The sequence below is a fragment of the Ramlibacter aurantiacus genome, from assembly GCF_016722895.1.
Classification (GTDB): domain Bacteria; phylum Pseudomonadota; class Gammaproteobacteria; order Burkholderiales; family Burkholderiaceae_C; genus Ramlibacter; species Ramlibacter aurantiacus.
Genome location: NZ_JAEQNA010000003.1, coordinates 55,582 through 111,058, shown reverse-complemented (window position 1 = coordinate 111,058; position 55,477 = coordinate 55,582). Strand labels below are relative to the sequence as shown.

The 55,477-nt window shown below is 71.2% G+C and carries 52 protein-coding genes and 1 tRNA gene (2 of these 53 running past the window's edge); 22 read left to right on the top strand and 31 right to left on the bottom strand.

The annotated features are described in order from the left end of the window. Positions 1 to 447: the final stretch of a RelA/SpoT family protein gene (locus JI739_RS10515; protein WP_201683853.1), read on the top strand. Its footprint begins 1,842 nt before the window's first position; only the last 447 of its 2,289 coding nucleotides appear in the window; its start codon lies beyond the left edge, outside the window; its stop codon occupies positions 445 to 447. A 16-nt stretch (positions 448 to 463) separates the two neighbouring features. On the opposite strand, the gene JI739_RS10510 is transcribed toward JI739_RS10515, so the two are convergent. After that, positions 464 to 1,390: a c-type cytochrome gene (locus JI739_RS10510; protein WP_201683852.1), complete on the bottom strand. Its 927-nt coding sequence runs from the start codon at positions 1,388 to 1,390 to the stop codon at positions 464 to 466. Continuing rightward, a complete protein-coding gene (locus JI739_RS10505) occupies positions 1,377 to 1,748 on the bottom strand; it encodes a c-type cytochrome (RefSeq protein ID WP_201683851.1) in 372 nt (123 codons plus the stop codon). The genes JI739_RS10510 and JI739_RS10505 overlap by 14 nt, the downstream gene beginning before the upstream one ends. A gap of 136 nt (positions 1,749 to 1,884) precedes the next feature. On the opposite strand from JI739_RS10505, the gene coxB reads away from it, so the two are divergent. From coxB to JI739_RS10490, 3 genes are read left to right on the top strand one after another with little or no spacing between them, the layout of a single operon-like run. Further along, on the top strand, positions 1,885 to 2,871 hold the full coding sequence (gene coxB, locus JI739_RS10500) for a cytochrome c oxidase subunit II (protein WP_201683850.1): 987 nt from the start codon (positions 1,885 to 1,887) through the stop codon (positions 2,869 to 2,871). Further along, positions 2,868 to 5,414, top strand: a complete 2,547-nt coding sequence (ctaD, locus tag JI739_RS10495) for a cytochrome c oxidase subunit I (RefSeq protein WP_201683849.1) — start codon at positions 2,868 to 2,870, stop codon at positions 5,412 to 5,414. Before coxB ends, ctaD begins: the two co-directional genes overlap by 4 nt. A 5-nt stretch (positions 5,415 to 5,419) precedes the next feature. Beyond that, positions 5,420 to 5,764: a hypothetical protein gene (locus tag JI739_RS10490; RefSeq protein ID WP_201683848.1), complete on the top strand. Its 345-nt coding sequence runs from the start codon at positions 5,420 to 5,422 to the stop codon at positions 5,762 to 5,764. Positions 5,765 to 5,783: 19 nt separating this feature from the next. On the opposite strand, the gene lolD is transcribed toward JI739_RS10490, so the two are convergent. After that, positions 5,784 to 6,479: a lipoprotein-releasing ABC transporter ATP-binding protein LolD gene (lolD, locus tag JI739_RS10485; RefSeq protein WP_201683847.1), complete on the bottom strand. Its 696-nt coding sequence runs from the start codon at positions 6,477 to 6,479 to the stop codon at positions 5,784 to 5,786. Then, entirely contained in the window at positions 6,472 to 7,728 is a 1,257-nt protein-coding gene (locus JI739_RS10480; RefSeq protein ID WP_201683846.1) for a lipoprotein-releasing ABC transporter permease subunit, read from the bottom strand. Before JI739_RS10480 ends, lolD begins: the two co-directional genes overlap by 8 nt. A gap of 71 nt (positions 7,729 to 7,799) precedes the next feature. Here JI739_RS10480 and JI739_RS10475 point away from each other — a divergent pair, with 71 nt between their 5' ends. Continuing rightward, positions 7,800 to 8,741: a phosphoglycerate mutase gene (locus JI739_RS10475; protein ID WP_201683845.1), complete on the top strand. Its 942-nt coding sequence runs from the start codon at positions 7,800 to 7,802 to the stop codon at positions 8,739 to 8,741. Continuing rightward, positions 8,738 to 10,447, top strand: a complete 1,710-nt coding sequence (gene recJ / locus JI739_RS10470) for a single-stranded-DNA-specific exonuclease RecJ (protein WP_201683844.1) — start codon at positions 8,738 to 8,740, stop codon at positions 10,445 to 10,447. The genes JI739_RS10475 and recJ overlap by 4 nt, the downstream gene beginning before the upstream one ends. Before the next feature lie 15 nt (positions 10,448 to 10,462). Here the strand turns inward: recJ and JI739_RS10465 are convergent, their stop codons facing one another. Further along, on the bottom strand, positions 10,463 to 10,849 hold the full coding sequence (locus tag JI739_RS10465) for a hypothetical protein (RefSeq protein ID WP_201683843.1): 387 nt from the start codon (positions 10,847 to 10,849) through the stop codon (positions 10,463 to 10,465). A 26-nt stretch (positions 10,850 to 10,875) separates the two neighbouring features. Further along, a complete protein-coding gene (locus tag JI739_RS10460; protein ID WP_201683842.1) occupies positions 10,876 to 11,160 on the bottom strand; it encodes a hypothetical protein in 285 nt (94 codons plus the stop codon). A gap of 98 nt (positions 11,161 to 11,258) precedes the next feature. Between JI739_RS10460 and JI739_RS10455 the strand changes: the two genes are divergently transcribed. Next, a complete protein-coding gene (locus tag JI739_RS10455) occupies positions 11,259 to 12,176 on the top strand; it encodes a delta(1)-pyrroline-2-carboxylate reductase family protein (RefSeq protein WP_201683841.1) in 918 nt (305 codons plus the stop codon). Positions 12,177 to 12,185: 9 nt separating this feature from the next. Here JI739_RS10455 and dcd read toward each other — a convergent pair whose 3' ends face one another. The 10 genes from dcd to JI739_RS10405 all read right to left on the bottom strand — a co-directional run bounded on the left by dcd (position 12,186) and on the right by JI739_RS10405 (position 24,799). Continuing rightward, positions 12,186 to 12,749 carry a dCTP deaminase gene (gene dcd, locus JI739_RS10450; RefSeq protein WP_201683840.1) on the bottom strand — a complete coding sequence of 188 codons (564 nt, stop codon included), beginning with the start codon at positions 12,747 to 12,749 and terminating at the stop codon, positions 12,186 to 12,188. Beyond that, entirely contained in the window at positions 12,746 to 14,065 is a 1,320-nt protein-coding gene (gene guaD / locus JI739_RS10445; RefSeq protein WP_201683839.1) for a guanine deaminase, read from the bottom strand. Before guaD ends, dcd begins: the two co-directional genes overlap by 4 nt. A gap of 4 nt (positions 14,066 to 14,069) precedes the next feature. Then, positions 14,070 to 15,161 (bottom strand): BMP family ABC transporter substrate-binding protein, encoded by a 1,092-nt coding sequence (locus tag JI739_RS10440; protein WP_201683838.1) that lies wholly within the window; start codon positions 15,159 to 15,161, stop codon positions 14,070 to 14,072. Positions 15,162 to 15,233: 72 nt separating this feature from the next. After that, entirely contained in the window at positions 15,234 to 17,717 is a 2,484-nt protein-coding gene (locus JI739_RS10435; RefSeq protein ID WP_435531603.1) for a penicillin acylase family protein, read from the bottom strand. Further along, positions 17,714 to 18,769: an adenosine deaminase gene (locus tag JI739_RS10430; RefSeq protein ID WP_201683837.1), complete on the bottom strand. Its 1,056-nt coding sequence runs from the start codon at positions 18,767 to 18,769 to the stop codon at positions 17,714 to 17,716. The genes JI739_RS10435 and JI739_RS10430 overlap by 4 nt, the downstream gene beginning before the upstream one ends. A gap of 55 nt (positions 18,770 to 18,824) precedes the next feature. After that, positions 18,825 to 19,868 (bottom strand): hypothetical protein, encoded by a 1,044-nt coding sequence (locus JI739_RS10425; RefSeq protein ID WP_201683836.1) that lies wholly within the window; start codon positions 19,866 to 19,868, stop codon positions 18,825 to 18,827. A 192-nt stretch (positions 19,869 to 20,060) separates the two neighbouring features. Next, entirely contained in the window at positions 20,061 to 21,224 is a 1,164-nt protein-coding gene (locus JI739_RS10420) for a BMP family ABC transporter substrate-binding protein (RefSeq protein ID WP_201683835.1), read from the bottom strand. Between the two features lie 47 nt (positions 21,225 to 21,271). Continuing rightward, positions 21,272 to 22,192, bottom strand: coding sequence for an ABC transporter permease (locus JI739_RS10415; protein ID WP_201683834.1), 921 nt, complete (start codon positions 22,190 to 22,192; stop codon positions 21,272 to 21,274). Next, positions 22,192 to 23,265, bottom strand: a complete 1,074-nt coding sequence (locus JI739_RS10410) for an ABC transporter permease (RefSeq protein ID WP_201683833.1) — start codon at positions 23,263 to 23,265, stop codon at positions 22,192 to 22,194. The genes JI739_RS10415 and JI739_RS10410 overlap by 1 nt, the downstream gene beginning before the upstream one ends. Then, the gene (locus JI739_RS10405) at positions 23,258 to 24,799 is read right to left on the bottom strand and encodes an ABC transporter ATP-binding protein (protein WP_201683832.1); all 1,542 of its coding nucleotides are present in this window, start codon (positions 24,797 to 24,799) and stop codon (positions 23,258 to 23,260) included. Before JI739_RS10405 ends, JI739_RS10410 begins: the two co-directional genes overlap by 8 nt. A 96-nt stretch (positions 24,800 to 24,895) precedes the next feature. On the opposite strand from JI739_RS10405, the gene xdhA reads away from it, so the two are divergent. Beyond that, a complete protein-coding gene (gene xdhA / locus JI739_RS10400) occupies positions 24,896 to 26,368 on the top strand; it encodes a xanthine dehydrogenase small subunit (protein WP_201683831.1) in 1,473 nt (490 codons plus the stop codon). Next, positions 26,365 to 28,758: a xanthine dehydrogenase molybdopterin binding subunit gene (gene xdhB / locus JI739_RS10395; RefSeq protein ID WP_201683830.1), complete on the top strand. Its 2,394-nt coding sequence runs from the start codon at positions 26,365 to 26,367 to the stop codon at positions 28,756 to 28,758. The genes xdhA and xdhB overlap by 4 nt, the downstream gene beginning before the upstream one ends. Positions 28,759 to 28,874: 116 nt before the next feature. Here xdhB and JI739_RS10390 read toward each other — a convergent pair whose 3' ends face one another. The 4 genes from JI739_RS10390 to JI739_RS10375 form a co-directional block, all read right to left on the bottom strand. Beyond that, positions 28,875 to 29,084, bottom strand: coding sequence for a DUF3606 domain-containing protein (locus JI739_RS10390; RefSeq protein WP_201683829.1), 210 nt, complete (start codon positions 29,082 to 29,084; stop codon positions 28,875 to 28,877). 82 nt (positions 29,085 to 29,166) lie between these two features. Continuing rightward, entirely contained in the window at positions 29,167 to 30,177 is a 1,011-nt protein-coding gene (locus JI739_RS10385) for a fumarylacetoacetate hydrolase family protein (protein ID WP_201683828.1), read from the bottom strand. Continuing rightward, complete coding sequence (locus tag JI739_RS10380; protein WP_201683827.1) at positions 30,174 to 30,695, bottom strand: VOC family protein; 522 nt, start codon at positions 30,693 to 30,695, stop codon at positions 30,174 to 30,176. The genes JI739_RS10385 and JI739_RS10380 overlap by 4 nt, the downstream gene beginning before the upstream one ends. Before the next feature lie 13 nt (positions 30,696 to 30,708). After that, positions 30,709 to 30,864: a hypothetical protein gene (locus JI739_RS10375; RefSeq protein WP_201683826.1), complete on the bottom strand. Its 156-nt coding sequence runs from the start codon at positions 30,862 to 30,864 to the stop codon at positions 30,709 to 30,711. Positions 30,865 to 30,980: 116 nt separating this feature from the next. On the opposite strand from JI739_RS10375, the gene JI739_RS10370 reads away from it, so the two are divergent. After that, positions 30,981 to 31,763 carry a helix-turn-helix domain-containing protein gene (locus tag JI739_RS10370; protein ID WP_201683825.1) on the top strand — a complete coding sequence of 261 codons (783 nt, stop codon included), beginning with the start codon at positions 30,981 to 30,983 and terminating at the stop codon, positions 31,761 to 31,763. 3 nt (positions 31,764 to 31,766) lie between these two features. Here the strand turns inward: JI739_RS10370 and JI739_RS10365 are convergent, their stop codons facing one another. Continuing rightward, entirely contained in the window at positions 31,767 to 32,225 is a 459-nt protein-coding gene (locus tag JI739_RS10365; protein WP_201683824.1) for a hypothetical protein, read from the bottom strand. A 73-nt stretch (positions 32,226 to 32,298) separates the two neighbouring features. On the opposite strand from JI739_RS10365, the gene JI739_RS10360 reads away from it, so the two are divergent. From JI739_RS10360 to bioB, 3 genes are read left to right on the top strand one after another with little or no spacing between them, the layout of a single operon-like run. Then, positions 32,299 to 32,520: a DUF3820 family protein gene (locus tag JI739_RS10360; protein ID WP_201683823.1), complete on the top strand. Its 222-nt coding sequence runs from the start codon at positions 32,299 to 32,301 to the stop codon at positions 32,518 to 32,520. Further along, positions 32,517 to 33,881 (top strand): hypothetical protein, encoded by a 1,365-nt coding sequence (locus JI739_RS10355; RefSeq protein ID WP_201683822.1) that lies wholly within the window; start codon positions 32,517 to 32,519, stop codon positions 33,879 to 33,881. Before JI739_RS10360 ends, JI739_RS10355 begins: the two co-directional genes overlap by 4 nt. A gap of 33 nt (positions 33,882 to 33,914) precedes the next feature. Next, positions 33,915 to 34,898 (top strand): biotin synthase BioB, encoded by a 984-nt coding sequence (bioB, locus tag JI739_RS10350; protein WP_201683821.1) that lies wholly within the window; start codon positions 33,915 to 33,917, stop codon positions 34,896 to 34,898. Here the strand turns inward: bioB and bioD are convergent. The 3 genes from bioD to bioA are packed head-to-tail and all read right to left on the bottom strand — an operon-like array spanning position 34,895 to position 38,105. Beyond that, entirely contained in the window at positions 34,895 to 35,572 is a 678-nt protein-coding gene (gene bioD, locus JI739_RS10345; protein ID WP_201683820.1) for a dethiobiotin synthase, read from the bottom strand. The two genes, bioB and bioD, sit on opposite strands and share 4 nt — an antisense overlap. Then, positions 35,569 to 36,768, bottom strand: a complete 1,200-nt coding sequence (bioF, locus tag JI739_RS10340; protein ID WP_201683819.1) for an 8-amino-7-oxononanoate synthase — start codon at positions 36,766 to 36,768, stop codon at positions 35,569 to 35,571. Before bioF ends, bioD begins: the two co-directional genes overlap by 4 nt. Beyond that, a complete protein-coding gene (bioA, locus tag JI739_RS10335; protein ID WP_236589477.1) occupies positions 36,765 to 38,105 on the bottom strand; it encodes an adenosylmethionine--8-amino-7-oxononanoate transaminase in 1,341 nt (446 codons plus the stop codon). Before bioA ends, bioF begins: the two co-directional genes overlap by 4 nt. A gap of 146 nt (positions 38,106 to 38,251) precedes the next feature. Between bioA and JI739_RS10330 the strand changes: the two genes are divergently transcribed. Further along, positions 38,252 to 38,758, top strand: coding sequence for an anthrone oxygenase family protein (locus JI739_RS10330; protein ID WP_201683818.1), 507 nt, complete (start codon positions 38,252 to 38,254; stop codon positions 38,756 to 38,758). 53 nt (positions 38,759 to 38,811) lie between these two features. Here JI739_RS10330 and JI739_RS10325 read toward each other — a convergent pair. Beyond that, positions 38,812 to 38,888: transfer RNA gene (locus tag JI739_RS10325), tRNA-Arg, on the bottom strand. A 149-nt stretch (positions 38,889 to 39,037) separates the two neighbouring features. On the opposite strand from JI739_RS10325, the gene JI739_RS10320 reads away from it, so the two are divergent. Then, entirely contained in the window at positions 39,038 to 40,813 is a 1,776-nt protein-coding gene (locus tag JI739_RS10320; protein WP_201683817.1) for a sensor domain-containing diguanylate cyclase, read from the top strand. A gap of 16 nt (positions 40,814 to 40,829) precedes the next feature. Here JI739_RS10320 and JI739_RS10315 read toward each other — a convergent pair whose 3' ends face one another. Continuing rightward, positions 40,830 to 41,294 carry a hypothetical protein gene (locus tag JI739_RS10315; protein WP_201683816.1) on the bottom strand — a complete coding sequence of 155 codons (465 nt, stop codon included), beginning with the start codon at positions 41,292 to 41,294 and terminating at the stop codon, positions 40,830 to 40,832. Between the two features lie 296 nt (positions 41,295 to 41,590). On the opposite strand from JI739_RS10315, the gene JI739_RS10310 reads away from it, so the two are divergent. Continuing rightward, complete coding sequence (locus tag JI739_RS10310; RefSeq protein WP_201683815.1) at positions 41,591 to 42,208, top strand: SGNH/GDSL hydrolase family protein; 618 nt, start codon at positions 41,591 to 41,593, stop codon at positions 42,206 to 42,208. Positions 42,209 to 42,242: 34 nt separating this feature from the next. On the opposite strand, the gene JI739_RS10305 is transcribed toward JI739_RS10310, so the two are convergent. Beyond that, the gene (locus tag JI739_RS10305) at positions 42,243 to 42,656 is read right to left on the bottom strand and encodes a hypothetical protein (RefSeq protein ID WP_201683814.1); all 414 of its coding nucleotides are present in this window, start codon (positions 42,654 to 42,656) and stop codon (positions 42,243 to 42,245) included. Between the two features lie 122 nt (positions 42,657 to 42,778). Continuing rightward, positions 42,779 to 43,999: a chromate efflux transporter gene (chrA, locus tag JI739_RS10300; protein ID WP_201683813.1), complete on the bottom strand. Its 1,221-nt coding sequence runs from the start codon at positions 43,997 to 43,999 to the stop codon at positions 42,779 to 42,781. A gap of 134 nt (positions 44,000 to 44,133) precedes the next feature. Between chrA and JI739_RS10295 the strand changes: the two genes are divergently transcribed. Further along, positions 44,134 to 45,159, top strand: a complete 1,026-nt coding sequence (locus JI739_RS10295) for a phosphotransferase (protein WP_201683812.1) — start codon at positions 44,134 to 44,136, stop codon at positions 45,157 to 45,159. 4 nt (positions 45,160 to 45,163) lie between these two features. On the opposite strand, the gene JI739_RS10290 is transcribed toward JI739_RS10295, so the two are convergent. From JI739_RS10290 to JI739_RS10280, 3 genes are read right to left on the bottom strand one after another with little or no spacing between them, the layout of a single operon-like run. Continuing rightward, positions 45,164 to 45,688, bottom strand: coding sequence for a cupin domain-containing protein (locus tag JI739_RS10290; protein ID WP_201683811.1), 525 nt, complete (start codon positions 45,686 to 45,688; stop codon positions 45,164 to 45,166). A gap of 1 nt (position 45,689) precedes the next feature. Beyond that, the gene (locus tag JI739_RS10285) at positions 45,690 to 47,525 is read right to left on the bottom strand and encodes a thiamine pyrophosphate-binding protein (RefSeq protein WP_354003706.1); all 1,836 of its coding nucleotides are present in this window, start codon (positions 47,523 to 47,525) and stop codon (positions 45,690 to 45,692) included. A gap of 17 nt (positions 47,526 to 47,542) precedes the next feature. Continuing rightward, positions 47,543 to 48,541, bottom strand: a complete 999-nt coding sequence (locus tag JI739_RS10280; RefSeq protein ID WP_236589476.1) for a Bug family tripartite tricarboxylate transporter substrate binding protein — start codon at positions 48,539 to 48,541, stop codon at positions 47,543 to 47,545. Between the two features lie 97 nt (positions 48,542 to 48,638). Between JI739_RS10280 and JI739_RS10275 the strand changes: the two genes are divergently transcribed. The 5 genes from JI739_RS10275 to JI739_RS10255 form a co-directional block, all read left to right on the top strand. Further along, on the top strand, positions 48,639 to 49,904 hold the full coding sequence (locus tag JI739_RS10275; protein WP_201683810.1) for a citrate synthase: 1,266 nt from the start codon (positions 48,639 to 48,641) through the stop codon (positions 49,902 to 49,904). 115 nt (positions 49,905 to 50,019) lie between these two features. Then, positions 50,020 to 50,859, top strand: coding sequence for a class I SAM-dependent methyltransferase (locus JI739_RS10270; RefSeq protein WP_201683809.1), 840 nt, complete (start codon positions 50,020 to 50,022; stop codon positions 50,857 to 50,859). A gap of 116 nt (positions 50,860 to 50,975) precedes the next feature. Next, positions 50,976 to 52,340, top strand: a complete 1,365-nt coding sequence (locus JI739_RS10265; protein WP_201683808.1) for a flavin-containing monooxygenase — start codon at positions 50,976 to 50,978, stop codon at positions 52,338 to 52,340. 55 nt (positions 52,341 to 52,395) lie between these two features. After that, positions 52,396 to 54,435: an acetoacetate--CoA ligase gene (locus JI739_RS10260; RefSeq protein WP_201683807.1), complete on the top strand. Its 2,040-nt coding sequence runs from the start codon at positions 52,396 to 52,398 to the stop codon at positions 54,433 to 54,435. Next, a protein-coding gene (locus JI739_RS10255) for a cation-translocating P-type ATPase (RefSeq protein WP_354003705.1) crosses the window boundary here: on the top strand, positions 54,432 to 55,477 show its beginning. It continues 1,519 nt past the right edge of the window; only the first 1,046 of its 2,565 coding nucleotides appear in the window; it begins with the start codon at positions 54,432 to 54,434; its stop codon lies off the right edge, out of view. The genes JI739_RS10260 and JI739_RS10255 overlap by 4 nt, the downstream gene beginning before the upstream one ends.

Sequence of the window (55,477 nt, the reverse complement as noted above, 5' to 3'; positions counted from 1 at the left end):
ACGCTCGACGGCAGCGAGAACGCCTCGGTGCAATACGCCACCTGTTGCCGCCCGGTGCCGGGTGACCGCATCCTGGGTTACCTGGGCCGCGGCGAGGGCCTGGTGGTCCACACCGACGATTGCGGCGTGGCCCGGCGCCTGCAGCACAAGGACGCCGAGCGCTTCATCGGCGTCGAGTGGGCCGAGGAAACCGTGCGCCCCTTCGAGACGCTGCTGCTGGTCACCGTGGTCAACGGCAAGAGCGTGCTGGCCCGCGTGGCGTCGGCCCTCGCCAGCGCTGAAGCGGACATCACCCACGTGGACATGGGTGACGAGCGGGGCCAGGAAGCCTGCGACCTGCGCTTCGTGGTCGCCGTGCGCGACCGCGCGCACCTCGATGCCGCCATGCGCACCCTGCGGCGCACGCCGGCCGTCATTCAAGTCAGGCGGCCGCGGCCCGGCAAGTAGGCGCACCGGCGCCGCATCAAGGGGTCCGCAACGTGTACAGGAAGGCCGCGATGTCGCGCGCGTCTTCCTCGCTCAGGCCCAGTGGCGGCATGGCCGTACCCGGCGCGACGGCCGGCGGATTCAGCAGGAAGCGCACCAGGTTCTCCGGCTGGTTCGGCACCACCCCGGCAATGAAGGCCCTTTGCCCCACGCCCGCCAGCGGCGGCCCGACGTGGAAGCCTGCCCCCACGACACCGGGAATCACATGGCACGTCGCGCACAGGAAGGCGTCGATCTTGAGACGGCCCTCCGCCACGCTGCCCAGGCTGGTGGGCAGCTGGGCCGCGGCGGGTTCGGCGCGCGCTTGCCGCGCCGCGCTGGCTGTCTCGCCGGACGCCATCATCGGGTGCCGGTGCTCCGGCAGCCGCCGCATCATCGCGGCATATTCGTTCGGCGATAGCACGGCCATTGCACGCACGAAGCCCACCACGCTCCAGATGTCGGCGTCGGCCATCCGGTACTTCCAACCGGGCATGCCGGTCATCTTGATCCCGTGCTTGATGGTCCAGAAGATCTCGCCGGCCGTCCACTCGCGCGCAGCCGGCACCAGGTTGACCGGCTTGGGCCGTAGTCCCAAGGCGAACGGCTCCGGCGGCACGCCGGGAGCTCCATGGCACTGCAGGCAGTGCCCCTGGTACAGCACCGCACCTTGCTCGACGCGCGACGGCTCGTCCAGGTCCGCTGGCGGAGCCTGATCCGCGCGGGCCTGCACGGAGCGGGCCATCGCGTGATGCAACAGCTTGTAGACCGGCGCCAGGTGCTGGTGGGTGGCCGCCACGTCGTACACGCCGAGCTGCACGACCAGGACCAGGCCTGCGACGACGCACACCACCAGGGCCAGCAAGGCGATGGCCAGCGTGCGCACACGCACCGTGAGCGGTGGGCGGGCCTCAGGTGCGTTCATAGAGATAGGCGGCGATGTCGCGCGCCTCGCGTTCGGAAATCCCCAGGTCCGGCATCGCGGTGCGGGGGTCGACGCCGGTGGGGTTGCGGATCCAGCGCACCAGGTTCTCGGGCGTGTTGGCGATCACGCCGGCCAGGTAGCCGCGCTGCCCCATGGCCCCGAGCGGCGGCCCCACGTTCGCGGACACTCCGGCAATGCCCGGGACCGAATGGCAGGCTACACAGCCATGCCGCTGGATCGCCAGCTTGCCGGCATCGGCCGTCCCACCTTCCACCCGGGGCCGCTGCCCGTCGCCACACCCGCCCATCGCGGCGCCGCACAGCGCCAGCGCCAGCGTGAAGGTGCGGGGGCGGAACATGAGGCCGATTTTTCCGGGCCGGTGGCTGGGCCGGGGCTGAACGTAACAAAAGAGCGCAATTGAAAGTCGCATCGCGTCGTGACCCCTCAGGCCCGGCCGTTTCCTGAATGATCAGGAGCCACCCCGCTGCCGCTCCATGACCGCCGCGCCGCCTTCCCCCCTGCCCAACGCCGCACCGCCGGTGCGCGCCGGCGTGCAGTCGGCGCTGCAGGCGCACGGCGAGTCGGCCGCGCCGCTGCTGGAGATCACCTGGGTGCTCATCGTGGGCGGCGCCGTGATCTTCGCGGGCGTGGTGGCCGTGGCGGCGATCGCCGTCTTCGGCCCGACCCGGATGCGCGGCGCGCTCGCGCAGCGGCGCTGGATCGTGGGCGGCGGCATCGTGTTCCCGATCGTCGTGCTGACGGCCCTGCTGGTCTACACGCTGCAAGCAAGCGCGCCACTGGCTCGGCCCACGGCGTCCGGCGCGCTGCGGGTCGAGGTGACCGGCGAGCTGTGGTGGTGGCGAGTGCGCTATATCGACGACAGCGGCGCGGTGCTTCTGGAGACCGCCAACGAGATCCACATTCCCGCCGGGCGGCCGGTCGAGCTCACGCTGAAGTCCGACAACGTGATCCACAGCTTCTGGGTGCCCAACCTGGCGGGCAAGCTGGACATGGTTCCTGGCCACCTCAACCGGCTGAGGCTCACCGCCGATGCACCCGGGGTGTTCCGCGGCCAGTGCGCCGAGTACTGCGGTGCCCAGCACGCGCGCATGGCGTTCTACGTGGTCGCGCAGCCTGCGGCCGAATTCGCGCGCTGGCTGGCCGACCAGCGCCGGCCAGCGCCGAACCCCACCAGCCCCGAGCTGGCGCTGGGCCAGCGACTCTTCCTGGCCAACCGCTGCGGCTTGTGCCACACCGTGCGTGGCACCGCCGCCGAAGGCCGCCTCGGACCCGACCTCACCCACGTCGGCGCCCGGGCCTGGTTGGCCGCCGCCACCGTGCCCAACAACGAAGGCACGCTGGCCGGCTGGATCAGCGACCCGCAGCAGATCAAGCCGGGGGCGCGGATGCCAGCCTATCGGGTGTTCTCGCCGGACGAGTTGCGCGCGCTGGCGGCCTGGCTGGCGAGCCTGCGACCATGAGCGAGCACGAGATCGACTACAGCCGGCTGCCCAATCCGGGGCCGCGCGACGATGCCAAGGAACTGGACCAGCTCAAGCGGATCTGGGCGCCGCCATCGGGCCTGAAGTTCGTCACCGTTGTGAACAACAACTATGTCGGCTCCTTCTACATCGGGGCCGCGCTGATGTTCTTCGTGCTGGCGGGCCTGCTGGCGCTGCTGATGCGCACGCAGCTGGCCGTGCCCGACAACGACCTGGTCGGCCACAACCTCTACAACCAGCTGTTCACCATGCACGGGACCATGATGATGTTCCTGTTCGCGGTGCCCATGGTGGAGGCGGTCGGCGTGCTGTTGCTGCCCAACATGCTGGCCGCGCGCGACCTGCCCTTTCCGCGCCTGAGCGCTTTCGCGTTCTGGGCCTACTTCGTGGGCGGCACGGTGTTCTTCTGCAGCATCTTCTTCGACCTGGCACCGCGCGGCGGCTGGTTCATGTACCCGCCGCTCACCAGCTACGAGTACGAGCCGGGGCACAACGCCGACTTCTGGCTGCTGGGCATCGGTTTCATCGAGATCTCGGCCATTGCCGGGGCCATCGAGATCGTGGTGGGCATCCTGCGCACGCGCGCCCCCGGAATGACGCTGGACAAGCTGCCGATCTACGCCTGGTCGATGCTGGTGCTCGCCGGCATGATCATCTTCGCGTTCCCGGCGGTGATCCTGGGCACCATCCTGCTGGAGCTGGAGCGGGCCTTCCGGTGGCCCTTCTTCCTGGCCGACTACGGCGGCGACCCGCTGCTGTGGCAGCACCTGTTCTGGATCTTCGGCCACCCCGAGGTCTACATCATCTTCCTGCCCGCCGCGGGCATGGTGTCCATGATCGTGCCCACCATGGCCCAGCGCCCGCTGGTGGGCTATCGGCTGGTCGTGATCGCGCTGGTGGCCACCGGCTTCCTGAGCTTCGGGCTGTGGGTGCACCACATGTTCGCCACCGGCATCCCGCAGCTGTCGCTGAGCTTCTTCTCGGCCGCCAGCATGGCGGTGGCGGTGCCCAGCGGCATCCAGGTGTTCGCCTGGATCGCCACGCTGGCGGCGGCGAAAAAGCTCAACCCGATGGACACGCCCACGCTGTTCGTGCTGGGCTTCCTGTTCATCTTCGTGCTGGGCGGCCTGACCGGCGTGATGGTGGCGGTGGTGCCCTTCGACTGGCAGGCCCACGACACCTATTTCATCGTGGCCCACCTGCACTACGTGCTGATCGGCGGCATGGTGTTCCCGCTGTTCGGCGCCTTCTACTACTGGATGCCCTACGCGAGTTCGCGGCGCATGTCCGAGCGCATGGGCCGCTGGTGCTTCGCGCTCATGTTCATCGGCTTCAACCTGGCCTTCTTCCCCATGCACATCGCCGGGCTCGAAGGCATGCCGCGGCGCGTGTACACCTACCCGGCGGAGATGGGATGGGGCACGCTGAACATGCTGTCCACCGTGGGCGCCTACCTGATCGCCGCGGGCGTCGCGGTGTTCCTGGTCGACCTGGCCATGCACTTCCGCATGGGCGGCAGCAACGCCGGCAACGTGTGGAACGCCGGCACCATGGAGTGGCTGCCCAACGACAACTACTCCAACCGCAGCATCCCTTTCGTCACCAGCCGCGAACCGCTGTGGGACCAGCCGAATCTCTCGCGCGATGTCGAGCAGGGCCACTACTACCTGCCCAATGCGCCCACGGGTGGGCGCGAGACCATCGTCACCAGCGCACTGGGGGCCAAGCCGCAGTACCTGCTGCAGATGCCGGGCTACGGCTGGTCGCCCTTCCTGGCCGCCGTGTTCACCGCGGGCTTCTTCCTGCTGCTGACCGTCAAGCTGGTGTGGCTGGCCGCGGCCTGCGGCCTGGTCGCCATCGCCTCGGTGTTGCGCTGGGTCTGGTCGACCGATCCGGGCTACTCGCATCCGCCGGTCGACATCGGCGGCGGCATCCGGCTGGAGGTCTACCAGCAGGGCCCGACCTCGCATTCGTGGTGGGCGATGATGGTCCTGGTGATCGTGTCCGGGTCGATCTTCGCGTCGCTGGTGTTCTCGTACATGTTCCTGTGGACGGTCTCCCCGGAGATCTGGCCTTCTCCCGGGCAGTTGCCGCAGCTGGGCTGGGCGCTGGGATCGGCGGCGCTGCAAGGGGCCAGCGGCGCCCTCATCGTCTGGGCCGGCCGCCGGCTGCGCCGCCAGGACGGCACGCGCCGGTGGCCGCTGCAGCTGGCCATCGGCAGCGCCATCGTGCTGCTGTGGATCGCGCTGGCCGGCGACCTGGCCAACCAGTCGTCCGCCGGCATCGCACCCACCGACTCGGCCTACGGCGCGGTGGTCTACACCATCCTTTCGCTGCAAGGCTTCTACGTGGTGATCATGAGCTTCATGGGCGGCTACTGCATGGCGCGCCTGGCCGCGGGCCTGATGCACGCGCGGCGTCGCGTGAGCTACGAGAACACCCAGCTGTACTGGGTGTACGTGGTGGCGCAGGGGCTGGTCGGGCTGGTGGTGATCCACGGCTTCCCACGGCTGGCCGGATGACGAGCATGGAGCGCCCCTCGTTCTCCCGCGTGCTGCTGCAGTCCTGCGCACCGGCGATCGTATGGGCGCTGCACTTCGTGCTGATCTACGGCTTCGCCGGCGTGGTGTGCGCCCGGCCGCAGGCCGACTGGCGCTGGTGGGGCGTGCCGGCCACCACCTGGGGCGTCGCGGCCGCCGGCGTGCTGGCCCTGGCACTGATCGCCTGGTCCACCGCCAGGGCCTGGCCGCGCCGCAACGAAGCCGGCGACAGCGGCTTCGTCGCCGCCTTCACACTCGGCGTGGCGCTGCTGTCGGCGGTGGGCGTGGTGTGGGAAACGGCGGTGGTCTGGCTGGTCCCGAGCTGCGTGTGATCGCGCCGGCGCCAGGCACTCACCCGAGCCGACCGCCCGCCAATCGCCGCTGCCGGCCGCATCGCGCGGCCAGCGATTCGTCGTGCGTGACCAGGATGAACGCGGTGCCGATGTCTCGGGACAGCTGCAGCATCAGGTCGAACACGGTTTCGGCGGTCTGCCGGTCGAGGTTGCCGGTGGGCTCGTCGGCCAGCACGCAGGCCGGCCGCGTGACCAGGGCTCGCGCGATCGCCACCCGCTGGCGCTCACCGCCCGACAACTCGGACGGCCGGTGCTTCAGGCGCCCGCCCAGGCCCACCGCCTCCAGCGTGCGCTGGGCCTCGGCGTGGCACTGCTCGACCGGCTCGCGCCGGATACGCAGCGGCATGGCCACGTTGTCCAGCGCCGAGAACTCGGGCAGCAGGTGATGGAACTGGTAGACGAAGCCCAGGTGCTGGTTGCGCAGCCGCCCCTGCGCCGCCGGGCCCAGGGCGCCCAGGTCCTGGCCGTGCAGCAGCACCCGCCCGGCCGAGGGTGAATCGAGCCCGCCCAGCACGTGCAGCAACGTGCTCTTGCCCGAACCCGAGGCCCCCACGATGGCCAGCGTGTCGCCGGCATGCACCGACAGGTCCACCCCGCGCAGCACCTCGACGTCGAGGCCGCCCTCGGTGAAGCGCTTGCTGATGCCTTCGGCCTGCAGCACCGGCCCGTTGGGGTCGCGCAAGTCTTCACTCATAGCGCAGCGCCTCCGCCGGATTGACCCGGCTGGCGCGCCAGCTCGGATAGAGCGTCGCCAGGAAGGCCAGCACCAATGAGATCACCGCGATCGGCACGATGTCGCTGGCTTGCGGATCGCTGGGCATGCGGTTGATCAGGTAGATGTCCTTGGGCAGGAAGCTCGCCCCCAGCGCCTGTTCGAGCGCCGGCACGAGCACGTCGATGTTCAGGGCCACTCCCAGCCCGAGCAGCAGGCCGGCCAGCGTGCCCACCACGCCCACGGTGGCGCCCTGCACCACGAAGATGCCCATGATGCTGGACGGGCTGGCCCCCAGCGTGCGCAGGATGGCGATGTCGGCGCGCTTGTCGGTGACGGTCATCACCAGCGTGCTCACCAGGTTGAACGCGGCCACCGCCACGATGAGGGTCAGGATGATGAACATCATGCGTTTTTCCAGCTGCACCGCCGCGAACCAGGTGCGGTTCTGGCGCGTCCAGTCACGCACCAGCACCGGTCCGGTCATGCGCTCGGCCAGTTCGGCGCCCACTGAAGGCGCCTGGTGCAGGTCGGCGAGCTTCAGGCGCAAACCGGTGGGCCCCTCCAGCCGGAACAGGCGCTGCGCGTCCTCGATGTGCATCATCACCAGGCCGCTGTCGTACTCGAAGTGGCCGGAGTCGAAGGTGCCCGCCACGGTCACCTGGCGCAGGCGCGGCACGACACCGGCCGGTGTCACCTGGCCACCGGGCGCCACCAGCGTCACCGCATCGCCCTCGCGCACGCCCAGGCTGCGCGCCAGCTCGCCACCCAGCAGCACGCCGAACTCGCCCGGCACCAGCCGCTTGAGCGCGGTGTCCTTCAACTGCGCGGCAACCTCGGTGATCTGCGGTTCCAGCACCGGATCGATGCCGCGCACCAGCGTGCCGCGCATGTCCTCGCCGCGCGCGAGCAGGGCCTGCGCCGCCACGAAAGGCGCGGCGCCTTGCACCTGCGGGTGCTGGCGCACCTCGCGCAGGCTGCGCTCCAGGTCGGGCAGCACGCCGCCACCGGGGCCATAGACCTCCACGTGCGAGACCACGCCCAGCATGCGGTCGCGCACCTCCTTCTGGAAGCCGTTCATCACCGACAACACGATGATCAGCGCCGCCACGCCCAGGGCGATGCCCAGCATGGAGACGCCGGAGATGAAGGAAATGAAGCCGTTGCGGCGGGTGGCCCGGCCCGCCCGCGTGTAGCGCCAGCCCAGGAGCAGTTCGTACGGAATTCGCATGCCGCGCAGATATCGTCGTTCGGGGGATCGGTCGGAGGGGCCGCCATTGTGGCATCCGGGACAATGCGCCCATGCCTCATCTGCTCGTGCCCTTCGCCGCCTGCTCCGCTGCGGCCTGCCAGGCGGCGCTGCAGGGGCTGGCGCTGCCCGGGCTGCGGGCCCTGGTGACCCGCCTGGCGCCGGGCGCCACCGACGCCGGCACGCCTGAAGACCTCACACCGCCGCACGAGCGGGTGCTGGCCCGTGCCAGGGGGCTGTGGCAAGGCGATGGCCGCATCGCCGACGCCGCCTGGCGGCTGCGCCACGAAGGCCACGACCCCGGCACTGCCGCCTGGGCCTGGCTCACCCCCTGCCACTGGGCCGTGGGCCGCGACCGCATCCGCATGGCGCCGCCGCACACGCTGCAGCTGCAGGAAGCCGCCTCGCGCGAGCTGCTGGAGGCCATCCGCCCCTACGCCGCCGAGGACGGCATCGATCTGCACTACCGCGGCCCCACCCGCTGGCTGGCCTCCGGCGAGATGTTCCGGGGCCTCGCCTGCGCCTCGCTCGACCGGGCCGCCGGCGGCACCGTGGACGACTGGCTGCCGCGCAGCCCCGAGGCGCGGACACTGCGCCGCCTGCAGCAGGAAGTGCAGATGCTGCTCTACACCCACCCCGTCAACGACGCCCGCGAAGCGCAGGGCCTGGTGCCGGTCAACTCGTTCTGGGTGAGCGGCGCGGGCGCGCTGCCCGCCGGCGCGCTGATGGCCGAAGGCCCGCAAGTGCACGACGCCCTGCGCGAGCCGGCCCTGGCCGGCGACTGGGCCGCCTGGCGCGAGCGCTGGCAGGCACTGGACGCCGACGTGCTGGCGCCCGTGGCCCGCGCCCTCGACCGGAACGATCCCATCTCCCTCACCCTGTGCGGCGTCGCGCTGGCCCGCACCTGGGGCCCTGCCCGGGCCGGCTGGGCCGGGCGCCTGTCCCGCCTGTTCGGCCGCGCCCCCTCCGCGGCGCAGTTGCTCGATTCCCCATGAAGATCATCCCGAGAGACGTCAACCCCCGTACCGCCTGGGCCCTGGAGCAATCCGGCCTGCATCCGCTGCTGGCCCGGCTGTTCGCCGCGCGCGGCATCGCCAGCCGCGACGAACTGGAAGATGCCCTGTCGCTGCTGCTGCCGCCGGTGTCGCTCAAGGGTGCCCAGGAGGCCGCGGTGTTCCTGGCCGACGCCATGGCCGCCGACCGGCGCCTGTGCATCGTGGCCGACTACGACTGCGACGGCGCCACCGCCTGCGCGGTGGGGGTTCGCGGCCTGCGCCTGCTGGGTGCGCGCCACGTCGACTACCTGGTGCCCGATCGGGTGGTCGACGGCTACGGCCTCACGCCGTCCATCGCCCAGCGCGTGCACGAGCGCGGCGCCGACGTCCTGGTCACCGTGGACAACGGCATCGCCAGCTTCGACGGCGTGGCCGCCGCCAACGCCCTGGGCCTGCAGGTCGTGGTGACCGACCACCACCTGCCCGGCAGCAGCCTTCCCGAGGCGGCCGTGATCGTCAATCCCAACCAGCCGGGCTGCGAGTTCCCCAGCAAGTGCATCGCTGGCGTGGGCGTGATGTTCTACGTGCTGCTGGCGCTGAGGGCCGAGCTGCGCGCCCGCGGCGCCTTCGGCGATCGGCCGCAACCCAAGCTCGATGCCCTGCTGCCCCTGGTGGCCCTGGGCACCGTGGCCGACGTGGTGCGGCTGGACGCCAACAACCGCCGCCTGGTGGCGCAGGGATTGCGCCGGGTCCGCGCCGGCGCCCTGCCCTGCGGCTTGGCCGCACTGTTCCAGACGGCCGGGCGCCGGCACGAGGTGGCCAGCGCCTTCGATTTCGGATTCGCCCTCGGGCCGCGCATCAACGCCGCGGGCCGGCTCTCGGACATGACGCTGGGCATCGAATGCCTGCTCACCGACGACCCCGCCCGCGCCGACGAACTGGCCCGCACGCTGGACGGCATCAACCGCGAGCGGCGCGACATCGAGGGGGGCATGCGCGAGCAGGCGCTCGAGCTGGCGCAGGCCTTGTTCGAGGAAGGCGAGGAGCCGCCACCGGCGGTGTGCGTGTTCGACCCCGAGTTCCACGAAGGCGTGGTGGGCATCGTCGCCTCGCGCATCAAGGACCAGCTGCACCGGCCCACCTTCGTCTTCGCGCTCAGCCAGGCGCCCGGCAAGGAACACGAACTCAAGGGTTCGGGCCGCAGCATCCCGGGCTTCCATCTGCGCGACGCACTCGACCTGGTCGCCAAGCGCCATCCCGGCGTGCTGCTGCGCTTCGGCGGCCATGCCATGGCGGCGGGGTGCACCGTGGCCGAGGAACACCTGGACACCTTCGAGCAGGCGCTGTCGCAGGTCGCCGCCGAATGGCTGGACACCGCCACGCTGCAGCGCCGGCTGGCCACCGACGGCCCGCTGGCGCCCGAGTGGCGGCGCGTGGACCTGGTGGACACGCTCGACCAGCAGGTCTGGGGCCAGGGCTTCGCCCCACCCGTGTTCAGCGAGGAGCTGGAAATCCTGTCGCAGCGGCTGGTCGGCGAGAAGCACCTGGCGCTGCGCCTGAAGCATCACGGCCAGCCGGTCGATGGCATCTGGTTCGGCCGCACCGAGCCACTGCCGGGCCGGGCCAAGCTGGCGTTCCGGCTCGACGCGCAGGAGTGGCAGGGTGCGCGGCGGGTGCGCTTCCTGATCGAGGGGGCCGAGCTGTAACCGCGCCCGCCGTGCTCAATGCACGAGGCAGTTGAACAGCTGCGCCGCCAGGTCTCGCAGCTGCGCGTCCTCGGTGGACCGGGCGCGGGCCAGCTGCCAGATGGCATAAGCCCGGTCCTGCCGCATCAGGTCCACCCGGACCGCTCGCCCGTGACTGGCCATACCTTGCCGGAACCGCACCAGCAACGCCACGGGGCAATCGCTCCAGCAGGGCGCCTCCAGCGCGGCTTCGTCACAGGGCTCGATCGAACCCGCATCGCCGAAGCGTTGTTCGACATCCAGGGCTCCGTCGCGCGCCATGCTCGTGAAAATCCGGGCTGTTCCCATGTCGCCAAGGTAAGCGTCGGCAACAACTGCGCACGTCAGCAGCAGCGCGGCCGGCGTGTCGGACAGAGGCGCCATGTTGCAGCGCCGCAATCGGACAGGTGTCAGCGGCCGGAAACGACCAGGAGATCGGGTGGCGCCGCGGGGGACTCGGCCTGCTGGGTGCCCAGCCGGCTGCCGCAGCTGGCGATGGTCGAGCCCACGACGTACTGCAGGCAGTCGGCGAAGGCAGTCTGGCGGACCTGCACGTCCATCTGCCTCGACTGCGCCTTGAGCACCTGGACGCTGACCACGGCGTAGAAAGCCAGGCCGAGCAAGGCCGCCAGCGCCAGGCCGACGACCGTCCAGCCAGCGGGGGTGCGCGACGTGGAGCGGGTAGCGGTCGACATGGCAGGGTCCTCGGTAGGTGTCCGCCAGATGCTAGGCAGCGGCGGCGGTGCCCGGCCCACGCCGGCCGCGCATGCGGCTGTAGGACAGAATCCGGCGCATGTCCGCCCTGCTCGACGCGCCTGCCACCGCCCGGCTGCTGCCCTACCCGGCCCTGGTCGACGAGCTGGCCCGCCTGCTGACCGATCCGGCGGTTCAGGTGCCGGCGCGGCTGGTGCAGCCTCTGCCCGGCGGCGGCAGCCTGTTCGTGATGCCGGCGCTGGATGGGCGCACCGCCATCACCAAACTCATCACCTTCACGCCCGCCAACGCAGGCACCGGCCGGCCGGCCATCCAGGGCGACGTGGTCGTCTTCGACACCGCCACCGGCGAGCGGCGGCTCGTGCTGGACGGTCCCACGGTGACCGCGCGGCGCACGGCCGCGGTTTCGGCGCTGGCCGCCCGCTGGCTGGCGCCCCGCCCCGACGGCCCCTTGCTGATCGTGGGCGCGGGCGCACAGGGGCGCTCCCACCTCGACGCGTTCGCCGAATGCCTGCCGCTGCGCGACGTGCGGATCGCCTCGCGCAGCGTCGCCAGCGCCCAGGCCTTGTGCGACCACGCTCGCGCGCTGGGGCTGCGCGCGCAGGTGGTGACCGACCCCGACGCCGCCCTGGCCGAGTGCCCGCTTGCGGTCACCTGCACCCCCGCCAGCGGCCACGTTCTGTCCGCCCCCGTGCGTGACGACGCCTTCATCGCCGCCGTTGGCGCCTTCACGCCCACGATGGTCGAACTCGCCCCCGGCCTGTGCCGGTCAGTCGCCGAACGGGGATCGATCTGGCTGGACACCGCCGACGCGCGGCACGAGGCCGGCGACCTGCTGCAGGCGGGCCTGGACCTTGGCGGGTTCCCCACCCTGGCCGACTACGCGCGCGAGCGGGCGAGCCATCGAGGGCGCGCAGGCCCGGTGCTGTTCAAGAGTTGCGGCTGGGCCGGCTGGGACCTCGCCGCCGCGCGCCTCGCGGTATCCCCCAAGCCCTGAGCCTCACCCCTAGGCTTTCGGCAGGGTCACCCCGCTCTGCCCCTGGTACTTGCCGCCGCGGTCCTTGTAGCTCACCTCGCAGGTCTCGTCGCTCTCGAAGAACAACACCTGGGCGCAGCCCTCGCCGGCATAGATGCGCGCTGGCAGCGGCGTGGTGTTGCTGAACTCGAGGGTGACGTAGCCTTCCCACTCGGGCTCGAAGGGGGTCACGTTCACGATAATTCCGCATCTCGCATATGTCGATTTCCCCAGGCAGATGGTCAGCACGTTGCGCGGGATGCGGAAGTACTCGAGCGTGCGAGCCAGCGCGAAGCTGTTGGGCGGAATGATGCAGGAGTCGCCGTGGAAGTCGACGAAGCTCTTTTCGTCGAAGTTCTTCGGGTCCACCACGGTGCTGTGGATGTTGGTGAAGACCTTGAACTCGGGCGCGCAGCGGATGTCGTAGCCGTAGCTGGACGTGCCATAGCTGATGACGCGGCGCCCGTCCACCTCGCGCACCTGTTTCGGCTCGAAGGGCTCGATCAGGCCGTGCTCCTCGGCCATGCGCCGGATCCATTTGTCGCTCTTGATCATCGGGTGGGTTCTCCTGCAGGGGGGCTCGATTGTAGGAAGGCCCCCGACACGCACACCCGCTCGACCACCCGGTCGTCGCCCAGCACGATCATCGCGAACAGCAGCTCGTCGAGCGTGCGGGCATGGGCGGTGCGCCGCGCCAGCAGCGGCGTGGCGCTGGGGTCCAGCACCAGGAAATCGGCCTCGCACCCGGGGCGCAGGTTGCCCACCACGCCCTCCAGCCCCAGCGCACGCGCCGCCCCGGCGGTGTGCTGCCACCACAGCTGCGCGGGCGGCAGCGACAGGCCCGGCTTGGTCTGTCCTTCGCGCCCGACGTAGTAGGCGGCCAGCATGGTGTGGAAGGGGCTGAAGCTGGTGCCGCCGCCGACGTCGCTGGCCAGCCCGTAAGGCATGCCGATGCGATCGGCGCCTTCGTAATCGAAGAAGCCGCTGCCCAGGAACAGGTTGCTGGTGGGGCAGACCGCGGCCGCCGCGCCGCGGTCCCGCATCAGCGCCCGGTCCTCGTCGTCGAAGTGGATGCAGTGGGCATAGACCGCGCGCTCGCGCAGCAGGCCGAAGTCGTCGTAGATGGCCAGGTAGCTGCGCGCGGCCGGAAACAGCTCGCGCGCCCACAGGATTTCGTCGCGGTTCTCGGCCACATGCGACTGCACCCACACGCCGGCGTGTCGCGCCGCCAGTTCGCCCGCGCCGCGCAGCTGCGCCTCGGAGCAGCTGGGGGCGAAGCGCGGGGTGATCGCATAGCCCAGGCGGCCCTGGCCATGCCAGCGGCCGATCAGGGCTTCGGTGTCGACCAGCGACTGCTCGGTGTCGTCGCGCACACCATCGGGCGAGTGGCGGTCCTGCAGCACCTTGCCGGCAATCAGCCGCAGCCGTCGCCGCCGGGCCGCGGCCATCAGCGCGTCGACCGAGGGCACGTGCGAACTCGCGAAGCACAGCGCCGTGGTGACGCCGTGGCGCAGCAGCTCGTCGAGGAAGACCTCGGCCATTTCCCCGGCGTGCAGCTCCTCGCTGAAGCGCGACTCGTGCGGGAAGGTGTATTGCTCCAGCCAGGGCAGCAATCCCTCGGCGGGTGAGCCGATCACGTCCAGCTGCGGGAAGTGCACGTGCAGGTCGAGGAAGCCCGGAGCCAGCAGGCGGCCCGGCAGGTGTTCGACGGCGACGCCGGGAAAGTTGCCGCAAAGGGCCGCGTAGGAACCGGCGGCCCGGATCAGCGGCGTGCCGTCGGCGCCGGGCCCGATGACGAGCAGGCCATCTTCATCGTGGATGGGCGTGCCCTGGTCGTCGAAGCGGAGCAAGGCGGCGCGATAGGCTTTCATGCGGCTATTTTGAGGCGCGCCCCTGCACGCCGGCGACCAGGTAGTCCATCTGCAGGATCTCCGCATCGGTGAGCGTACGGCCGGCGGGGGTGCGCTGCCTGCCCGTGTTGTCGACGATGGGTCCGGCAAAGGGATGCAGGCGGCCGGCGGCGATGTCGCGCTGCCGCGCCAGCACCTCGTCGCGTATCGCCTGCGGCACGCGCGGGCCGAAGTCGCCGACCCGGACCATGCCTTCGGCCACGCCGCCCCACACCTGGGCGGGCTTCCATCGGCCCTCCAGCAGTTCGGTGGCACGGCGGGTGTAGTAGGCGCCCCAGTGATGGGTCACGGCGGCGATCTGCGCGTCGGGCCCGAACTTGCGCATGTCCGAGTGGTAGGCCACCGCCATGCGGCCGCGCTCCTGCGCCGCGGCCATGATGGCCGAGGAGCCCGTGTGGAAGGCGATCACGTCCACGCCCTGGTCGAACAACGCCATGGCGGCATCGCGTTCGCGCGGCGGGTTGAACCACTCGCCCAGGAACACCACCCGCACCTGCGCCTGCGGGTTGACCGAGCGCATGCCGAGCGTGAAGGCATTGACGCCCTGCAGCACTTCCGGAATGGGAAAGCCCGCGACGAAACCGGCCACCCCCGCCTGGCTCATGCGCCCCGCGGCCACGCCGGCCAGGTAGCGCCCCTCGTAGTAGCGGGCGTTGGCGGTGGCCACGTTGGGCGCGGTCTTGTAGCCGGTGATCGACTCGAAGCGCACGTCGGGAAACTCGCGCGCCACCTTCAGCGTGGGCTCCATGTAGCCGAAGCTGGGCGTGAAGATCAGCTGGTGTCCCTGCTGGGCCAGGTCGCGGATGACGCGCTCGGCGTCCGGGCCTTCGGGCACGTTTTCCACTGCGGTGGTGCGCACCCGGCTGCCCAGGGCCGCCTCCAGCGCCTTGCGGCCTTCCTCGTGCTGGCGCACCCAGCCGGCTTCGGTCACGGGCGCCACGTGCACGAAGCCCACCTTCAGCGGTGCCGATGGCGACGCCGGCTGGGCGTGGAGCAAGGGGATGGAAAAAACGAAGGCGGCTGCCGCGATGGCGCCGCCCGCGAGGTTTTTGTACATGGTGTTCCTCTACATGGCCCCGGGAAATCAGATAGGCCAGCCGCCGGGGCGCGACTGGCAAGGGCGAGGATTCTATCGGCCCGACGGCGCCGGACCCGGTCGCAGCACGAGCTGGTGCACCCAGTGGGGCGGGTTCAACCGGAGCGGCCGGTACTGCACCCGCGCCCATTCGCCCGCCATGTCCCGATAACGGGAGCTGAACACCAGGCCGCTCTGCCCGGCCTGGGAAATGAACAGCGAGCGCTCGGGGTCGGCCAGGTCGTACAGCGTGCGCAGGCTGGCCGCATGCCGGCTCGCGAAGGGCTGCTCGCGGTGGTTGGGCAGGTATTGGCCGACGTTCACCGTCCAGGCGTCGCCGGGGCTGGGCACGCTGACGTCGAACACGCGCGCCAACAGCGGCACGCTGCCCAGGGGCCGGTGCACCGAAAGGGCCGGATGCGCGCGGCCCCAGCGCCACTCGGCGACCTCCCGGCCCTGGTCGGCCGCGATGCGAACGAGCGCCCGATCCAGCGCCGCGGCCGCGTGCTGCTCGCAGGACAGCGGCGCGCACCAGGCGCGGCCGATCGCCGGCTGTTCCAGCATGAGCTCCAGCCCTGGCCGGAAGCTGCGCTTGCCGTAGAGCGCCTGGAACTTCTCCGCGCCGATGCGCGGCGCCACCAGCGCCCGGGTCATCTCGTCGGCCCAGGCCGCCACGATGAGCGGCGCGGCCGCATCGGCGCGCATGTCACCGTCGAACCCACGCAGCTGCGCCTGGGCCTCGGCGGCCAGCGGGTGGCTGCTGCGCACGCGCTGCAGCAGGGGCAGCAAGCGGCGGCTGGCGCTGGAGACCGTGTCGGCCTGGATCGCGGCCATGCTGCGCAGGTCGTGGCGATCACTGGCCGCGAGCAGCTGTTCGATGCGTTCGAAGCGCTCGGGCGTGGCCCAGTCGCCGCCGATGAAGTGGGAATAGCCCGGCGGCAGCACCCGCTGGTTGGCCGTGGCCCACCAGCCCCGCGCCGCGATGGCCTCGTGCGTCGCGCGCGGATGGGCCGAGGCGGGCAGCCAGCCCGCCCAGTCGTGGCGCGCGTCCCAGCCGGGCGCCGGCGCGATGCCGCGCAGCTCGTCGTCGCCGCGCCGCAGCGGCACCCGCCCAATGGCCTCGAACGCCATGCGGCCCTGGGTGTCCGCGGCCAGCAGGTTTTGCATGGGCGAGTGGTGCAACGCCGAGGCCTGCAGCAGTTCATCCACGGTCTGCGCCTCGTTGGCCGCCATGCCGGCCTGCACCGTCGTGTTGTCCGCGTCCAGCGCGGCCCAGCGCAGGGCGAGCACATACCGCCGTGTGTCGATCACGTCCGCGTAGCCGGGCATCACGTCGCTGACCACCGGCCCGTGGCGGGTGGCGCGCACCCGCAGCCGGTGATCGGGCTCGCCTTTCACGCGAATCAGCTCCTCGCGTTCGCTGAAGGAAGCCCAGCCGCCCGGGGTCCGGTACCGGCCCGGCCGCTCGGGATCGATCTGCTCCAGGTAGAGGTCCTGCACGTCCGGCGCGGTGTTGGTGTAGCTCCACGCGACGCCGGCGGTGCGTCCCAGCACCACGACAGGCAAGCCTGGCAGGGTGGCGCCGATGACGTCCGTGGCGCGCCCGCCCGGCTCGGCCGGCGCCTTCAGCCGGGCCATGTACCAGATGGCCGGCACGTGCAGGCTCAGGTGCGGGTCGTTGGCCAGCAAGGGGCGCCCGCTGGCGCTGCGCGAGCCCGCGACCACCCAGTTGTTGGAGCCCACGCCCTCCGCATGACCGAGGCCCGCCAGCCACGGATCGGGCCCGGCCTCGATGCCGGTGCGCTGGTGCGGCGGCCGATCGCGGTAGACATCCAGGCTTCGGTACAGCGCCGCCAGGTCCACCGTGGTGGCAGGCGGTTCGCCGGGATACGGCGGCATCAGCTGCCAAAGCTCGTCGGTGGACAGGCGTTGCAGCAGCGACAAGCGCGCGAATTCGTTGCCCCAGTTGGCGCCGAGATCGAGCGCCATCATCAGCGCCCAGCCCATGCTGTCCTGCGGCGTCCAGCGGCCTGGCTGCACCCGCAGCAGGTGGAACTCGGGCGACGGCAACTGCGAGCCGCCGGCATGGAAGGCGTTGATGCCGTCGGCATAGGACTGCAGCAAGCGCCGCTCGCGCGCGGGCAGGCGTTCCCATTGCGCCTGGGCCGCGGGCAGGATACCCAAGGTGCGCAACAGCCGGTCGGTGGCCAGGGTGCGCGGCCCCAGCACTTCACTGAGTTCGCCGCGCATCAGGCGGCGGTTGAATTCGAGCTGCCAGCCGCGCTCCTGCGCATGCACCCAGCCGATCGCGAAATAGGCGTCGGCGAGGCTGGCCGCCTCGATGTGCGTCACGTCGGCGGCATCGCGCCGCACGTCGACGGGGGCGCCCAGTCCGCCCACGCGCAGCTCGCCGTCGAGCACGGGGAAGCTGCGCCAGGCCAGCAGGCCCAACACCCCGGCCGCGGCGAGCAGCACGGGTGCGATGGCGAAGCCGATCCGCCGGCGCCAGCTGGCCGCCACGATGGACCCCAGCTTCAGGCGAATTCGGCGAAGAACCGGTCGAGCCGCTCGATATCGCGCTGCCTGGTCGCGGCGTCCGCGAAGCTCGCCTCGAAGCTGTTGCGCGCGAGCTGGTACGCATGCCCCGCGTCCATGCCGGTGGCCGCGAAGATCTCGATGAAGTTGGTGTTGAGGTAGCCGCCGAAATACGCCGGGTCGTCGGAGTTGACCGTGACCGCGAGGCCCGCCTCCAGCAGCTGGCGGATGTTGTGCTGCGCCAGCTGCGGGAACACGCACAGCTTGAGGTTGGATAGCGGGCACACGGTGAGCGCAGTGCGCTGCTGCGCCAGGCGCTGCATCAGCTTCGCGTCCTTGGACGACTGCACGCCATGGTCGATGCGTTCGGCCTTGAGCACATCGAGCGCCGACCAGATGTACGCAGGCGGCCCCTCTTCGCCGGCGTGCGCCACGCGGTGCAGGCCGAGCTCGCCGCAGCGGGCGAACACGCGGGCGAATTTTTCGGGCGGATGGCCCACCTCGCTCGAGTCGAGGCCGACGCCGATGAAGCGGTCGCGCCAGGGCAAGGCTTCTTCCAGGGTGTCGAGGGCCTCTTGCTCGCTCAGGTGGCGCAGGAAGCACAGGATCAACTCGGCGTCGATGCCCAACTGCGTTTGCGCGTCCTGGCAGGCCCGGTGCAATCCTTCGATGACGGCGCCCATCGGGACGCCGCGGACGGTGTGCGTCTGCGGGTCGAAGAAGATCTCGGCGCGCAGCACCCGGTCGGCATGCGCGCGTTCGAGGTACGCCCAGCACATGTCGTAGAAGTCCTGCTCGGTCTGCAGCACGCTGGCACCGGCGTAATAGATGTCCAGGAAGCTCTGCAGGTTGTTGAAGTCGTAGGCGCGGCGCAGCTCGTCCACGCTGGAGTAAGCCAGCTTCACGTCGTTGCGGCGCGCCATCTCGAACATCAGCTCGGGCTCGAGCGAGCCTTCGATGTGGATGTGCAGCTCGGCCTTGGGCATGCGCCGCAGCAGTTCGGGAAGGCGGTCGTGGGGAATGCGGCGGGCGAAGTCGTGTACGGCGTCGGTCATGGCGTGCTCGGGCCCGTGCGGGCGGTGGGACGGCCCGCCGATTATGCAGAGCGTGTCAGCGGGCCGCGGCGATCGACTTCTCGAGACCGCCGGCCACGTCGCTCGTACCAGCGGTTGCCAGGCCGGGCGCCGGGCCCGGCGTCTCGTCCGATGGACCCGGAAACGCGTCACTGCATGAGTGCCTGAAGCCGGAGGGCTCCGCGCGCCCCTTGGAAATGGATCGCTCCACAGCGCCAGCGGCCGACTGGTCACCTGCCGAACCCGCAGACGGCTGCGCGGAGTTCCGCTGGACAGACCACTCGTGACGCCTGGTCTTGAAGTCGCTCGCCTCGGGCGCGGCCTGGTGATTCCAGAGGGGGTTGAAGCGCCGGGCCACGTCCGCGATGGCGCCATCCACCGCAACGACCAGTTTCTGGTGTTCGACCCATCCCTGGACGACCGGCACAGCCCGGACCCGCGCACGCACCTCTTCATGCACGGCCGCCCGGACGTGGGGCCGCAGTTCGCGCAGGCCAAAGCTCTGCAGTTGAGTCGATCCCGGAAAATCGCAATCCTTCAACGCGCGGTTCATGCCCAAGACCGCGAGGGCGTAGGAACGCATCTCAAGGTCCTGCTCTGCAACGTCACGGTGGTCGAAAAGGCGGGCCCAGCCTTGCGCACTCCAATACGCCAGGTGCAGCAGCCGGCCGCTCGATTCCACCATTCGCCGGGTCCGGTCGACATCGAGGGCATCGGTCGATTGGGAACGGGTGGCTTCGAGCAAGCCGCGCACGTCGGTGGCGACGTTCGCGGGCACCCGCACCCAGGCCAACGCACGCTCGATGCCGTCGACCCCGTACTCCTCCTCGAGCCTGGCGCGGATGCCCTGCAGGATGTCGCGCCGCAGGCGAAGGACGTCGGACCGGTCCGGCGTGCGTGCACGCCTGGCAAACAGGCCCAGGCACCCGCAACACGTGCCTGGCTCTGGCGGCGGGCGCAGGGCGTTCCAGTCCACCCGGTCCGCACCGCGTGGCTGGACGGCCACCGTACACAAGGTGCCGAAAGAGATGGGGCGCTGGGTGGATTCGCGATGGAAGCGGCCGCTGATGCAGGGGATCATGGTGTGTAGGCCGTGAGGGGGTGATGGGTCACCGGAAGCTCCGGTGTGGCAAGCCACGCCAGAAGCCGGCGCGACCCCTGTCATTTTCGACACCCGCCTTATTGACAAGCTCACCAAAACCTGACTGGGCACACGAATCCAGCCCGCAAAAAAGCCGCCCGAAGGCGGCCTGTCCGGCGGCTTCGAGCCCGCTTACTTCTTGTCGCCGCCCGGCACCCGGCCTTCGACGCCGCGCACGTAGAAGTTGACCCCCCCCAGGAACTTGTCATCGGCGACCTGGTCCTTGGCCAGCACTTCCTTGCCGTCCTGGCCGACGATCGGGCCCTTCCAGATCACGAAGCTGCCGTCCTTCAGGCCGGCCTTGATCTCGTCGATGCGCTTGCGGGTTTCCTCCGGCACGTCGGCGGCGACCGAAACCATGTCGATGGCCCCTTCCTTGACGCCCCACCAGTTGCCCTGGTTGCCCTGCCACTTGCCTTCCAGCGCATCGCGCACGGCCTTGGTGTAGTACGGCGCCCAGTTGATGATGGCCGAGCCCAGGTGGGCCTTGGGTCCGTAGGTGGTCATGTCGCTGTCCCAGCCGAAGGCGCGCTTGCCCATCTTCTCGGCCGTCTGCAGCACGGCCGACGAATCGGTGTTCTGCATCAGCACGTCGGCGCCGCCGTTGATCAGCGAGGTGGCGGCTTCGGTTTCCTTCGGCGGGTTGAACCACTCGCCGACCCAGACCACGCGGGTCTTGATGTTGGGGTTCACCGACTGCGCGCCCAGGGTGAAGCTGTTGATGTTGCGGATCACCTCGGGGATGGGGATGGAGCCGACCACGCCCAGGGTGTTGGTCTTGGTCATCTTGCCGGCGATCACGCCGGCCATGTAGGCGCCCTCGTAGGTGCGGCTGTCGTAGGTGCGCAGGTTGTCGGCGGTCTTGTAGCCGGTGGCGTGCTCGAACTTCACGTCCTTGTGGTCGGCCGCCACCTTCATCATGGGCTCCATGTAGCCGAAGGTCGTGCCGAAGATCAGCTGGTTACCCTGGCTCACCATGTCGCGGAACACGCGCTCGGCGTCGGCCGACTCGGGCACTTTCTCGACGAAGCTGGTGACGATCTTGTCGCCGAATTCCTTCTCGATGGCCTTGCGGCCGTTGTCGTGCGCGAAGGTCCAGCCGCCGTCGCCCACCGGGCCGACGTAGGCGAAGGCGATCTTCAGCGGCTCGGTCTTGGCCGCGGCGGCCGGGGCCGCCGCCGGTGCGGAGGCCGCGGGCGCCGCCTCCTCCTTCTTGCCGCAGGCCACCAGCGCGGTGGCGGCCAGGGCCGACAGGGCCATCGTGTGCAACAGCGATCGTTTGTTCAGGTCGGTCATCGTCGTCCTATGAGTGGGATGGGAAGCGTGGGAAAAAGCCCGCGAAATTATGAGCCGGGATGGAAGGGGCGCCCCAGGGAAGCGGGCATGTTCACGCGGATCCAGGTGGGATTTCGCGACATCAGCGCCAGCACGAGGATGGTCGCCAGGTAAGGCAGCATGGTGAGGAATTCGCTGGGCAGCTCGACGCCCCGGCCCTGCAGGTGGAACTGCAGCATGGTCACCCCGCCGAACAGGTAGGCCCCCAGCAGCACCCGCGCGGGCCGCCAGGTGGCGAAGGTGGTCAGGGCCAGCGCGATCCAGCCGCGGCCGGCCACCATGCCCTCGACCCACAGCGGCGTGTAGATGACCGACAGGTAGGCGCCGGCCAGGCCGCACAGCGCGCCGCCCACCACCACCGCGGCCAGGCGGATGCGCCGCACCGGGTAACCCAGCGCGTGCGCCGATTCGGGCGACTCGCCCACCGAGCGCAGCACCAGGCCGGCGCGCGATCGCCACAGGAACCAGACCAGGCCCGCGGTGAAGGCGATGGTGAGATACACCATGGGGTGCTGCCGGAACAGCGCCGGCCCGAGCAGCGGAATGTCGGCCAGCAGCGGCACCTCGAATCGCATCCGCTGGGGCAACTTCTCCTGCACATAGCCGATGCCCACGAAGGCCGAAAAGCCGGCTCCGAACAGGCTGAGTGCCAGTCCGGTGGCGTACTGGTTGGTGTTGAGCCAGATCACCAGCAGCCCGAACACCAACGCCAGCAGCGCGCCGGCGGCCGCGCCCGCCGCGAAGCCGGCCAGGTCGCTGCCGGTGTGCACCACCGCGGCGAAGCCGGCGATGGCGGCGCACAGCATCATGCCCTCGGCCCCCAGGTTGACGATGCCGGCTTTCTCGTTGATCAGCAGCCCCAGCGCGGCCAGGGCCAGCACGGTGCCGGCGTTGAGCGTGGACGCCAGCAGCAGCGCGTATGCATCCATCAGGCCCCCCCCCGCCGCGCCGGAACCCAGCGCACCCGCCAGGCCTGCAGCGTGTCGCAGGCCAGCAGCGCGAACAGCAGCAGCCCCTGGAACACCCCGGTGATGGACTTGGGCAGCCCCAGCCGCGACTGCGCCAGTTCGCCGCCGATGTAGAACATGCTCATGAGGATGGCCGAAAACACCATGCCGACCGGATGCAGCCGGCCGACGAAGGCCACGATGATCGCGGCGAAGCCGTAGCCGGCGGGCACGTAGGGCGTGAGTTGCCCGATCGGGCCCGCGACCTCCAGCGCCCCGGCCAGTCCGGCCGCGCCGCCCGAGACCAGCAGCGCGATCCACAGCGCCTTGCGCGAGGAAAAGCCGGCGTAGCGCGCCGCCGCCGGCGCCAGTCCACCCACCTGCTGCGCGAATCCGGCCCGGGTGCGGAACAGGAAGACCCACAGCAGTGCCGTGCCCGCCAGCGCGATCAGCAGCCCGAGGTTCACCCGCGAGCCGGTCATCAGGCGCGGCACCTGGGTGACGGCCTCGAAGGTCTTGGTCTGCGGGAAGTTGTAGCCGGCCGGGTCCTTCCAGGGCCCGAACACCAGCCACATGAGCAGCTGCACCGCCACGTAGACCAGCATCAGGCTGACCAGGATCTCGTTGGCGTTGAAGCGGTCCCGCAGCCAGGCGACCAGCGCGGCCCAGAACATGCCACCGGCCACCCCGGCCAGCAGGATGGGCACCACGATCCAGCGGGTGCTGTCCCGGCCCGCGAGCAGCGCCATGCCGCCGGCGCAGATCGCCCCCAGCACGAACTGGCCTTCGGCACCGATGTTCCAGACATTGGAGCGGAAACACACCGCCAGGCCGAGTGCGATCAGCAGCAGCGGCGTGGCCTTGACCATCAGCTCGCCCAGCGCGTACCGGGTGCGCAGCGGCTCCCAGAAGAACAGTTGCAGGCCGCGCACCGGGTCCTTGTCCAGCGCGATGAAGAGCACGATGCCGATCGCCACCGTGATGGCCAGCGCCAGCAGCGGCGAGGCGACGCTCCAGAACGCGGACGCCTGGGGCCTCGGTTCCAGCTTAAACATCGGCCGCCTCCCGCGCCGCTTCCTCGTGGCTGCGGTCCCACAAGCCGCTCATCCACTCGCCGATCAATTCCACCGTGGCCTGCTCGCGCGACAGGGGCGGCGAGAGCCGGCCCTTGGCCATCACGTGCAGCCGGTCGCTCAGCTCGAACAGTTCGTCGAGCTCCTCGCTGACCACCAGCACCGCGCAGCCGGCATCGCGCAGCCGCAGGATCTCGCCGCGGATCTGGGCGGCGGCGCCGACGTCCACGCCCCAGGTGGGCTGCGAGATGACGAGCAGCCGCGGGTTGGCCTCGATCTCGCGGCCGACGATGAACTTTTGCAGGTTGCCGCCGGACAGCGACCGGGCTGGCGCGTCGGGCCCGCCGGCGCGCACGCCGAAGCGTTCGATGATGCGCGCGGCCTGCTGCCGCAAGGCCTCGAGGTGGATCCATCCGCCCCGCCCCAGCGCCTCCTGGCGGGTGAGCAGCAGGTTGTGCGCCAGCCCCAGCGCCGGCACGGCGCCACGGCCCAGGCGTTCCTCGGGCACGAAGTGCAGGCCCAGCGCACGGCGACGGCCCGGCCCCAGCCGGCCGGCGGGCCGGCCCGCCACCTGCACCCGGCCCGGCTCGGCCCGCCTGTCCTCCCCCGAAAGCGCGAACAGCAGCTCCCGCTGCCCGTTGCCCGAGACGCCGGCGATGCCCACCACCTCCCCCGCGCACACCTGCAGGTGGATGTCCTGCAGGTCGGTGCCGAACGGGGATTCGCGTTCGAGGCTCAGCCCCTGCACCCGCAGCACCGCGTCGCCGGGCTGGTGCGGCCGGTGTTCCAGCACCGGCGGCTCGGCGCCGATCATCATTCGGCTGAGGGAGGCGTTGCTCTCCTGGCGCGGGTCGCACTCGCCGGTGACGCGGCCTGCGCGCAGCACCGTGCAGGCGGTGCACAGCTCGCGGATCTCGTGCAGCTTGTGGCTGATGTAGAGGATGCTGCAGCCCTGCGCCGCCAGGGTGCGCAGCACGGCGAACAGGCGCTCGACCGCCTGCGGCGTGAGCACCGAAGTCGGCTCGTCCAGGATCAGCAGCTGGGGATCGGTGAGCAGGGCGCGGATGATCTCCACCCGCTGCATCTGACCCACCGACAGCGTGTGCACCGGCCGGCCGGGGTCGATGTCCAGGCCGTATTCACCGGCCTTGGCGGTGATGCGGCGCGAGACCTCGGCCAGCGACAGCTGCTTGCCCAGGCCCAGCCATACGTTCTCGGCCACGGTGAGGGTGTCGAACAGGCTGAAGTGCTGGAACACCATGCTGATGCCCAGCGCCCGTGCCTCCTGCGGGTTGCGCACCTGCACCGGCTGGCCGTTCCAGAGCACGCGGCCCTCGTCGGGCTTGACGCTGCCGTAGATGATCTTCATCAGGGTGGACTTGCCGGCGCCGTTCTCGCCCAGCACGGCGTGCGTCTGGCCGGGCTCGACCCGCAGCGACACGCCATCGTTGGCCACCACCGCGGGGTATCGCTTGGTGATGCCGGTCAGCTGCAGCCGGGGTGCGGAGGTGTTCATGCGAGGTCAGTTGCGACGGCGGGCACCGGGCCGGCCGCCATCCGGTGGCGTTGAAGCGACGCCCCATCCGGTGTTCTGCCGCCATACTGGAACGCCATGGAAGCCAACACGATTCGATTCATCCGCCGGGGCGAGCTTGTGACGCTCGGCAATGTACCACCCGACCGCACGCTGCTCGACCTGCTGCGCGAGGACCTGGGATGCACCGGCACCAAGGAAGGGTGCGGCGAAGGCGACTGCGGCGCCTGCACGGTCGTCCTGGCCGAACCCGAAGGCGGGCGCCTGCGCTTTCGCGCCATCAACAGCTGCATCCGGCTGGCGCATTCCATCGACGGCATGGCCCTGTGGACGGTGGAAGACCTGGCCGGGCCCGACGGCAGCCTGCACCCGGCGCAAGAGTCGCTGGTGCAGGCGCATGGTTCGCAGTGCGGGTTCTGCACGCCGGGGTTCGTGATGAGCCTGTTCGGCATGTACCAGAACCACGTGGTGCGCGGCGAGCCGATCACGCGCGAACGGGCGCAGGCCGAGCTGTCGGGCAACCTGTGCCGCTGCACCGGGTACCGGCCCATCCTCGATGCCGCCACCCGCATGGCCGAGTTTCCGGCCGTGCCCGTGGACGAAGCCGCCCTGCTCGAGCGCCTGTCGGCGCTGGCGCCCCAGGTGCCCTCGACCGGCTACCTCGCCCCGACCCGGCTGGCCGACCTGCTGGCCCTGCGTGCTGAACATCCCCAGGCCCAGCTGGTGGCCGGATGCACCGACGCCGGGCTGTGGATCACCAAGCTGCACCGGCAGTACCCCCGCGTGCTGGACGTCACGCGGGTCCAGGAGTTGCGTCGGATCGACCCCTGGCACCCCGGCCCGGACCAGCCGGCCGGGCTGGCCATCGGGGCGGCGGTGACGCTGGCCGATGCCTTCGACGCCCTGGTCGCGCAGCGCCCGCAGCTGCAGACCTTCGCCGAGCGCTTCGCCGGCCTGCCCGTGCGCAACTCCGGCACCCTGGGCGGCAACATCGCCAACGGCTCGCCCATCGGCGACTCCATGCCGCTGCTCATCGCGCTGGGTGCGCGCCTGGTGCTGGCCAGCGCGCGCGGCGAACGCGAGGTCGCGCTCGAAGACTTCTACACGGGCTACCGGCAAACCGTGCTCGCGGCCGACGAGGTGGTGGCCCGCATCGAGGTGCCGGGCCCGGCCGAGGGCGAGTTCCTGCGCGCCTACAAGATCTCCAAGCGTTACGACGACGACATCTCCGCCGTCTGCCTGGTGGTCCAGCTCGGCTTGTCCGATGGCCACGTGGCGCGAGCCCGCATCGGCGCCGGCGGGGTCGCGGCGACGCCCGTGCGCGCCCGCCAGGCCGAGGCGCAGCTGGCCGGGCGGCCCTGGACCGAAGAGGCCGCCCATGCCGCCGCCGACGCGCTGCGCGCGGAGTTCAGCCCCATCAGCGACATGCGCGCCAGCGCCGCCTACCGCCGGCAGGTGCTGGGCAACCTGATGCGCCGCCTGTGGCTCGAAAGCCAGGGCGTGCGCGGCATCAACCTGGAGAGCTTCCGGATCGAGGAGGTCACCGAATGAACGCGCGCGAAAAGGAATTCACCTCGTCCTCCGGCGGCGGGCCGGGCGGCGCGGCCGATGCCGGCGAACGCAACCTGGCACCCGCCACCGTCTCGCCCCACGCGCCGGCGGGGTCGCGTCCGGCCGTGGGCAGCCCCCACATCCACGAAAGCGCCCGGGCCCAGGTGGCCGGCCGCGCGACCTACGTGGACGACATGACCGAACTCAAGGGCACGCTGCACGCCGCGCCCATCCTGTCGCCGGTGGCGCACGGCCGCCTGCGCGGGGTCGACCCGAAAGCGGCGCTGGACCTGCCGGGCGTGCGCGGCGTGGTGCTGGCCGGGGACATCCCGGGTGATCCGGTGCTGGCCACCTTCGTGCACGACGAACCCATCTTCGCGCTCGACACCGTCGAACACGTGGGCCAGGTGATCGGCCTGGTGGTGGCCGACAGCGCGCTGGCTGCGCGCCGTGCCGCGCGCCAGGTTCGCCTGGACATCGAGCCGCTGCCGGCGCTGCTGGACGTGCGCGCGGCCCACGCGGCGCGAAGCTACGTGCTGCCGCCGGTGACCGTGCGCCGGGGTGAGCCCGAAGCCGCCCTGGCCGCCTCGCCGCATCGCCTCTGCGGCCAGCTGGAGGTGGGCGGACAGGAGCACTTCTACCTCGAAGGCCAGGTGGCCTATGCCATCCCGCTGGAGCAGGGCCAGTGGCACATCCACTCCAGCACCCAGCACCCGGGCGAGGTGCAGCACTGGGTGGCCCACGCGCTCCACCTTGAAAACAGCGCCGTCACCGTGGAGTGCCGCCGCATGGGCGGCGGCTTCGGCGGCAAGGAGACGCAGGCCGGCCACATGGCGGTCTGGGCCGCGCTGGCGGCGCGCAAGCTGGGGCGCCCGGTCAAGCTGCGGCTGGACCGTGACGACGACTTCATGATCACCGGCAAGCGCCACCCCTTCGCCTACGACTGGGAGGTGGGCTTCGACGACATCGGCCGCATCACCGCCTTGAAGATGGCCATGCTGGCCAACTGCGGCTTCTCGGCCGACCTGTCCGGCCCGGTGGCCGACCGCGCCATCTTCCACAGCGACAACGCGTACTTCCTGTCCGACGTGGAGATCGCCTCGTACCGCTGCAAGACGAACGTGCAGAGCCACACGGCCTTCCGCGGCTTCGGCGGCCCGCAGGGCGTGGTCGCCATCGAGGCCATCATCGGCGACATCGCACGGCACCTGGGACTGGACCCGCTGGCGGTGAGGCAGCGCAACTTCTACGGCGTGGGTGAACGCGACGTCACGCACTACCAGATGAAGGTCGAGGACAACATCCTCGAGCCGTTGGTCAACACCCTGGCTCGCTCGTGCGGCTATGCCGAGCGGCGCCAGCGCATCGCGCAGTGGAACGCCGACAGCCCCGTCGTCAAGCGCGGCCTGGCGCTCACGCCGGTCAAGTTCGGCATCAGCTTCACCGCCACCTTCTTCAACCAGGCCGGTGCGCTGGTGCACGTGTTCACCGACGGCAGCGTGCAGCTCAATCACGGCGGCACCGAGATGGGCCAGGGCCTGCACACCAAGATCATGCAGGTCGTGGCCGACGAGCTGGGCGTGCCCTTCGAGCGGGTGCGCGTCACCGCCACCGAAACCGGCAAGGTGCCCAACGCCTCGGCCACCGCCGCATCGGCCGGCACCGACCTCAACGGCCGCGCCGCGCAGTACGCCGCCCGCAACATCCGCGACAACCTGGCGGCCTTCGTGGCCGGCCTGGACGGCTGCGGCGCCGGTGCGGTCCGCCTGCGCCGCGGGGAAGTCATCTCGCCCAAGGCCACCCGCAGCTTCGACGAAGTGGTGAAGCTGGCCTACGCCAACCGCATCCAGTTGTGGAGCGACGGCTTCTACCGCACGCCCAAGATCCACTACGACAAGGTCACCCTCACCGGCCGGCCCTTCTACTACTTCAGCTACGGCGCGGCCTGCAGCGAGGTCGCCATCGACACCCTCACCGGCGAGAGTCGCGTGCTGGCCGTGGACATCCTGCACGACGTGGGCACCTCGATCAATCCGGCCATCGACGTGGGCCAGATCGAAGGCGGCTTCATCCAGGGCATGGGCTGGCTCACCTGCGAGCAGCTGGTGTGGAACGAGCAGGGCGTGCTCACCACGCATGCGCCCAGCACCTACAAGATCCCGGCCACGGGAGACTTGCCGACACGCCTGGCGGTGGCGCTCTGGCCCGAGGCCAATCGCGAGGACAACGTCGGCGGCAGCAAGGCCGTGGGCGAGCCGCCCTTCATGCTGGCGATCAGCGTGTGGGAGGCGATACGGGAAGCGGTGGCTGCCGCGGGGGGTGATGCCTCGCGGCTGGTGGCTCCGGCGACGCCGGAGCATGTGTTGCGGGCGCTGGGTGGGGTGGGGTGACCTCTACAAACCGGCGCAACTCGGTTGTGCCGGCGCGGTCAAGCTTCGCTTCAGCCGCGCCTTCAGCCCCCTCGTAAACACCCGGCGGCGACCACGAAAAGATCTCCGTGCGACCGTCAAGCGCTCGGCCGCTCACTCCCGCGCACCGACCGCCCCGCGGTCAGGTGCTCCTTCACCCGCACCGCCCGGTCGCCCACCGCGGCCACGGCTTCCTTCACGTCCCTCACGCTCACATTAAAGTGCCGCGCCCACGCGCCAACCGCGTAGTCGTGGCTGGTGTCGATGCGGTCTGCATCGCGGATGACTGGTTTGTTGTCGGCTGCCATGACGAACCTCCCTTGGATCTGAACCGCGCCATGCTAGGCAGGCGCGGGCAGCAGCCCTGTAGGACGCCCTTGATGGCGCAACTCATCCCTTGCCGACGACCTGCACCCGCTGGTCGATGGCCCCGAACACGCTGCGGCCCGCGTCGTCGATGGCCTCGATGCGCACGCGGTCGCCGTGCCGCAGGTAGGGCTGCAGCCGGCTTTCGTCCTCGCCGGCCAGGATCTGCCGCACGCGCGCTTCGGTGATGCAGGCGCTGCCCGATGCCGGGTCGGCGTTGCTGATGGTTCCGGCGCCCACGATGCTGCCGGCGCCCAGGCTGCGGGTGCGTGTGAGGTGGGCGATGATCTGCGCGAAGTTGAAGATGGCCTCGGTGTTGGCGTGCGGCTCGCCGAAGCGCTGGCCGTTGAGGTCGATGCGCACGCGCAGGTCCGGCATGTTCCCTTGCCAGGCCGCGCCCAGCGCCGCCGGCGTGACGGCGATGGGCGCGAAGCTGGTGGCCGGTTTGCTTTGATAGAAGCCGAAGCCCTTGGCCAGCTCACCGGGGATCAGGCCGCGCAGCGAGACGTCGTTGAGCAGCACCACCAGCGCGATGGCGTCGGCCGCCTGCTGCAGCGTGGCGCCCAGCGGCACGTCGCGCGTGATCACGGCGATCTCGGCCTCCAGGTCGATCTGGTGCGCCTCGTCCACCGCCACGATGGGATCTTGCGGGCCGATCATCACGTCCGAGCCGCCCTGGTACACCAGCGGCTCGTCTTCGTAGCGCGGCGGAATCGGCTCCTTGCGCCACTGGTAGATCAGGCGGGCGTGGTTGCGGTACACCGAGGCGTCGGCCCACTGGTAGGCGCGCGGCAGCGGCGCCATGCAGCCCGCCGCATCGAAGTCCTCGGCCGCGTCCCACCCCGCGGCATCGAGTTCGCGCCGGCGCTCGGCCAGGCGCGGCGCCAGCCGGTCCCAGTTGTCCAGCAGGGCCTGCAGGTTGCGGGCGATGCCCTCGGCGCGTGCCCAGCGGGTGCCGGCCGCGTTCACCAGCATCAATTCCCCGTCGCGGCTGCCGTCGCGCCGGGTGGCCAGCCGCACGTCCAGCCCGGTCATGCGCGCACGCCGGCCCGCTCGGCGGTCCAGGACGCCAGCTGCTCGTGCGCCTCGCGCGCAAAACCCTCCACCGACGCCGCGTCGGCCACTTCGACAGTGAGCTCCAGGCGGAAGCCGTTGGGGTCGAAGAAGTAGATGGAGTGCACGTAGCCATCGTGGTCGGTCACGCCCAGCACCTCCACCCCGTGCGACTGCAGCCGCTCTTTCATGGCCTGCAGGTCCTCGGGGCTGGCCACGCGCAGCGCGATGTGGTTGACCCAGGCCGGCGTGTTGGGCGAAGGCTCGGCCTGCTTGCCGTCGCCCAGGTCGAAGAACGCGATGTGCGAGCCGTCGCGCATGCGAAAGAAGATGTGCACGTAGGGGCAGTACTCGCCCGTGCTGGGCACGTGGTCCTTGCGGATGACGTGCACCAGCGGCAGGCCGAGCAGGTCTTCGTAGAAGTGCCGGGTCTCCTCGGCATCGCGGCAACGCCAGGCGAAGTGGTGCAGTCCTTCGACCGGCCGGGCAGTGGTGTCCATGATGTTTCCTTCCTCAGTTCAGGGTGATGTCGTTGGCCGGGATGCGCGCGAGCTTGCGGACATCCTCGGACGCGCCGGCGGCCAGGCTGGTGTGGATGAAGTGACGACGGTTCATCGGGAGGGTCTCCTTCTTGGTTCTGGAAGCGGGGGCGGCCTCGAAGGCGGCCATGCAGCGGCCTCCATCTTGCACCTGCTCCGGGTTCAGGGCAGGAGGACGAAGCGCCGATTGTGGGAGGACGCCCGGAAGAAAATGTCCTAAGGAATCAGGACAGAACCCCCGATGCGATGAAGTTGCGAAAGCTGGACGCCACCACCCCGCCCGAGATGCGCCGCGCGGCCGAGCTGGTGGAAGCACTGGGCGCGCCGGACTTCGCGGCCCGGCTGCTGCGCGCGCTGCAGCCCCGGTTGCCGGCCAGCCACTGCACGGTGTTCGCGCTGCGCGCCAGTGGACGCGCGGAGGCGGTGGCCAGCGCCAGCACCATCGGCGAGGTGGCCACGCTCACCGCCATCGAATACATGCGCCTGGGCTTCGACCAGCAGGACTCCAACATGATCTGGCTGGCCCGCCGCAAGCCCGGGCGCAGGCTGCAGCTGTGGATCGGCCATCAGCTGGCTGAAGAGGTGGCCCAGGCCGACTACCGCCGCGTCTGCTACGGCGAGCCCGGTGTCCGCGAGCGCCTCTCGCTGCTGGCGGTGTTCGCCGACGGCACGCGCGTGGCGACGAGCTTCTACCGCAACCACGCCTATGCGGCCTTCGCCGAGACCGACCGCACCTGGCTGGGCGAGCAGGCGCCCCTGCTTCTGGCGGCCGTTCGGCGGCACATGCAGCTGGCACGCGCCACGCCCGCCCAGCACCCGCTGCAGCAGGCCCTGATGACCCGCCTGTCGGCGCGCGAGCGCCAGCTGATCTCGCACGTGCTGGACGGCAAGACGACCAAGGAAGCGGCACGCGAGATGGGCGTGTCCACCACCACCGCCCTCACCTACCGCTACCGCGCCTTCCAGCACCTGGGCGTGCGCAGCGCGCGCGAACTGATGGCGCTGGTGGGACAGGCCGGGCCGGCGTGAGGATCAGGGGCAGACGAAGGTGCTTCCCATCGGCATGCAGGGCCCGCGCGGGCCGTGCAGTTCCGGGCCCACGCGGTTGAGCCGGCGGCCGTCGGCGTCCCAGCAGCCGGTGGCATCGCAGCTCGTCACCACGGAAGGCCGCTCCACCGCCAGCGGCGCCGGCGGCCAGGTGATCGGGGGTGCGACGGCGGGCGCGGGCGTGGGCGCGACCGGCGCCACCCGCACCGGTGGCTGCGGCGAGCGCGGCACGGGATGCCCGGGTGCCGGGCCTTCCAGGCAGGCCTGCGCCGCCCGCTGCCGGGCGGCCTCCACGGCCTGGGGCGCGGCAGCCTGCTGCCGCAGCGCGTCCAGGCGTTGCAGCGCCTGCACGCAGCGCTCCGAAGCCAGCGGGTCGTCACCGGAAGCCCAGCCGGACAGGCCCAGCAGGAGCCCCGGCAACAGCAGCAAGGATGGGCGGCGCATGGGCCTTGGAGGCCGCCGGCGCGCGCGGGTTCACGCCCCTTGCCTTCGACCGGCTGAAGCACAATCGTCCGCGATGACGACGGAGCCCCTCGACCGCCTGGTCACCACCGCCATGCCCTTCGGCCGGTACAAGGGCACGCTGATCGCCGACCTGCCCGGCAACTACCTCAACTGGTTCGCGCGGGAAGGCTTCCCACCGGGAGAGATCGGCCGGCTGCTGGCGCTCATGCACGAGATCGACCACAACGGCCTGAAGCACCTGCTGGCGCCGCTGCGCGCCGGCCGCGCGCCGTGAACCCACCGGGGCTCGGCCGGCTGCTGCGACAGGCGATCGCGGCGGCGCCGCGGCGCTTTCGCTGGCCACCGCTGCCGGCTGATGCGCAGGCGGCCTGGCAGGCCGGTGCCGACGTGGCGATGGCCTTCGCCCTCGAGACCGCCCGCCTCGCGCGGCAGGCCGGCAAGCCGGTGCCCGAAGCGGGCCGCGCGCTGTTCATCCGTTCGCTGGCGCTGCTGGTGCGGCAGGCGCTGGTCGAGGGTACGGGCGATCCGGCCTTCCAGGCGCTGGTGCTGCGTTCGCAGGAGCCGCGGGTGGACGAGTTCGTGCGGCTGTCGTCGCAACGGGTCGCCGACCGGCGCGCGGTTCGCAGCGCCGTGAACGCGCTGGCCCACCCCGGCAAGCTGCGCGGGCTGCCGCCGCAGCCATGGCACGAGGCCCTGGCCCGGCTGCACGACTTCGCGGCCGCGCAAGCCTGGGGCGAGCTGCGCATGGCGCTCGAGCAGATGCTGGCGCGCGCCGACCCGCCCGAGAGCGCGTTGCCCGACCCCCTGCGAGCCCTGCTCGACCAGCCGTCCCTGCAGCGCCTGGAGCAGGCCGACCGCCTGCGCGACCTGCCGGGCGTGCAGCGCTACCTGGCGCTGTGCGCGCAGCGCGGGCCGCTGGCCGGCAGCGCCGCCGCCAGCGCCATGGGCCGGGCATCGGCGCGCACCGGCAATGGTGCGGAGAAGGCCACCGTGGACGTGCTGCGCACGCTGGCCGAACGCCTGGCACCGCTCGGGGGGCCGCGCCTGCGGGTGGGCCGGGGCCTGCGCACACCGGCCGCGCTTGAGCGCCTGGACAAGTCCAAGGACGAGTGGGACGCCGCGCTGCTGCAAGGCGACGAGGTCGTTCTGCTGGCCGAGGTGAAGGCATCGCCCGCGGCCGCGGTGCCGGATCTCCCGCGGCTGCTGCGCGGGCTGGAGCGCCTGGCCGCGGCCGACGCCGGGGGCCTCTACACCTTCCCCTCCGCCGACGGGCCGGTGACGCTGGCCGGCGCCTCGCTGCGGCAGCTGGTACCGCGCGGGCGCGAGCTGCCCCCGCACGTCGTGTACTTCTGCAGCCCGCCCGGGCCGCCGCAGCCGGTGCCGTGGCTGGCGGCCTCCACCCGGGCGGTGCTGCTGTCGGAGCCGCACAGCCTGGCGTTCGCGCGCGCCCTCGCGGCCGGCACGCCGCCCGCGCCCGACAGCCTGGCACCGGTGTGGGACGCGCTGCTGCATGCGCCGCGCCTGCGCGCCGCGCTGCACCAGGGGTTGACCGCGACGACCGTCGGCGACGCCACGCTGCATCCGCGGGACCTGCTGGACGCGGTGCTGCGCGAGTGGGGCAACAGCCACTGCTAAAGTTCGCCGCCTCGCATCTCCAGCCGCCCGCCCATGACCGAACAGACCCTCGCCTTCCACCCCCGCACCACCCCCGCCCCGGTCACCGAAGCCGTGCCGCTGGGCGTGATCCGGGCCTGGTTCGACCTGCCGCTGGGCGAACTGATGTTCCGTGCGATGCAGGTGCACCGCCAGCACTTCGCGCCCGACGAGGTGCAGCTGGCGACGCTGCTGTCGGTCAAGACCGGCGGCTGCCCCGAGGACTGCGGCTACTGCCCGCAATCGGTCCACCACGACACCGGCCTGGCCGCCTCCAAGCTGCTGGACGTGCAGGCCGTGCGAGAAGCGGCGCTGGCCGCCCGCGAGAACGGCGCCACGCGCTTTTGCATGGGCGCGGCGTGGCGCGCGCCCAAGGACCGCGACATCGAGCAGGTGGGCGAGCTGGTGCGCACCGTGAAGGACCTGGGCCTGCAGACCTGCTGCACGCTGGGCATGCTGTCGGCGCCGCAGGCCCAGGCGCTGAAGGAAGCGGGGCTCGACTACTACAACCACAACCTCGACACCGCGCCCGAGCTGTATGGCGGCATCGTCAGCACGCGCGACTACCAGGACCGGCTGCAGACCCTGGCCCACGTGCGCGAAGCCGGCATGCAGGTGTGCTGCGGCGGCATCGTGGGCATGGGTGAATCGCGCGAGGGCCGCGCCGGGCTGGTCCACCAGCTGGCCAACCTCGACCCCTATCCGGAATCGGTGCCGATCAACAACCTGGTGCAGGTCGAAGGCACGCCGCTGCACGGCACGGCGAAGCTCGATCCGCTGGAGTTCGTGCGCACCGTCGCCGTGGCCCGCCTGGCCATGCCGCGGGCGCGCGTGCGCCTGTCGGCCGGGCGGCAGGAGATGGACGAATCGACCCAGGCGCTGTGCTTCATGGCCGGGGCCAATTCGGTGTTCTACGGCGACAAGCTGCTGACCACCGGCAACCCCGACTGGGAACGCGACCGCGCGCTGTTCGACAAGCTGGGCCTGCGGACGGTCTAGAAAAGCGCCTCGTCCAGGTGAGGCAGCGCCGCCGCCGCGGTGGGGTGCGCCAACCACGGCACATGGCCCCACAGTGGGCCCGGCAGCCGACGCACCAGCGCCTGGATGTTCGCGGCTTCGTGCGGCATGCCGGGCGTGATGCTGCAGGCCACCCAGCCCGCCAGCCGCATGCCGCGCGCAGCGACGGCTTCGGCCGTGAGCAGCGCGTGGTTGATGCAGCCCAGGCGCAGCCCCACCACCAGCACCACCGGCAGGCCCAGCGCACGCGCCAGGTCGGCGGTGTCGTAGCCCTCGTCCAGCGGCACGCGAAAGCCACCGGCGCCCTCGGCCACCACCACGTCGGCGCGCCGGCGCAGCGACTCGAAGGCGGCGGCGATGCGTCCGGCATCGATGCGCACGCCCTCGACCGCGGCCGCGATGTGCGGGGCGATCGGCGTGCGCAGCATGCAGGGCGAGATCTGTTCCGGGCGCACCGCCACCGACGAGGCCGCGGCGAGCCGCTCGACATCTTCCTGCACCCACTGGCCATCGCGGCGCTCCATGCCGGCTGCGACGGGCTTGAAGCCCACCGCCCGCCGCCCGCGCCGCGCGTGGCCCAGCAGCAGGGCGCTGGCCACCAGCGTCTTGCCCACGCCCGTGTCGGTGCCGGTGACGAAGCAGCTGCCGGCGCTCATCGCGACACCCCCGCCAGCGCCTGGCCGAGCCGGTCGATTTGCTCGGGCTGGTGCAGCGCGCACAACGTGATGCGCAGCCGCGCGGTGCCCTCGGGCACGGTCGGTGCGCGGATCGCGGTGACCCAGAGGCCCTGCGCCTGCAGGGCCGCCGCAGCCGCCAGAACGCGCGTGTTGTCCCCGACCAGCACCGGCTGGATGGCCGTGGCCGAAGGCAGGCGGCGCCATCCGCCCGGCACTGGCATCGCGCGGAACCGACCAATGAGGTCTTGCAGGTGCTGCCGGCGCAAGGCGCCCTCGCCGCTTTCGATGATGTCCAGGCTGGTCTGCAGCGCGTGGGCGATCGCCGGCGGGCTGGCCGTGGTGTAGATGTAGGTACGCGCCCGCTGCACCAGCCAGTCGATCACCTCGGCATGGGCCGCCACGAAAGCGCCGGCCACGCCCGCGGCCTTGCCCAGCGTGCCGACCAGGACCAAATGCCCGCAATGCAGGTCCAGATCCTCCAGCACGCCGCGGCCGCGTGCGCCGAGCACGCCGAAGCCGTGCGCGTCATCGACCACCAGCCACGCCCCGTGGCGCTCGCACAGCGCAGCGAGTTCGCGCAGCGGGGCGACGTCGCCGTCCATGCTGAAGACCGCGTCGGTCACCACGATCTTGTGGCGCGCGCGGCTTGCCGACAGCGCCTGGGCCAGCGCCTGGGTGTCACGATGCGGATAGACCGTGGTGGGCACGCGCGCCAGGCGGATGCCGTCGATCAGCGACGCATGGTTCAGGGCCTCCGAGAACACCTCGCAGCCCGCGCGGTCGATGTCGGCCAGCGCACCGATCACCGCGAGGTTGGCCATGTAGCCGGTGCAGAAAAACAGCGCCCGCGGGTGCGGCAGGTACGGCGCGTACCAGTCGGCCAGCCGGTCCTCCAGCGCGGCATGCGCGCGCGAATGGCCGCTGACCAGGTGCGAGGCGCCGCTGCCGGCGCCATGCAGGCGGGCGCCTTCGGCCAGCGCGGCGACCACGCGCGGATCATTGGCCAGCCCCAGGTAGTCGTTGCTGTTGAAGCACAGGCGGTCCTGCCCTTGCATGCGCATGCGAGGCGCGCAGGGGCTCTCGGCGGCGACGCGGCGACGGCGCAGGCCGGCGGCCTCGATCGCGGCGAGCCGCTGCCGCAGCGGTTCCAGCAAGGTGTCGGCGCCGGCGCTCATGAACCCACCGCCGCATCGAACACGCGAACCGTGCGCTCGGCCAGCAGGCCCACCTCGTCGTCGTCCAGCACATAGGGCGGCATCAGGTACACGGTGGTGCCGATCGGCCGCAGCAACAGGCCCTGCTGCAACGCGAGCTGCGACGTGCGGCGCGCGAAGGTGGCGCGTTGCGCGGGGTCGTCGATCCCGGCATCGAAAGCCCAGATCATTCCGCGCTGGCGGAAGTGCCGCACGCGAGGGTGCCGCGCCAGCGGCTGCAGGGCCGCGGTGAGGGACTGCGCCAGGCGCCGGTTGCGCTCCAGCACCCGCTCGGACTCCATCACATCGAGCATGGCCAGCGCGGCACGACAAGCCAGGGGATTGCCGCTGTAGGAGTGCGAGTGCAGGAACCCGCGCTCGAGGTCGGGATGGTGGAAGGCCTGGTAGATCGCCGGCCGGCTCAACACCACCGCCAGCGGCAGGTAGCCCGCGCTGATGCCCTTGGACAGGCACAGCATGTGCGGCCACACGCCGGCCTGTTCGCAAGCGAAGAAGCTGCCGGTGCGGCCGCACCCCACGGCGATTTCATCGGCGATCAGGTGCACCTGGTGCGCCTCGCACAAGGCGGCCAGGCGAGCGATGAACTCGGGACCGTGCATGGCCATGCCGCCGGCGCACTGCACCAGCGGCTCCACCACCACCGCGCTGATGGCGTGCGACTCGCGCTGCAGCAGCTCGTCGAGCGCGGCGAGTGCGCGTCGCGCCGGCGCCGCCGCGTCCTCGTGGGGCGCTGCCAGGCGCTCGTCGGGGGAAGGCAGCAACTGGGCGGAGCGCAGCAGCGGTTCATAGGCGCGGCGGAACAGCGCGATGTCGGTCACGGCCAGCGCGCCCAGGGTCTCGCCGTGGTAGCCGCGCTCGAAGCCCACGAAGCGCTGCTTGCCGGGCAGCCCCTGGTTGCGCCAGCAGTGATGGCTCATCTTCAGCGCGATCTCGATGGCCGAGGCGCCATCGGACGCGTAGAACGCGTGTCCCAGCGCATGCCCCGTCAGCGCCGACAGCCGCTCGGCCAGCTCGACCGCCGGCTGGTGCGTGAAGCCGGCCAGCATGGCGTGCTCCAGGGTGTCGAGCTGCTGCTTGATGGCGTCGTTGATCCGCGGATGGGCGTGGCCCAGCAGGTTGACCCACCAGGAACTCACGGCGTCGAGATAGCGCCGTCCGTCGGTATCGAGCAGCCACGCACCTTGGCCGCTGGCCAGCGCCAACGGCGGCACCTCATCGTGGTGTTGCATCTGGGTGCAGGGATGCCAGACGGCGCGCAGGCTGCGGCTGGCGAGATCGGTGGGGAGTGATTGGCTCAAGGCGGATTCGATAGGCGCTGAAGAACGGCGTTTGTACCTCAGCGAGCTCCCAAATTAATCCGTTCGTCTCATCGATGCCTGCAGCCAGGACGCCGACTGTCGCTCTCCATCGGTTTCCGCGTGGTCCGATACGCGTCGCTGGCCCCGTGTGCCAACTCGAACAGGAGGTCGGCAGGTCAGCCCAGGTCTTTGACGGCGTCGTGCGGTTCACAGCGCTGATGCCGATCGGCCTCATCGCCGGTGCACCCTCGGCATCTGGCGCGCGGCGCTGCGTTCGTCGTAGTGCGCCGGAACTCGGCAAGAGGCCTCACTGTTCTGCTGCCCCTGATGGGGCAACGACCGCAGTCTCGGTGGCGATCCTGGCTTTTCTCAACCGCAGGGCGAAGCTGCTCTGGCTGGACCTGGCGAGCCTGCTCTGCATCATTGTTGACCAGCCGATCAATGTCGAAGTGATGACCTGGACCGCGCAAAGCCTGCGTTCCGACTGGGTGGCCCTTCGTGACCGATGGTGGTCCTGGCACATCGTCCGCACGAGCTTCTCGATCGCTGGCCAGACTCTGATGATCCTCGCGCTGCTCTTCGACAGGTTGGCGATTTCCCTGCCGGAGAGACACCGCGTTTCTGGAGAGCCGCCCCGTATATACGGGGCGTGAGGGCTGGGAAAGAAAAAGGGCCGGTCCCTTGTGAGGACCGGCCCATTCTTGTGTGGCGCGGCTGGCAGGATTCGAACCCACGACCCCTTGGTTCGTAGCCAAGTACTCTATCCAACTGAGCTACAGCCGCTGAGCCCGCAAGTATATCAGCGTTTTTTGGCCGCTCCGGGCACGAGCCGACGTCCATGGATGGGCGCGAATATTGCCGACGCAAGCTCGGCGTTTGCGGACAATCCGCGGCGAAGGTCGATCGACCGCAGGACGGACGCAAGCCGGAACATGAGGCAGTGGTGGGTTTTCTTGATGTGCGTGCTCGCGGCGCTGGCGCCGGCGGGCGTCCACGCCGGCATGCCGCCCACACTGCCGCTCGAGGCCGGCAGCGGCATCGTGCAATTGACCAGCTTGTGGACCTGGACCGATCCATCGGGCACCGCCACGGTCGAACAGGTGGCGTCGGGGCACACGCCCTTCGCGCCCGTGGACGTGCCCCGCGTGCAGCCGAGCGGCTCGGGGTCAGCGCTGTGGCTGGCGTTGCGACTGCAGCGCGCCGCCGACGCGCCTCCGGACTGGTCCCTGGCCTTGCCGTCGGCCATCCTCGATCGGGTCATCGTCTACCAGCCCGATGGCCGGCGCGGCTGGCGCTCGCTCCGCGCGGGCGACCGGGTGCCCATCAGCCACTGGCCCGAGGCCGGTCGCTACCCCGCCTTCCCGCTGCACCTCGAACACACCGCCGCGCTCGACGTGTACCTGCGGATCGAGCACCCGACCGCCATGGCGCTGTCGGTCCGGCTGGCGCCGCGCAACGCCCATGAACGGCGCATGCGGCTCGAGTACCTCGCGATAGGCGTGGCGCTGGGCGGCCTGTTGCTGCTGGTGGCTGGCGCGGTCTGGCAGGCCGCGACGCTGCGAGCCCGCAGCCATACCTGGTTCGCCACCTTCGGACTGGTGTCGACGCTGGCCTGGGCGGCCTACACCGGACTGGCCGGCCAGCTGCTCTGGGGTGAGCACCCCACCTGGACCGACGCAGCGCCCGGCTTCCTGGGGCTGCTCGCCAGCAGCCTCTGGCTGGCCCTGGTCAACTCGTTCGGCCTGGCCACGGCTGGCGCGCGATGGCTGGCGGGCTGCATCCGCGCGGCCGCCTGGCTGGGCTGCGTGCTGGCGCTGGCGCATGTGTTCCTGTTGCCGCGGCACCAGTCGGCGGCACTGATCGCCGGGTACTTCGGCCTCACCGCGGCCTTGTCGCTCGCCGCGGCGGCGGTGAGCTGGCAGCGGGGCGAACCGGCCGGCCGCTGGCTCATGCTGGGCGCCGCACCGCTCGCGCTGTGCGTCGTCCTGGCCCTCGGGCGCCTGTTCGGACTGGTCGACCGCTCCTGGCTCACCGAGTACATCGTGGTCGGCGGACTCGCCTGGAGCCTGCCGCTGGTCAAGGCCATGATCGACCGGCGCCTGCGCGCCCGGCGCAGCACGCAGCTGCGGCAGCAGGCGCTGGCCAGCCACGACCCCCTCACCGGGCTACCCAAGCTCGCGCCCTTCCGGGCCCGCTTCCGGCGGGTGCTGAGCCGCTATGCCACCACGCGCGAGCCAGCCTGCCTGCTGATCGTCGCGGTGGCCAACCTGCCGGCGATCAAGCTGTCGCGTGGCAACGGCGCGGCCGAGGAGTGCCTGCTGCGCGCCGTGCTCAAGATCCAGAAGCTGGTGCGTGACGTGGACGTGATCGCCCGCGTGGGCGACGGCTGCTTCGCCGTGCTGCTCGAAGGCGTGCACGGGCGCGCGCGCGTCAGCGAGTTCGGGTCGCACCTGGTCGCCTCCGGGCTGATGCCCGACCCCGAGCACCCGACCGATCCGCTGCTGCATTTCCATGTGACCGCCGCGCTGCTGACCGAGGTCGCGGAACCGGGGGTCACGCTCATCGAGGAGTTGTTCCACTTGCTGGCCACGATGTCGCCGCGCACCCGCCGCCCCATCCGCTACCTCAGTCCGCACGACGCCCGCGGCGTGGGCAGGGCATGGCACCGGGAGGCCTCGGCGCTGGACCGGCTGCCCGAGGTGATCTGACAACGCGGCAAGAGGTTTACCGCCCCTGCGCCGGCCGCAGGCGAGACCAGGTTTCGGCGACCAGCTGGTCCATCACCTGCCGGGCGTCCCGATAGCCGTGCAGGGCCGAGTCGCGCCACTGCCCGCTGGCCAGCAGGTCCCCGGTGCGCGCGTCGAACACGCGCACTGACAAGGACTGCAGGTACATCACCACATCCCAGCGCCAGACATCGACATAGGACACCACGGCATCGACCTGTGGCGATTGGCGGGTGCCGGCCGCAAGCGCAGCCTTGATCTGCAGGCCCTGGTTCAGCAGCGCTGCCGATAGGTGGCCATCCATCTCTGGTGAGTTGCCTTCGTCGGGCGCTTGCGCGACGGTGGCGATGCGGGCGGTGGGCGCCTTGGCGAGCATGACGTCCTGGCGGGTGGCACAGCCGCCCAAGGCGGAGGCAAGGGCCAACAAGGCCAGCAAGGCTGAAAGGCGCTGAAGCGGGATCATGGACGGATGGCTCGACGTTATGAAAAGAAGAGCATTGTGCCGGCCTCGCCAACCCGGGCGGCGCGGCGCCGGCCTCGTCCGATCCGTCCTCGCGGCGGACGCCGCGATGCAGCGCCGGCTGACAGGGCCGCGCATCAGCCACCGGAACAATGCAGCTCGTCGTTCCAAGCTGCTGAAGCACCATGCATCGCCGTACTGTCCTGGTCCAACTCGCTGCCCTGTTCTCAGCCGCCTGCGGGGGTGGTGGCGGCCCGGCGACACCTGCTGCGTCCGCTCCGACCGCAGGAGCGGACCCGGTGGCGGCCAATCCCGCACCGGCCGCGGCCCCACCGCCCGCGCCACCGGCACCCAGCAGCCCCCACATCGCGGCTTGGGGCGACTCGCTCACGCCGCGGGTCGCCTTCACCCTCGCTGCGCTGTATCCCGCTCGCCAGGTCTTCGACGGCGGCGTGAACGGCGAAACCTCGGGCGACATCCTCCGCCGCCACCGGGCCGACAACCGACACCGCGACTGGATCAACGTGTTCTGGTACGGCCACAACAACCAGACCCAGGCCGACCAGATCCGCGCCGACATCGCCGCCTCGGTCGCCCTGCTCTCGCCGGGCAACGACCGTTTCATCGTGATGTCGGTGGTGAACCAGGCCACCGAGCGCGAGAACCGCGGCGGTGCCGACTACCGAACCATCCTCGAGTTGAACGAATCGCTGGCCGCCACCTACCCGGCCCACTACCTCGACATCCGCTCGCACCTCGTGCAGCAGGCCGACCGCAGCCGCTGGCAGGACGCGGCGGACTTCGACAACGATGTCGTGCCGCGATCGCTGCGCTATGACCACATCCACCTGAACCACGACGGCAGCCGCGTGGTGGCCGAACGGCTCAAGCGGTTCATCGACGCCAAGGGCTGGTGAGCCCGGCGCCCCCCTTTCGCGTGCGTCTGCGGCTTCAGCGCGATTCCTGCTGGCGCTTCCAGTTGCCGTACGCCTCGTCCATGCGGCTGCTGCGTTCGTCGCCGCGATCGGCCGGGGCGCCGCCCATGGTGCGCGTAGCGCCCCGGTCCGCCTCGGCCGCCTCTTCATGCGTGCCCGGCAACCGGCGCTCGATGGCCTTGCCCGTGCGGCGCAGCGCCTCGGCGCCGCGATGGGCCGCGCTTCGCGTGGCATCCCAGGCGCGCTGGACGCCACTGCGGGTGGCGTCCACCACTCCGCCACCTTCCCGCCGGGCTGCCGCATCCTCGACGCGGTGCCGTTCGACCGCCCGTTCGGAGCGCTCGGGCGTGCGCGCGACATCGCGGTCCTGGGCCAGCACACTCCCGCCCAGCCCGACCACCGCGGCCATCAACCAGACACGAACTCTCATGGCGACACCTGTCACTCGGCACCGATGCCGATCAAGCACGATCACACCGAGAGGTTTGCCGGCGTGCTGTCGGACGGCGCATCGATCGCGTGTCGGCAGCGGCAGCGCCTGGCAAAGCCACGTCAGGCGAGCAACCACCCCGCCCCTGCCCCCAGCATCACCACCCACACGGGCGACACCCGCGCCACCACCAGCAGCCCGAACGCCGCCAGCGCCAGGCCGAAGTCGGCCGGCCGCAGGATGGCGCTGGTCCACACCGGGTCGTACAGCGCGGAGAGCAGGATCCCCACCACACCGGCATTGACGCCCGCCATCGCCGAGCGCACCGCATCGCGTTGGCGCAGGCTGTCCCAGAACGGGAGCGCCCCCACCACCAGCAGGAAGGCGGGCACGAAGATCACGAGCACGAACACCCCTCCGCCCGTCCAGCCCGACAGGGGGCCCTTCATCACCGCGCCGAGGTACGCCGCGAACGTGAACAGCGGCCCCGGCACCGCCTGGGCCGCGCCGTAGCCCGCCAGGAACTCCGAGTTGCCGACCGCGCCCACCGGCACCACTGCCGACTGCAGCAGGGGCAGCACCACATGCCCGCCGCCGAACACCAGCGCCCCGGCACGATAGAAGCCCTCGACCAGCGCCCACACCGTCGAGCCGGTCGCCAGGACGACGAGGGGCAGCCCCAACAGCAGCAGCGCGAAGACCCCCAGCGCGGCGATACCTGCGCGGCGGGATACGCCCCAGCCGACATGCGGCACCGGATTCGGGTGCGGCAGCTGCAGCATCCACCAGCCCACCAGTCCGCTGGCCACGATCGCGCCGACCTGCCCGATGGCCGAGGGCAGCACCAGCGTCAGCAGGGCCGCGCCGATCGCCAGCCCGGCGCGCGGCCGGTCGGGACACAGCGACCGCGCCATGCCCCAGACCGCCTGCGCGACCACCGCCACCGCCACCACCTTCAGGCCGTGAACCGCACCCGACTCGGCCAGCTGGCCGTAGGTCGCGATGCCGTAGGCGAAGGCGATCAACGCCAGCGCCGAAGGCAGCGTGAACCCGAGCCACGCCAGCAGCGCCCCCCGCCAGCCCGCCCGCTGCAGGCCCAGGGCGATGCCGACCTGGCTGCTCGCCGGCCCCGGCAGGAACTGGCACAGTGCCACCAGGTCCGCATAGCTGCGCTCGTCGAGCCAGCGCCGCCGCTGCACGAACTCGGCGTGGAAGTAACCGAGGTGCGCCACGGGGCCGCCGAACGAGGTGAGGCCCAGTTTCAGGAAGGCGGCGAGCACTTCGAGGGGACGACCTTGGACCTGCAGTGGCTGCGGCGCGGGTGGGGAGGACGGGCGGGTCATTCGGTGCTGCGTTCGACGTGCGAGAGACCGGCCGGCCGCTCTGCGCGCGCGAGACTACCGCATGGGCATCCGCATGCCGGGGACATCCGATCGCACAGCCACGGCAGCTTGCACCTTGCCTAGCATGGCCGCGGATGGAACCACGCATCGCATCCCTCGTCGCGCAGCAATGCCTGCCGTTCGCACCCGCTGCCTGCATCGAAGCCCGGCCCCTGCGCGGCGGACTGGAGTCGGCGGTGGCCCACGTCCGGATCAGGTCGCAAGGGCCGCTCACGCGAGGGCTGCCCCGCCACATCGTGGTCAAGCAGCTGCTGGGGACCCAGCGCCGCGAGGCCGATGTCTACGGCCTGCTGTGGCGCACCTTGAGCGATCCACCCGCCGCGCGCGTGCTGGCGCGCAGGGATACGCCGGAGGCCGCCTACCTGTGCCTGGAACATGTCCGTGTCGCCTCGGCCTGGCCCTGGCGCGACACGGCGGCGGCAGGGGCCGTGTGCCAGGCGCTCGCGCGCGTGCACCGGGCCCGCGCCGCCGCCGCCGGACTGCCTCCGTGGGACTACGAACAGTCGCTGCGCCGCTCGGCCGAGGACACCCTGCGCCTGGCCACGGTGGTGCGGTACGGCGGCGACGCGCCATGGCGCCACCTCGGCGAACTCAAGCGCGTGGTGGCCGCCCTGCCCCGCCTGCGCGAGCGGCTGCTGGCGGCGGGCACCACGCTGATCCACGGCGACGTTCACCCCGGCAACGTGCTCCTGCGCGCGGGCGAGGGGCCTGGACGCGTGGTCCTGATCGACTGGGCCGCCTCCCGCGTGGGATCACCCCTGGAGGACGTCGCCTCGTGGCTGCACTCGCTGGGTTGCTGGGAGCCGGAGGCGCGGCGGCGGCACGATTCGCTGGTGGCCGCCTACCTTCGTTCCACCCGCCCGGCCATGCCGCTCGATGCCGCCTGGCGCGCGAACTACTGGATCGCCTCGGCCAGCAACGGCCTGGCCGGTGCGATCCGCTACCACCTCGCGGTGCTCGGGGATCCGGCGAGCAGCGCACGAGACCGCAAGTCGTCGCAGCGCGCACTCGACGAGTGGCAACGCGTGATCCGCCGGGCCGCGGACGTGGCGGGCGCGACGAACCCGCCCCACGCCTGGCCGCGCGCCGCCAGGTGCTGAAGCCCTACTCGAAGACCCGCTCCTCGTCGAGCACGTACGGCACTTCCTTGTTCTTCTCGGAGTAGCCGTCGAAGGGCTTGCCTTCGGCGTCGACGCGCGCCAGCACATCGCTGTCGGGGTCGATGGCGGCGCCGATGCGCAGCATGACCAGCGGCTCGCCATCTTCCTTGGCCTGGAACCAGTAGTAGGCGTTGGCGGGCAGCAGCACGCAGTCGTTCCTGCCCACCTCGCGCGTCTCGCCGCGCGGGCCGTGGAACACGGCGCCGCCCTGCATCACGATGAAGACGTGGTCCTCGTTCGAGTGGGCGTGGAGTTCGTTCTCGCCGCCGCTGGCATAGGTCTTGAGCACCACGTTCATGTGCCGCGTGGCGCCCAGCACCTGGTTGGTACGCCCTTGCCTGGGCAGCTTCGCCCGCACATGGAAGAAGCTGGGCAGCGCCGACTGCGCCATGCGCTCCATCTCGGCGCGCCACTCGTCGGCGCTGTTGGCAATGGGGGCGAAGCTGCGCTCGTGGGTGCTCGTGCTCATCTCAATCTCCGGTGTGGGATCGGGTCATGCCCTGGACCATCGAGGGTGCATAGCCCGGTTGCACCCGCACGTCCACCACCACGCCCTGCCCTTGCTTCACGCAGGCAATGGCTTCGCGCAGGGTGGCGCGCAGCGCCTTCGCGCTCTCCACCGGTCCGAAGCCGGCCAGGCCCTGGGCCCGCGCCATCATGGCCAGGTCGGGTGCCGGGTCGTCGATGCGCTGGCCGATCCAGCGGTTCTCCACCGGCCGGCTGCGCTGGCGCGCCACGCGCTCCTGGTGCAGTTCGTCATTGAAGAACGACCGGTTGTTGACCACCAGCGTGAGCAGCGGAATGCGCGCGTTGGCCGCCGTCCAGAAGGCCGTGACGCCCATCAGGAAGTCGCCGTCGCCGATCATCGCCACCGGCAGCCGCCCCGAGCCCTGGAGCGCGAGCGCCGAGCCCACCACCATGCCCGGGCCCGATCCGATGCCGCCGCCGCCGTCGAAGCCCAGGTAGTCCAGTGGCTCCTCGAAGTCCCACATCTCGCCCGACCAGCTCAGGGGCAGGCGCATCAGCGTGACGGGATCGTCGACGGTCTCTTCGCGCACGACGCGGGCGAGCGAGCCCACCGTCAGCGGGCCGTCGTCGTCCGGCGCGGCGCCACGATCGCGCCCGGGCGCGGCAGCGGCCGAGGCCGACGACCATCGGGCCGCCTCATCGCGCGTGGCCTGCAGCAGCGCCGCGACCAGCGGCTCCGGCTCGCAGGCCAGGAACAGGTCGGCCGGCGGCAGGCCCTGGTGGTCCATGCTGTAGCCGTTGTGCAGGTGGTGGTCGACCGAGACCTGCACCACCCGGCTGGCCACCGGCCGGTCGTCCCAGGCCTGGCGCAAGGTGCCGGCCAGGTCGATCCAGTCCAGGCTCAGCACCAGGTCGGCGTCGGCCAGCAGCTTCACGTTCTCGGGCGACAGGAACATCGAGGCCGGCCCACCATGCAGCGGGTGTCGGGTCGGGAAAGCCGCAGCCGCCTTCAGGTCGGTGATGACGCGGGCACCGAAGCGCTCGGCCAGCGCGATGCGCTCGTTCCAGCCCTGCATCGACCGGTCGACCCGGCCGGCCAGGATCACCGGCCGCCGGGACTCGCGCAGCCAGCTGGCCAGCCGCTCGACGTCCGGCGCGGCCGGATGCACCGGCTGTGGCGGCGCGTAGCGGGCGAAATCGGGCAGCGCGGCGGGCGCGTCCAGCCGCATCTCCTGCATGGCCGCGTCGAAGCACACGTACACCGGCCCGCGCGGCGCCGTATTGGCGATGCGGTTGGCGCGCAGCATGGCCTCTTGCGCGCCGGCCACCGAGGTCACCTGCGCGTCCCACTTGACGAAGTGGCGCACCAGCGCGGCCTGGTCGGCGGCCGTGTGCAGCCAGTCGATCCAGGGCCGGCGCTGCGCCGAATCGACCGGGCCCGTGGCGCCGAAGACCAGCACCGGCGCGCGGTCGGCCCAGGCGTCGTATATGGCCATGGAGCCGTGCATCAGCCCCACGTTGCTGTGCAGGATGGCGGCCAGCGGCTTGCCGGTCACCTTGGCATAGCCGTGCGCGATGGCCACGGCGTGCTCCTCGTGCAGCACCAGCAGCATCTGCGGATCGCGGTTGCCCAGGTGGTTGACCAGGCTGTCGTGCAGGCCGCGGAAGCTGGCCCCGGGGTTGAGCAGCACGTAGGGAATGTCCAGGCCGCGCAGCATGTCGGCGATGGCGTCGCTGCCCCAGGCCGAGCCGTCCGTCGAAGGCACCGGCACGTCGCGGCGCGGCACCGTCACGGCGGCGCGGGACTCCCCTGGCAAGTCGTTCTTTACTGCGGTCACTGCTTTCTACTTCCTCGTCATTGGCTCTGGATGCCGGCGCTCTTGATGATCTGCGACCAGCGCTTGAGGTCTTGGTCGGCGCGCTGGCGCATCTGCTCGGGCGTGCTGACCAGCACGTCGATGCCCTGCCCGCCCAGGCGGCTGACGATCTCGGGCTCGGCCATGATCTTGCGCACCTCCTGGTTGATCTTGTCGATGATGGGCGCGGGCGTGCCGGCCGGCGCGGCCAGGCCCAGCCAGATCTCGCTCTCGTAGCCCTTGACGCCCGACTCGTCCAGCGTGGGCAGCTCGGGCACGCTGGGCAGGCGCTTGCTGCTGGTGACGGCGATGGGCTTGACCCGACCGGCGCGGATGTGCGGCAGCAGCTGGTTGATCACGCCGAAGGTCATCTCCACCTGGCCACCCACCACGTCGGTCACCGCCGGCGCGGCGCCCCGGTAGGGAATGTGGACGACGCGCGTGCCGGTCATGGACTTGAACATTTCCGCCGACATGTGCTGCGGGCTGCCGTTGCCGCTGGACGCATAGCTCAGCTTGCCGGGCCGCTCGCGCAGGTACTTGATCAGTTCGGCCGTGTTCTGCACCGGCACGCTGGGGTGCACCACCAGCACCATCGAGGTGGTGCCCAGCAGGCTGATCGGCGCGAAGTCCTTCTGCGGATCGAAGGGCATGCGCGGGATCAGCGCCGGGTTCATCGAGGTGATGTTGATGTTGGTCAGCAGCAGCGTGTAGCCGTCGCCTGGGGCCCGCGCCACCTCGCCGGCGCCGATGTTGCCGGCCGCGCCCGGCTTGTTCTCCACGACCACGGGCTGGCCCCAGGCGTCCTGCAGCTTCTGGCCCACCACGCGGGCGATCACGTCGTTGCTGCCACCGGTGGTGTAGGGAACGACGATCCGCACGGTCTTCTGCGGGTAGGGTGGCGCGCTTCCCTGCGCATGGAGGAGGGACGGCGCGGCGGCCAGGGCGGCGAGGCCCTGCAGCACGCGGCGGCGCTGCATGACGGTGGAACTCTTCATTGGATGTCTCCGGATGCGGGGTTCGTTTTGGACGGGTGATCCTAAGCAGCCTCCTAGAATTGATCAATCTTGATTAGCCAATCAACACCGCCGACCGATGGGTAAGCCGGATCCACGCAAGGACTACCTCACCACCGCTGAAGCGGTCGAGCTGCTGGGGGTCAAGCCGCAGACGCTGTACGCCTACGTCAGCCGTGGCCTCGTGCGCAGCATCCCCGACGAAAGTTCACGCTCGCGCCGCTATGCGCGTGAAGACCTCGAGCGGGTGCGCCTGCGCTCGCGCGCCAACTCCACGCCAGAGGCCGTGGCCGCCACGCTGCTCGACCTCGGCCATCCGGTGGTGCTCACCGGCATCACCGAGATCACCCCGCAGGGGCCGAGCTACCGCGGCCGGCTCGCCGTGTCACTGGCCCGTGAAGGCGCGCGGTTCGAACAGGTGGCCGAGCTGCTGTGGACCGGCCTGTGGCACGACGTCGAGGTGCTGTGGGATGCGCCCAGCCCCGCCACCGCCATCGGCCGCGCCCTGCGCACGGTGGACGCCGGCACCGCGCGGCACCAGCTGGTGGAGCTGTTCGCGCTGGTGGTCATGCGCCTGGCCATGGGCCGCGGGCCGGTGCAGGCCCGGCTCCTGTCGGGCCGGCCGCTGGACGCCGCGCGCGAGATCGTCCAGGTGCTGGCGGGCTGCTTCGGCTACCTGGGAGAGCGCGGCAGCTACTTGCCGCCGCGCCCCGGCCGGTCGGTGGCCGAATCCCTGCTGCTGGCCCTGGGGCGCGCGCCCGGCGAAGCCGACCGCGCGCTGCTCGACGCCACGCTGGTCCTGCTGGCCGACCATGAACTCTCGCCCGGCGCCTTCAGCGCGCGGATCGCCGCCTCGGCCGGCTGCTCGGTGCACAGCTGCCTGGCGTCCGCCATCGCCACCAGCTCGGGCACCGAGGTCGGGCGCCGCTACGACCGCATCGAGGAACTGCTGGACCGCACCGGCTCGACGGCCGAGCTGGCTGCCCACGCCCGGCGTCTCATCGAGTCCGGCCAGAGCCTCACCGGCTTCGAACATCCGGTCTATCCGCAAGGCGACCCCCGGGCCGCCTGCCTGCTCGAGCTGCTGGGCAAGCGGCGGGTGTCGCGCGACGTCACACGGGTGTTCGCCCTGATCGATGCGGCGGGCCAGCCCTTCGGACTCAAGCCTCGCCACGAGCTGGCGGTCGTCGCCGCGTGCCGCTCGCTGCGGCTGCCGCGCGGCACCCCGGCCGCGCTGTTCGTGCTGGCGCGCATCGGCGGCTGGGTGGCCCACGTGCTCGAGCAGCGGCGCTCGAGCACGCTGATCCGGCCGCGCGCGAAGTTCGTGGCCGGCGGGCCGGGGTGAGCCGCTGGGCACCCGTCCCGCCGATTTGCTGGCACGATGCGTCCGCGCCAGGCTGCCTTTTCCCGGCCCGGCCAGCCGCCACCGCGACAACTTCAGCCACAAAGGAACCGAGCGAATGCACCCCACCCGCCGCCATCTCCTGACCGCCGCCAGCGCCGCCGTGCTCGTCGCCCTGCTGCCGGGCTGCGCGCAGACCCCCGAGAAGAAATTCGAGCCCGTCGTCGGCCAGGCCGGCAAGGACGTGATCTGGGTCCCCACGCCGGATGAGGTGGTGCAGCGCATGCTCGACATGGCCGAGGTGAAACCCGGTGAGCGGGTGGTGGACCTGGGCTCGGGCGACGGCAAGATCGCCATCGCGGCGGCCCGCCGCGGCGCCCGCGCGCGCGGCATCGAATACAACCCCGACATGGTGGCGCTGTCCCGGCGCAACGCCCGTGAGGCCGGCGTGCAGGTCGACTTCCGCCAGGGCGACATCTTCAAGGAAGACTTCCGCGAGGCCGACGTGGTCACGCTCTACCTGCTGCCCACGCTCAACGAACGGCTGCGCCCCATCCTGCTGGACATGAAGCCCGGCACCCGCGTGACCTCGCACCAGTTCCGCATGGGCGACTGGATGCCCGACCGAACCGACGAGCTGGCCAGCCGCGAGGCGCACCTGTGGATCGTGCCCGCCAAGGTGGCCGGCAAGTGGAACCTGCGCGTCGCCGATGCGCAACCGGTGCCGCTGGAGCTGAGCCAGCGCTACCAGAACGTGGAGGGGCATGCCCAGGTCGAGGGCAACCGGGTGCCGCTCGAACAGGCGAAGCTGCGCGGATCGGCCATCCGCTTCGACCTGCCGGCGGGCAACATCGGGGCGCTGCGCTTCGAAGGCACGGTCGATCCGGCCGGCCGCATGCAGGGCACCGTCACCAGCCCCGCCGGCCAGCGCCGGCCCTTCACCGCCACGCGCTCCTGAGCCACGCGGCAGCCCCGCGCAGGTCATCGGGCACGGCGGTCCGCGCGCGGTTGTCGCGCCCCTGCGCGCTTCCTATGATGGATCGCGCCCGCGTCGGGCGCGACAGGAGGTGCCGCATGCAGCCAAGCCACGTCGATGGATCCAGCGTCTGCGTCATCGGCGCAGGCGTGTCGGGCATCTGCGCCATGAAGGAGCTCTCCGCCGCGGGCGTGCCCTTCGAGGCCTTTGACGAGCGCCCTGGTCCCGGCGGCATCTGGCGCTACCAGCCCGAACCCGGCCGCACCTGCGCCTGGAAGTCGCTGCACATGAACAGCCCGCGCGGCACCTACGAGTTCAGCGGCTTCCCGATGCCCGCGCACTACCCGGACTTCCCGGCGCGCGAGCAGGTGCTGGCCTACCTCGAAGACGCCCTCGACCACTACGGCCTGCGTCCCTCCTTGCGGCCGAACCGGCGCGTCGAGCGCGTCGAGCCCGTCGACGGAGGCTGGCGGGTGACGCTGCAGGGCGAAGGCAGCCGGCTGTTCCGCGCCGTGGTCGTGGCCAACGGCCACCACAACGACCCGATCGTGCCGAAGGTGGAAGGGCGCTTCGACGGGCCCATGATCCATTCGGGCGCCTACCGCGAGCGCGACACCTACGCCGGCCAGCGGGTGCTCGTCGTCGGCTATGGCAACAGTGGCGCGCAGATCGCGGTGGACGTGAGCCATGGCGCCGAGCAGGTGCTGCTCGCGATGCGCAGCGGCACCTGGGTGTTTCCGCACTACGTCCGGGGCATCCGCATCGACCGCTGGTTCGACACCCGCAAGGTGGGCCGCCTGCCGCACCGGCTGGACGACCTGGTCGTCAGCGGCCTGTACCGCCTGCTGATCGGCCGGCCGGACCGCCACGGCCTGCCGCCCCCTCGGCGGGGGCTCGGCTCGACCTTCCCCACCATCGCCGAGAACCTGGTCAACCGCATCGGTGACGGGCGCATCCGCATCGTGCGTGAACCCACGCGCTACGACGGCCGCACCGTCACCTTCGCCGATGGCACGAGCACGCGGGTCGATGCGGTGATCAACGCCACCGGCTACCGCATGACCTTCCCGTTCCTCGACCCGCAGTTGCTTCAGGCCGAGGACAACCGCATGCGCCTGTACCTGCGCACCTTCCACCCCGAGCTGCCCACGCTCACGGTGATCGGCGGCTACCAGGCGCAGGCGCAGTGGGGTTTTCTGCCGCTGATGGAGTCGCAGTCGCGCCTGGTGGCCGCGCACCTGTCGGGGCGCTATGAACTGCCGTCACGCCAGGCCATGGAAGCCGCCATCGAGCAGGACGCGCGCGACACCGCCCAGCGTTTCGTCGACACGCCGCGCCACCACTACCAGATGATGGGTCCGGTCTACCTGCGTCGCTGGGCCCGCGAGTTGCAGCAAGGCACCCGCCGCGCCCAGCAGACGCAGCGCAAGCGCGCGCACCAGGCGCCGCTGCAGGCCGCGTAGATGGCGTCGGCCGGCGCCGCACACAATCGCCGCTCACCACGGCAGGAGACACGACATGGCGGCACACGCTCCGATCTGGACGCCCGGCACCGAGCGCATCGCACGCGCGCACTTCACCCGCTTCAGCGCCTGGCTGGCGCAGCACCGCGGCCTTCGCTTCGACGATTACGAATCGATGTGGCGATGGTCCGTCGGCGACCTCGAAGGCTTCTGGACCGCTGCCTGGCAGTACTTCGACATCCCGGTGCGCCAGCCCTTCACCCGCGCCCTCGCCGACGACCGCATGCCGGGTGCGAAGTGGTTCGAGGGCGCGCAGCTGAACTTCGTCGACCAGGTCTTCCGGCACGCCGGCCTGGGCAGCCCGGCCATCGTGTACGAGAGCGAGGCCGGCGGCAGCGGCGAGCTGTCGTGGGCGCAGTTGCAGCGCCAGGTGGCCGCGGTGGCCGACACCCTGCGCGAGATGGGCGTGCAGCCCGGCGACCGCGTGGTCGGCTGGATGCCCAACATCCCGCAGACCGTGGTCGCCTTCCTCGCCTGCGCCAGCCTGGGCGCCGTCTGGTCGGTCTGCGCGCCCGACATGGGGCCGGTAAGCGTGGGCGACCGTTTCCGGCAGATCGAACCCAAGGTCATCCTCGCGGTGGACGGCTACCGCTTCGGCGGCAAGCCGTTCGACCGTCGCGCCGTCTTCGACGAGATCCTGGCCCAGCTGCCCAGCGTCACCGGCGTGCTGTGGGTGCCGCACCTGGACCCGGCGGCGCCCGGCCCCACGGGGCGGGCCGGTCTGCGGGTCGTGCCCTGGCAGGACGCGTCGACACGCGCCGCCGCCTGGAACCCCACCGCCCTGCCGGCCGACCATCCGCTCTGGATCCTGTATTCATCGGGCACCACCGGCCTGCCCAAGGCCATCGTGCATGGCCACGGCGGCATCGTCGCCAACGGGCTGGTCAACATGGTCCTTCACGGCGAGCTGCACCCGGGCGACCGCATCCTGTGGGCGGTCAACACCTCGTGGATGGTGTGGAACGCGCACGTGCTGGGCCTGCTCGGCGGCGCCAGCATCGTGCTCTATGACGGTGCCGTCACCGGCGCGGGCGCCGAGCCCGATTGGTCGCACCTGTGGCGCCTGGCAGGGCGCCTGGGTGTCCACGTGTTCGGCGTCGGCGCAGCCATCCACCATGCCTGCATGAAGGCCGGCGTGGTGCCGCGCGAGGTGGCCGAGCTCTCGGCGCTGCACACGGTCTGCAGCACCGGCTCGCCCTTGTCGCCCGAGGCCTACGACTGGCTGTACCAGCGCGTCAAGGCCGACCTGTGGCTCAACTGCGTGGCCGGCGGCACCGACATCGCCGGCGGCTTCCTGGTGGGCCTGCCCACCCTGCCGGTGCGGGTCGGCCAGATGCAGTGCCGCACGCTGGGCGCCAGCGTGCACGCCTTCGACGAGACCGGCCAGCCGGTGATCGGCCAGGTGGGTGAGCTGGTGTGCACGCGGCCGCTGCCCTCGATGCCGCTGCGCTTCTGGGGCGACGAAGGCAATGCCCGCTTGCTCGACAGCTACTTCGACACCTTCCGCACGCCGGATGGCGGTGGCATCTGGCGCCACGGCGACTGGCTCGAACTGGTGCCCAACCCCGAGGCCGTGGGCGGCATCATCTACGGCCGCTCGGACGCCACCATCAATCGCCAGGGCGTGCGCATGGGCACCGCCGAGTTCTACCGGGTGGTCGAGGGTGTCGACGAGGTGCTGGACAGCCTGGTGGTCGATCTCGAATACCTCGGCCGCGAGTCGTACATGGTGCTGTTCGTGCAGCTGCGCCCTGGCATCGGGCTCGACGAGCCGCTGCGCAAGCGCCTGGTTCAGGCCCTGCGCACGGGCCTGTCGGCCCGGCACGTGCCCAACGACATCATCGCGGTGGCGCGGATCCCCAAGACCATCACCGGCAAGAAGATGGAGCTGCCGATCAAGAAACTGATGCTGGGCCATCCGCTGGAAAAGGTGATCAACCGCGACGCGGTGGCCGATCCGGCGGCGATCGACTGGTATGTCGATTTCGCGCGGGCCCACCTGGCCCGAGCGGCCGCGGACGTCGGCCCGGCGTGACGGTGGAGGAGCCGGCGCATTCCACCCACGCCGGCCTGAGCGACGCCGAGGCGGACCAGCGCCTGCACGACGAAGGCGGGAACGAGTTGCCCCAGGCGCCGCGGCGCACGCTGGCGCGCATCGCGCGCGAGGTCGCCGGCGAGCCGATGTTCCAGCTGCTGGCCGCCGCGGCGCTCATCTACTTGCTGCTGGGCGACGTGCACGAGGCGCTGGTGCTGCTGGCCTTCGTGGCCATCATCGTCACCATCGCGCTGGTGCAGGAGCGGCGCACCGCACGCGCGCTCGAAGCCCTGCGCGACCTCTCCAGTCCCCGTGCGCTGGTGGTGCGCGGCGGCGTGCGCCAGCGCATCGCAGGCCGCGAGGTGGTGCGGGGTGACGTGATCGTGCTGGCCGAGGGCGACCGCGTCCCCGCCGACGCCGAGCTGCTGGCGGCCAACGACCTGCGCATCGACGAATCGCTGCTCACCGGCGAATCCGTGCCGGTGGACAAGGCGGCGGCCATCGCCGAGGCCGCCACGGCCTCGGGCCCCGACGTGGGCCGGCCCTCGCGCGTGTTCGCCGGCACCCTGGTGGTCGGCGGCCAGGGCATGGCCCGCGTCGTCGCCACCGGCGCCCGCAGCGAGATCGGGCGCATCGGGCGGGCGCTGGGCACCATCGAGTCAGGGCCCACGCCGCTGCACCAGCAGACGCGGCGGCTGGTGCGCCTGTTCTCCGTCCTGGGCCTGGGCGTCAGCGCGGTGGCCGCGCTGCTGCACGGCCTGCTGCGCGGCGACTGGCTGGGTGGCGTGCTGGCGGGCCTCACGCTGGCCATGTCGCTGCTGCCGCAGGAGTTCCTGCTGATCCTCAGCGTGTTCACCGCCATGGGCGCCTGGCGCATGGCGCGCCAGCGCGTGCTGACGCGCCGCCCCGCGGCCATCGAGACGCTAGGCGCGGCCACGGTGCTGTGCACCGACAAGACCGGCACGCTGACGCTCAACCGCATGGCCATCGCCGAACTGCAGTTGCCTTCCGCGATGGGCGCTCCCGGCCCGAGCTGGCGGCC

Excerpts from the sequence above, each read along its gene's own strand:
- bioD (WP_201683820.1), bottom strand. The coding sequence starts at position 35,572 with ATGAGCGCCGGCAGCTGCTTCGTCACCGGCACCGACACGGGCGTGGGC.
- JI739_RS10385 (WP_201683828.1), bottom strand. The coding sequence starts at position 30,177 with ATGACCGGGCTGGACGTGCGGCTGGCCACCCGGCGCGACGGCAGCCGC.
- JI739_RS10475 (WP_201683845.1), top strand. The coding sequence starts at position 7,800 with ATGCCTCATCTGCTCGTGCCCTTCGCCGCCTGCTCCGCTGCGGCCTGC.
- xdhA (WP_201683831.1), top strand. The coding sequence starts at position 24,896 with ATGGAAGCCAACACGATTCGATTCATCCGCCGGGGCGAGCTTGTGACG.
- JI739_RS10455 (WP_201683841.1), top strand. The coding sequence starts at position 11,259 with ATGTCCGCCCTGCTCGACGCGCCTGCCACCGCCCGGCTGCTGCCCTAC.
- xdhB (WP_201683830.1), top strand. The coding sequence starts at position 26,365 with ATGAACGCGCGCGAAAAGGAATTCACCTCGTCCTCCGGCGGCGGGCCG.
- JI739_RS10405 (WP_201683832.1), bottom strand. The coding sequence starts at position 24,799 with ATGAACACCTCCGCACCCCGGCTGCAGCTGACCGGCATCACCAAGCGA.
- JI739_RS10440 (WP_201683838.1), bottom strand. The coding sequence starts at position 15,161 with ATGTACAAAAACCTCGCGGGCGGCGCCATCGCGGCAGCCGCCTTCGTT.
- ctaD (WP_201683849.1), top strand. The coding sequence starts at position 2,868 with ATGAGCGAGCACGAGATCGACTACAGCCGGCTGCCCAATCCGGGGCCG.
- JI739_RS10410 (WP_201683833.1), bottom strand. The coding sequence starts at position 23,265 with ATGTTTAAGCTGGAACCGAGGCCCCAGGCGTCCGCGTTCTGGAGCGTC.
- JI739_RS10275 (WP_201683810.1), top strand. The coding sequence starts at position 48,639 with ATGGGTAAGCCGGATCCACGCAAGGACTACCTCACCACCGCTGAAGCG.
- JI739_RS10280 (WP_236589476.1), bottom strand. The coding sequence starts at position 48,541 with ATGAAGAGTTCCACCGTCATGCAGCGCCGCCGCGTGCTGCAGGGCCTC.
- JI739_RS10295 (WP_201683812.1), top strand. The coding sequence starts at position 44,134 with ATGGAACCACGCATCGCATCCCTCGTCGCGCAGCAATGCCTGCCGTTC.
- JI739_RS10390 (WP_201683829.1), bottom strand. The coding sequence starts at position 29,084 with ATGGCAGCCGACAACAAACCAGTCATCCGCGATGCAGACCGCATCGAC.
- dcd (WP_201683840.1), bottom strand. The coding sequence starts at position 12,749 with ATGATCAAGAGCGACAAATGGATCCGGCGCATGGCCGAGGAGCACGGC.
- recJ (WP_201683844.1), top strand. The coding sequence starts at position 8,738 with ATGAAGATCATCCCGAGAGACGTCAACCCCCGTACCGCCTGGGCCCTG.
- guaD (WP_201683839.1), bottom strand. The coding sequence starts at position 14,065 with ATGAAAGCCTATCGCGCCGCCTTGCTCCGCTTCGACGACCAGGGCACG.
- JI739_RS10380 (WP_201683827.1), bottom strand. The coding sequence starts at position 30,695 with ATGGACACCACTGCCCGGCCGGTCGAAGGACTGCACCACTTCGCCTGG.
- JI739_RS10315 (WP_201683816.1), bottom strand. The coding sequence starts at position 41,294 with ATGATCCCGCTTCAGCGCCTTTCAGCCTTGCTGGCCTTGTTGGCCCTT.
- JI739_RS10375 (WP_201683826.1), bottom strand. The coding sequence starts at position 30,864 with ATGGCCGCCTTCGAGGCCGCCCCCGCTTCCAGAACCAAGAAGGAGACC.
- bioF (WP_201683819.1), bottom strand. The coding sequence starts at position 36,768 with ATGAGCGCCGGCGCCGACACCTTGCTGGAACCGCTGCGGCAGCGGCTC.
- JI739_RS10490 (WP_201683848.1), top strand. The coding sequence starts at position 5,420 with ATGGAGCGCCCCTCGTTCTCCCGCGTGCTGCTGCAGTCCTGCGCACCG.
- JI739_RS10365 (WP_201683824.1), bottom strand. The coding sequence starts at position 32,225 with ATGCGCCGCCCATCCTTGCTGCTGTTGCCGGGGCTCCTGCTGGGCCTG.
- JI739_RS10430 (WP_201683837.1), bottom strand. The coding sequence starts at position 18,769 with ATGACCGACGCCGTACACGACTTCGCCCGCCGCATTCCCCACGACCGC.
- JI739_RS10370 (WP_201683825.1), top strand. The coding sequence starts at position 30,981 with ATGAAGTTGCGAAAGCTGGACGCCACCACCCCGCCCGAGATGCGCCGC.
- bioB (WP_201683821.1), top strand. The coding sequence starts at position 33,915 with ATGACCGAACAGACCCTCGCCTTCCACCCCCGCACCACCCCCGCCCCG.
- JI739_RS10420 (WP_201683835.1), bottom strand. The coding sequence starts at position 21,224 with ATGACCGACCTGAACAAACGATCGCTGTTGCACACGATGGCCCTGTCG.
- JI739_RS10415 (WP_201683834.1), bottom strand. The coding sequence starts at position 22,192 with ATGGATGCATACGCGCTGCTGCTGGCGTCCACGCTCAACGCCGGCACC.
- JI739_RS10260 (WP_201683807.1), top strand. The coding sequence starts at position 52,396 with ATGGCGGCACACGCTCCGATCTGGACGCCCGGCACCGAGCGCATCGCA.
- JI739_RS10270 (WP_201683809.1), top strand. The coding sequence starts at position 50,020 with ATGCACCCCACCCGCCGCCATCTCCTGACCGCCGCCAGCGCCGCCGTG.
- JI739_RS10480 (WP_201683846.1), bottom strand. The coding sequence starts at position 7,728 with ATGCGAATTCCGTACGAACTGCTCCTGGGCTGGCGCTACACGCGGGCG.
- JI739_RS10425 (WP_201683836.1), bottom strand. The coding sequence starts at position 19,868 with ATGATCCCCTGCATCAGCGGCCGCTTCCATCGCGAATCCACCCAGCGC.
- chrA (WP_201683813.1), bottom strand. The coding sequence starts at position 43,999 with ATGACCCGCCCGTCCTCCCCACCCGCGCCGCAGCCACTGCAGGTCCAA.
- lolD (WP_201683847.1), bottom strand. The coding sequence starts at position 6,479 with ATGAGTGAAGACTTGCGCGACCCCAACGGGCCGGTGCTGCAGGCCGAA.
- JI739_RS10510 (WP_201683852.1), bottom strand. The coding sequence starts at position 1,390 with ATGAACGCACCTGAGGCCCGCCCACCGCTCACGGTGCGTGTGCGCACG.
- JI739_RS10360 (WP_201683823.1), top strand. The coding sequence starts at position 32,299 with ATGACGACGGAGCCCCTCGACCGCCTGGTCACCACCGCCATGCCCTTC.
- JI739_RS10265 (WP_201683808.1), top strand. The coding sequence starts at position 50,976 with ATGCAGCCAAGCCACGTCGATGGATCCAGCGTCTGCGTCATCGGCGCA.
- coxB (WP_201683850.1), top strand. The coding sequence starts at position 1,885 with ATGACCGCCGCGCCGCCTTCCCCCCTGCCCAACGCCGCACCGCCGGTG.
- JI739_RS10290 (WP_201683811.1), bottom strand. The coding sequence starts at position 45,688 with ATGAGCACGAGCACCCACGAGCGCAGCTTCGCCCCCATTGCCAACAGC.
- JI739_RS10505 (WP_201683851.1), bottom strand. The coding sequence starts at position 1,748 with ATGTTCCGCCCCCGCACCTTCACGCTGGCGCTGGCGCTGTGCGGCGCC.
- JI739_RS10465 (WP_201683843.1), bottom strand. The coding sequence starts at position 10,849 with ATGGCGCCTCTGTCCGACACGCCGGCCGCGCTGCTGCTGACGTGCGCA.
- JI739_RS10320 (WP_201683817.1), top strand. The coding sequence starts at position 39,038 with ATGAGGCAGTGGTGGGTTTTCTTGATGTGCGTGCTCGCGGCGCTGGCG.
- JI739_RS10305 (WP_201683814.1), bottom strand. The coding sequence starts at position 42,656 with ATGAGAGTTCGTGTCTGGTTGATGGCCGCGGTGGTCGGGCTGGGCGGG.
- JI739_RS10460 (WP_201683842.1), bottom strand. The coding sequence starts at position 11,160 with ATGTCGACCGCTACCCGCTCCACGTCGCGCACCCCCGCTGGCTGGACG.